Below are 56,035 nucleotides of genomic sequence, written 5' to 3'. Positions count from 1 at the left end.
GCGTAGCCTTGAGCTGGGTGCGCCATTGCGTTTGTTGCGCTTCGGACAGTGGTCGGTTGGCGACGATGTAGCCGACCAGTTGGTTGTCGGCAGCGATCACCAACGCCTCGCGCACACTGGCCTGGGCCAGCAGGCGCGCTTCGATTTCGCCCAGCTCGATGCGGAAACCACGGACTTTGACCTGATGGTCGATACGCCCCACATACTCGATCATGCCGTCGGCGCGATAGCGCGCCAGGTCACCCGTGCGGTACAGCCGGCCCGCACCGTCGGCGCAGAACGGATCAGGCACAAAGCGTTCCGCCGTCAGGTCGGGGCGGTTGAAGTACCCCCGCGCCAACAGCGGCCCGCCGATCACCAACTCGCCCGCGACCCCCACCGGTACCGGGTTGAGGTTGGCGTCCAGCAGGTAAATGGCGCGGCCGTCCAGCACACGACCGATCGGCATCATCGACGGCAAGGCTTCGCGCCCGTCGACGTACGCGGCGCAGTCCAGGGCGGTGGCGGTAACCGTGGCCTCGGTGGGGCCATAGGTATTGAGCAGGCGCACGTGGTGCAGACCGGCTTCACGCCAGGCGCTCAGGCCTTCGGGCGGCATGGCTTCGCCACCGATGTGCAACTGGCGCAAACGCCCGTAGTCGCGCGGGCCACGCTCGGCGAAGTCACGTACCAACGCCAGCCAGTAGGCGGTCGTCAGGTCGACCACGGAAATATCGTGGTCGAGCAATTGCCGGTAGAACGTGTCGCTGTCCCACAGCTCGCCACCACGCACCACCACCGCGGCACCGCAGCACAGCGCCGGGTATAGCTGCTCGACGAAACCGTCGAAGTTGAAGGTACCGAATTGCAGCACGCGATCATGGGGCTGCAGCGCGAACAGCTCGGTAAAGACTTCCACATGCCGCGCCAGGGAGGCCTGGTCGATGCCCACGCCTTTCGGGCGGCCGGTAGAGCCGGACGTAAACATCACGTAGGCCAGGTTGCTCGGCAACGCCCGTGGCGCCGGGTTTTCCCCGCTGTAGTCGGCCAGCCAGCCGGCGCCATCTTCCAGGCAGACCAACGCCAGGTCGGCGGTCAGCGGCAGTTGCTCCAGCAGCGCCTGCTGGGTCAGCAGCAGGTGCAGGCCGCTGTCCTCGATCATGCATTGCAGGCGCTCGGCGGGGTATTTCGGGTCCAGCGGCACGTAGGCGCCACCGGCCTTGAGCACCGCCAGCAGGCCAACGATCATCGCCAGGGAACGGTCCACCGCGACGCCCACCAGGGTGTCGGCGGCGACGCCCAGTTCAACCAGGCGATGGGCCAGGCGGTTGGCGCGCAGGTTGAGTTCGGCATAGCTCATGCGCTGCTCATCGAGGATCAGCGCGACGTTGTGCGGACACAGCGCCGCCTGTTGTTCGAAGCGCTGCAACACGCTCGCCTGGGCCGGGCGTGCGACATCGCGCGGGTTCCATTCCTGGAGCACACGCAGGTGTTCATGGGGCCGCAGCAAGGGCACGGCGCCCAATGCCTGCCCGGGGGCATCGGCGAACTGCTGCAGCAGTTCCTGCAGGTACGCACCAATGTGCTGTACCGCGTTGTCGTCGAAGTCTGCCCGCTGGTATTCCACGTGCAGGCTCAAGTGTTGGCCGCCGTGAATCGTGAGGGTCAGCGGGTAGTTGGTGCGTTCCTGATGGCTGACGCCACTGAAGCGCAGGCCATCCTCGCCCGACGACTCCAGGCTCTTGGCCACCGGGAAGTTTTCGAACACCACCAAGGTGTCGAACAGCGCCTCGCCGGCCGAACCGCCCCAGCGTTGAATATCGAACAGCGGCGTGTGCTCGTGCTCGCGCATTTCCACATTGAGCGCCTGGACGCTACGCACCCAGTCGCCGACGCTTTGTGACGGATTCGCCACGGCGATCAGCGGCAAGGTGTTGATAAACAAGCCGACCTGTTGCTCGACATTCGCCAGCTGCGCCGGGCGCCCTGACACGGTGACGCCGCAGGCGACGCTGGCCTGGCCGGTGTAGCGCTGCAGCAGCAGCAACCACGCCGATTGCACCAGGGTGTTGAGGGTCACTTGATGTGCACGGGCGAACGCGGCCAGATGGCGGGTTCGGGTTTCATCCCACTCCCACAGGATCTGCCCATAGCCGTCGCCGCTGTGTGGCGCGGTCCTGGCGATGCTGCGAGCCAGATGCGTGGGCGCGTCCAACTGCGCCAGGCGCTCGCGCCAGAACGCCTCGCCCAGCGCCGGATCCTGCTGTTGCAGCCAGGCAATATGCGCGGAAAACGCCGCGCCTGTCGGCGGCAATGCCAGGCCCTTGCAGGCTTGCAGCACCTCATTGAGGACCAGGGCATTGCTCCAGCCATCCATCAAGATGTGGTGGCTGGTGTAGATCAAGTGCCAGCGCTCTTCGCTGACCCGCACCAGCGCCACCCGCAGCAACGGCGGACGGGCCAATTCGAAGCCCTGGCGCTGGTGTTCGGCCGCCAGGTCGTCGAGCGTCGCGCCGGGGTCTTGATGCCCGCGCCAGTCCAATGCGTCGAACGGCAGGCTGACCTGGCGATGCACCACCTGCAGGGCCTGGCCCTGGTCGTCCTGCCAGACAAACCCGGTGCGCAGCATGTCGTGCCGCGCCAGCACCTGTGCCCAGGCACGCTGGAACAGCTGCACGTCGACGCCTTGCACATCCGCGCGCAACTGGCTGACGTAGACGTCGTCCTCACCCTGTTGATAGAGGCTATGGAACAGCATGCCCTGCTGCATCGGCGACAACGGGTACACGTCCTGTACGTCACGGGCGGGCAGCGCGAGGTCGTCCAGCTGCGCCTGGGTCAGTTGCGCCAGGGTCACGTCGGCCGGGGTCAGGCCGCCCTGTTGCGGATCGATGCAATGGGCGATCAGCGCCAACAGCTCCTGCCGATAGTCATCCGCCAGGCGCTGCACCGTCGCCACCTCAAACATCTCGCGGCTGAACCCCCATTGCAGGGTCAGCTCACCGCCGTACACCTGCCCTTCCACAGTCAACCAGTTGGCCAGCGGCGCCTCGGCATCCTGGGCCTGGCCGCTGCCCTGGGTAGACGGTACAAACAACGCGGATTCGTTGAACTGGCGGTCGAACTGGCCCAGGTAGTTGAAGGTAATGCGTGGCGCGGCCAGGTTCGTCAGGGCTTCGCGGGCCGCAGGCGGGCCGAGATAGCGCAGCAGACCGTAGCCGATGCCTTTGGCGGGCACGGCACGCAGTTGCTCCTTGACCGCCTTGATCGCAGCCGACAGCTCGCCGCCGGCTTGCAGGCGTACCGGGAACAGGCTGGTGAACCAGCCCACGGTGCGGGTCAGGTCGACACTGTCGAACAGGTCTTCGCGGCCATGGCCTTCCAGCTGGATCAGTGCGGCGGCCTGGCCGCTCCAACGGCTGACCACCCGCGCCAGGGCCGTCAGCAGCAGGTCATTGACCTGGGTGCGGTAGGCCGCTGGCGCGTCCTGGAGCAGTTGACGGGTGTGCTCGGCGTCAAGGCGGATTTCGAGCTTGCTGCCCAAGCGGTTTTGCAGGCCGCCCTGGGGGTTGTCGCACGGCAAGTCCGCGTCCGCCGACTGCGCCTGCCAGTACGCCAACTGATCGTCCAGCGTGCGGGCATGGGCTTGCAACTGTTCGGCCCATAGCTGGTAGGCGCTGGTCTTGGTCGGCAACGATGCCTGCCGGTAAGCCTGTTGCAGGTCTTCCAGGACGATGCGCCAGGACACGCCATCGACCGCCAGGTGATGGATCACCAGCAGAAGGCGCTGGCTGCCATCGGCCATGCTCACCAACGCGGCACGCAGCAGCGGGCCTTGCGTCAGGTCGAGGCTGCGCTGGGCCTCATCGCACAGCGCCGCCAGCTCATCGTCGCTGCTGGCTTGTGCTTGCCACAGGCCCGGCGCGGTGACCGGCGCGGCATAGGCTTGCTGCCAGGTGTCGGCCTGTTGCACAAAACGCAGGCGCAAGGCGTCGTGATGGTTGATCACCTGGGTCAGGGCGGCTTCCAGGCGTGCCGGTTCCAAGCGCTCGCGCGGGGTCAACAACAACGATTGGTTCCAGTGGTGACGCGCAGGGATCGCCTGGGCGAAAAAGCCTTGCTGCACCGGGGTGAGGATCACCTCGCCGCTGGCAGGGCCTTGGTCGATAACGGGGGAGTGCTCGAAGCTGGCCACCAACGCCAGGCTGCGCACGCTCTGGTACTGGAACAGGTCGCGCGGGCTGAGGCGAATCCCCGCCTGGCGCGCGCGGCTGACCACCTGGATGGAGATGATCGAATCGCCGCCCAGTTCGAAAAAGTTGTCGTCCAGGCCCACCTGCTCGACGCCGAGCACATTGCTCCAGATCTCCGCCAGGGCTTTTTGCAGGTCGTCTTGCGGCGCGATATAGGCCTGTTGTGGCGTTGCATCCGGTAACGGCAGGGCCTTGCGGTCGAGCTTGCCGTTGGCGGTCACCGGCAGCTTGGCCAGGGGCACCATATGGGTCGGTACCATGTATTCCGGCAGGCTGCCGAGCAGCCAGGCCTTGAGGTCGGTGGGCGCCTCGCCCTCCAGCACCAGGTAGGCCACCAGTTGTTTGCCGCCGTGTACCAGCACCACCGCCTCACGCACCGCCGGGTGTTGCATCAGGCGTGTCTCGATTTCACCCAATTCGATACGCAAGCCACGCAGCTTGACCTGGTGGTCGAGACGGCCAAGGTAGTCGATCACACCGTCATCACGCTGGCGCACCCGGTCGCCGGTACGGTACAAGCGCGCGCCGTCACCGAAGGGGCTGGGCACAAAACGTTCGGCGGTCAGCGCCGGACGGCGGTGGTAGCTGCGCGCCAGGCCGGTGCCGCCGAGGTACAGCTCGCCGGCCACGCCGGCAGGCACCGGGTTGAGCTGCGCGTCGAGCACGTAGGTGCCGAGGTTGGCGATCGGACGGCCGATGGGCACGGCGTCACGGCCTTCGTCGATGCAGGTCCAGTGGGTCACGTCGATGGCCGCTTCCGTCGGGCCATAGAGGTTGAACAAACCGGCCTGGGGCAGCTTGGCGAACACCTGCAGTTGCGCATCCAGGGGCAAGGCTTCGCCGCTGCACACGATACGCTTGAGGCTGGCGCAGCGCGGCACGTCCGGCTCATGGATAAACGCCTGGAGCATGGACGGCACGAAGTGCAAGGTGGTGATCCCGTGCTCGCCAATGGTCTCGATCAGGCGCGCCGGCTCGCGGTGTTCGCCAGGGGCGGCGACCACCAGGCGGGCGCCGGTCATCAGCGGCCAGAAGAACTCCCACACCGACACATCAAAGCTGAACGGGGTTTTCTGCAGCACCGCGTCACTGGCATCCAGGCCGTAGGCGTGCTGCATCCAGCACAGACGGTTAACCAGTGCGCGATGGCTGTTGCCGGCGCCCTTGGGCTTGCCGGTGGAACCGGAGGTGTAGATCACATAGGCCAGGTTCAGCGCGTGGATGTCGACGACGGGCGCTGCGACGCTGTAAGCGTCGAGCCAGCCGGGCGCCTGGTCGAGGCGCATCACCCGAATGCCTTCGGCAGGCAGCAGTGGCAGCAGGCTGTGCTGGCTGAGCAGCAGCTGGATGCCGCTGTCTTCGATCATGTAGGCCAGGCGTTCCTGGGGATACTCGGGATCGAGGGGGACGTAGGCGCCGCCGGCCTTGAGCACGGCCAGCAGGCCGATGACCATCTCGATGGAACGCTCAACGCAGATACCCACCAGCGCATCAGGACCGACCCCGTGGTCGCGCAAGGCATGGGCCAGCTGGTTGGCACGGGCGTCGAGTTGCGCGTAGGTCAGCGTGGTCGCGCCGAACACCAGCGCCGGCGCATCCGGCGTGCGCTGTACCTGGTCTTCGATCAGGTGATGAATGCCACGCTCGGTGGGATACGCTTGCGCGGTCTGGTTCCAGGTGTGCACCAGCCTCTGTTGCTCATCGACGGCCAGCATCGGCAACTCGCCGATACGCTGTTCGCCATCGGCCACCATGGCCTGCAACAGGCTGATCCAGTGGCGTGCCATCCGCGCGATGGACGGCGCGTCGAACAGGTCATTGGCGTAGGTCAGCGCGGCGTGCAAGGTGCCGGATTTTTCATAGGTGTCGAGGGTCAGGTCGAACTGGGTGGTGCGGCCTTGCCACTCCACCAGGGCCAATTCCAGGCCGGAGGCGGTGCTGACCGAGGCGATGTCGGCCACCACCGGCTGATGGTTGTACATCACCTGGAACAGCGGCGTATGGCTGAGGCTGCGCTCGACCTTCAGGGCTTCCACCAGGCGCTCGAAGGGCAATTCCTGGTGCGCCTGGGCGCCAAGGGCGTGCTCCTTGATACCTTGCAGCAACTCGGCGACGCGGGTTTGCCCGCTCAGCTCAGTGCGCAGGACTTGTGTGTTGACGAAGAAGCCGATCAGCCCCTCGACTTCCGTACGGTTGCGGTTGGCGATCGGCACGCCGACGCGGATATCGCCCTGGCCGGTGTAGCGATGCAGCAACACATTGAAGGCGCCGAGCAGCAGCATGAACAGGGTGACGTTGTGCTGTTGCGCGCAGGTGCGCAACTGCGCGGCCAGCGCCGGCTCAATCGCGAAGGTGTGGCGGGTGCCCTGATAGCTGGGCATGGCCGGGCGCGGGCGGTCCGTCGGCAGTTCCAGCACCGGATGCTCATCACCCAGGCGCGCCTGCCAGTAGTCCAATTGACGGGCCTGCTCGCCGGCTTCCAGCCAGCGGCGCTGCCACAGGGCGTAGTCGCTGTACTGGATCGGCAGCGCCGGCAATGGCGGCGCTTCGTTGCGCTCATGGGCATCGTAGAAACGAATGAACTCGTCGATCAACACGTTCATCGACCAGCCATCGGAGACGATATGGTGCAGGGTCAGCAGCAGTACGTGTTCCTCGGCATCGAGCTTGAGCAGTTGCACGCGCAGCAGCGGGCCGTGTTCCAGGTCGAACGGCAGCAGCGATTGGCGGGTGGCTGCATCGTTGACGGCGTGTTCGCGTTCGGCCGCGGCCAACGCCGTCAGGTCCAGTTGCTCAATGGCCAACGGCGGCTGTACGGCCACCTGCATCAGGCGCTCATCGGCCTGGCGCTGGAACACCGTGCGCAGGGTTTCGTGCCGGTCCACCAGGCTGGCAAACGCCTGCTCCATGGCGCCCAGGTTCAGCGCACCCTTGAGGCGCACCGCGCCCGGCAGGTTGTAGGCGCCGCTGCTCGGGTCCAGTTGCCAGAGAAACCACATGCGCTGTTGCGCATAGGACAGCGCCTGGCGGTCCTCTGCCTCCACGCCGGCCGGAATCGGAAACCGCGAAAAATCCACCCCTTCTTTCTGCAGTGCCTGCAGGAACAGCTGGCGTTTTTCCAGGGGCAACCCGATAAACCGGCGAGCAAGTTTCAAGGAGTCTTCAGCATTCATTTGTTGGAGTCCGGAGCAATAGGCAGGAAGCACAAAGGCACGTCGTCCCTATAAAACGAACCGGACAGGGAAAAATTAGCGGGGGATGGGAGGCGTAGAGCGAGCTGTCATCAAGGGTTACATCAATCCTCGGGAAAGACCCACGAACCCCAGCTAGCATTGACGAACACCACTTTTTGCAACTACATTTAGTTACACGCAGGGAACGCCGTGTCCAAAAATGAAAAGCTGCTCGCCAAATTGCTCAACGAGCAGATGGCATTTACCTGGCCAGAGCTCGTCACGCTGCTGCGTCGTCTCGGCTACACACAGATTGAGGGGGCTGGAAGCCGGGTCAAGTTCGACATCGGCGATCCGAGCGCAATGATCACCTTGCACAAGCCTCATCCCGGCAACGAACTGAAACACTACATTCGGCGCCAGATCATCGAACAATTGAAATCAGGAGAACTGATTCAGTGAACAACCAACTGAAACACAATGGCTACATCGGCTCTATCGAAGCAAGCCTCGAAGACAATTGCCTGTTCGGCAAGATCCTGTTCATCAAGGCACTGGTGAGTTACGAAGGCAAAACCGTCGCGGAACTGGACGCCGCGTTTCGCGAGGCGGTGGACGACTACCTCGCTACCTGCCAGGCCCTTGGGCAAACACCGGAGAAACCGTGCAAAGGCTCTTTCAACGTACGGGTCGGCCACGACCTTCATCTTGCCGCCGCCCTTGAGGCGACACGTAAAAAGGTGACCCTGAATGACCTGACGCGCCAGGCGCTGAACGAATTCCTGCAACACCACCGAGGGGATTCCTGCCCCGTGACTGGCTGACGTTTCATTGTGGGTTGTGATGCTCAACCCAAGCGCCGATACCCCAACACCGCTGACCCCATCACCACCGCCCCCGCCGCCAACGCCACCCAGAACCCGCTGGCTGCCCCGAAGTGATCGATCATCCAGCCGGAGCTGGCGGCACCGATGGCCACGCCGATGCTCAGGCCGGTGATCAGCCAGGTCATGCCTTCGGTCAGGCGGCTCGCGGGCACGCTCTTTTCCACCAGGGCCATGGACACGATCAGGGTCGGGGCAAAGAACAGTCCGGAAATGAAGATGGCCACTGCCAGGCCCGGAATGTGGGTGACCAGCAGCAACGGCAAGGTGGTCAACGCCGTGGCCACGCCGCAGAACAGGAACTGCCGGGGCAGCGGCGCCTTGAGCTTGAGGGTGCCAAAGGCCAGCCCCGCCAGACACGAGCCGATGGCGTACACCGAGAGCACGATGCTTGCCGCCGCCGGCTGGCCCTGGTGCTGGGCAAAGGCCACGCTGACCACATCTACTACGCCCACGATGACCCCCATGGCCAGCAGCAGGATCATCAGGATCAGCACCGACGGTGAGGCGATCAGCCAGCCCCGATGGTGAGCGTGGTGTTCATGCACCGGGGGTTCGGTCGCGCGTTGCAGCACAAACGTGGTAACCCCAACCGCCAGCAGCAGCGCGGCCACCAGCGGCCCGGCCTCGGGGAACAGCACCACGCTCAAGCCCACCGAAATCGGTGGACCGATGATAAAGCACACCTCATCCAGCACCGATTCCAGGGCGAATGCGGTTTGCAGCCTGGGCTGGCCGCGGTACAGCTCGGTCCAGCGCGCCCGCACCATGGCGGACATATTCGGCATGCAGCCCGCCAGGGCAGCAAACAGGAACAGCGTCCAGGTCGGCGCCTGCAACCGCGTGCACAGCAACAGCAGCAACAGCGCCCCGCCGCCGATCAAGGCGGCAATCGGCAGCACCCGGCCCTGGCTGTACCGGTCCACCAAGCGTGACACCTGCGGCGCGCAAAACGCCGTGGCCAGGGCGAACACCGCCGCCACCGAACCGGCCAGGCCATAGCCGCCGTGCACCTGGGAAAGCATGGTGATCAAGCCAATACCGGCCATGGACACCGGCATGCGTGCCAGCATGCCGGCCAATACGAAGGCCCGAGCGCCAGGAACCTGGAACAATTCGGCATAGGGGTTCGCCATGACTTAAACGCCTTGAGTCCTTAAATTGCGCATCCTTTTATCACACCAACCGCTTGATCTGCTTATGCCGCCACACCAGCCGGTAGTACGCGGCCTGCAACCCCAGCATCGCCAGGTACGTCACCGGGAACGCCATCCAGACGCCTTCCAGGCCGAAGTGCGCATTCAGCAGGTACGCCATCGGTAGCTCGACACACAACACGCAGAAGATCGAAATCGCCACCGGCATCAGCACCACGCCGCTGGCGCGCATGATCCCGCCGATCACGGCCTGGAAGCCGAACACGAGGATGCTCCACAGCATGATGTGCAGCAGGTGCTCGGCATTCACGCGTGCAGCGTCATCGGTGATGAACAACCCGAGCAACCAGTGCGACAACAGATAGCCCAGCACAATCAGGCCCCCGGTCAGGCACGTATTGATCAACAGCCCGGTACGCAGGATCGGCCCGATACGCTCCAGCCGCCCTGCCCCAATCGCCTGGGCGCCGAGGATCGACGCGGTGATGGCAATCGACAAGGCCGGAAACTGCACGTAGTTGACGATCTGCGTCACCGCGCCATAGGCCGCCGTGGCCTGAGACCCATGGCCATTGACCAACGCCAGGATGACCAGCTCCGAGAGCGACAACACCACCATCTGTAGGCCAGTAGGTAAGCCGATGCGTAGGACCTTTCCCAAAATCACGCGATCCAGGCGCAAGGCCGCGAGCAACTCGCGGTCCGGTGCCATCACATGGTTTTTATGGCGCAGGCGCAGGATCAGAAACAGCATCGCCGAAGCATTCCCCACCAGGCCTGCGTATACCGCACTCTGGATACCCAAGGGCGGCAGGCCGATCCAGCCGCGAATCAGCGCCGGCGTCAGCAGCAGGCCGACCAGGGTCGAGACCATCAGCGCCAGCAGCGGCGAGATCGTGTCGCTGACCCCGCGCAACAGCTGGGTGTAGAGGATAAATACCAGCAGCAGCGGCATGATCAACATCATCATCTGGGCATAGCCCACGGCATCATCGAGTACATCGATCGGCGTACCCAATGCCTGCAACGCCGGGCGCGCAAACAGACTGCCCAGCACCGCTGCGATCAGGCCCACCAGCGCACCAAGGGTCAGGGTGGCGCCGGTAATCGCCTTGACCATCCCGGTTTCCTGCGCCCCCCAGGCTTGGCCGATCAGCACCGACGCGCCCGCCCCCAGGCCGATCACCAGCGCAATAAAGAAAAATATGATCGGGAACATCCCCGACACCGCCGCCAGTGCCTGGGTGCCGAGCATTTGCCCGACATAAATGCCGTTGAGGGTGCCGGAAAAACTTTGCAGGAAATTGGACAGCACCATCGGTGCCAGAAAGATCAGGTAAATCTGCCACAGCGGGCGTTGCAAAGGGCTTTGCATGAAAAACGGGGCCTCGGAGAACTAAAGCGTCCGAGGGTTATACCGTACTTGGATCCCATCTTCCCGTGCTTTATCCGGTTGCAGGCCCGTGACCTGGCAAGCCATCAGGCGATACGCTTGCCGGTCGCACCTGATCTGTTCCGATAGATCGTACCGGCGGCCATCCGGATGGACGTGACGCGTGGGAAACGCACCATAAAAAGGTTTTCGCCCATCCGTTTTTGCATGGCCCTGTAAGTCAAACCTTATCCGGTCTACTTAGTATTCCTGAGCATATAGTCAAGGTTGTGTATATCAAACCGACCGTCCTCAACCCCGCGCCCAGAGTCGCTAATGCCAATATCCAACTCCCGTAGAAGTCCTGGACGCAGCAGCATCTCAGCCGCCGCTTCACGCGCGTCGGGGTTGAATGTTCGATCCGACGGAATCACACCTGCGGCTTCTTTCAACTCATTGACATTAACGTAGCCGTCGTTAGCGCCAGCGGTGTACTGCCTGAAATTATCTTTTATGACTTGAACAAGATCGTGATCGCTGACAGCCTTGAATTTGTTCGATGCGTCACCTAGATCATCCCTGGAAAACGCACCGTCCAACTTTCCGCTGCGGCCTTGGTCGAGTTGTTTGAATTGATCGCCCCGTGACAGCATTTCCTGAGCAATCTCCATCTCATCTTGAGTGGCTGGCCGACCATCCAGGTGATATCCGCCCGCAACTGAACTCAGAGACTTGTCAGTGATGAATCCTGGCTTATTCGGATCTTCCAGGGCGCCGAAACGGGCCAGTACTTTATTGGAAAAGTCTTCCTTGCTGTCGTTGGCATAGGGTCTGAATTCAGACCTCGGAGCCTGACCGCCGTAGGCGCCCCCTGTGTAAGAAGGCTGCGGCGCAAAATACTCTTGATTCATGCGTAGTTGGCGCATACCGCCGAACATGCCACCCAGGCCGGTTTGCATGCCCCGCGAGTTGGAGAACATGTTTTGCGTGGCATACAGAGCCATAGTCTCTTGCACATCCCCTGGGCTGATAAGGCCATCTTGCTCGCCGCCGTTGGTAATACCGTCCAGCACGTTAGCCATTTCAGGATTACGGGTGATCTCCCGGGCGAGCATTGTCATCCGATCATGGTAGGTATCTCCGCTCATTGGACGATTGCCCGCGTGCTCAAGCGAGTCACGGGAAACGAAGGGAGACCCTGGCGTTCTGAAGTAATCGAAGTTGTTTGCAAACTCTCCCAAAATACGCGTGGGAGGCAAGCCTGCACCACTATGTGCAGGCTGACCTACGCCACGCCATTGGCCATTGCTGAGTGGCATAGGGGAAAAGGCAGGTTCATTTTTCATGCAATTTCGCGCAGGCGGACAAAACATGCTCATAGTAGTACCTCGGTAATGGAATCCTTCACTGCCAGCCCAGGACACCCCCGCCCTGGATCAACGTTCCATGTGTGGCGGCCTGCAACTTAACGGTTCCCATGATCCGGGATAAAAGGACAATCGACTGCACGAACATGATATTTCCATGTTCAGACCAAGCCCCGTACCACTTAGAGAAAAACCCTCACGACCAAGTAGGCATCGCCTTCTGGTTCAACGCCGCCCAGGTCAATCGCCAAAAGCCATCGAGGGCCGGCGCAAAGTCGGGTCAAATGGGTTGATGCGCGGCCCGATCGCCGTCGCTTCGCGCTTGAGCAACTCCACCACCATCGGCAACCGGCTTGGCCCCAATCGATCACTGATGGTCGCCACACTCAACGCCGCCACCGCATGCCCATCGCGATTGAGGATCGGCACCGCCAACCCGGCCATGCCTTCCAGCACCCCTGTATTGCGCGCCGCGTAGCCCAGGGTGCGCACGTTCTCGACCTCCGAGCGCAGCAGCACTTCGTCGTACAGGTGGAAGTCCTTGAGCCGTGGCAGGTTGTAGCGGATCACCGTCTCGCGCTCTTCCTCCGGCAAAAACGCCAGGATCGCCAGGCTGCCCTGCCCCACGCCCAGCGCAACGCGGCCGCCGATATCGCCGGTGAAGGTGCGGATCGGGTACGGGCCTTCGCTGCGATCCAGGCAGATCGCATCGAAGCCGCTGCGCGCCAGCAGGAACAACGAATCCCCCAATGAAGCGCTCAAGCGCAACAGGCTTGGCCGCACCAGGTCGCGCAGGTTGCCGGTCTTGCCCGCGTTGGCCGCCAGGGCGAAGAACTCCAGGCTCAGGCGGTAGCGTTTGCTGCGCGCGTCCTGCTCGACCATGCCTTCATCCATGAGGCTGCGCAGCAGGCGATGGGTGGTGGGCTGGGACAAACCGACCTGTTGCGCGAGCTGGGTCACGCGCTCGCCGCCCTCGGGCACTTCACCCAAGGCCCGCAGCAGCGCAAACAGCCGAGACACCCCGCCAGCGCCGACTTCCTTATGGGTTTCATTCCGCTCAATGGAATCCATAGCACTTAATCTCACTTCTAATTTTGATGAATGAATAAAATTGAAAATAGTAGTCCGTTGAGTGAAATTCCATCTTCCGCCCATCCTAGTCTTCGTCCTAATCTGCGTCCACAGGGGCGAAATGAACAACTAACGGCAGCCGACCCAGATCGAGCGCCAACGCACCCGCAATACCCTTTTCGCATCTGCCCAAAACAAAAAAGCGCGTTTCGACGCGACTCAAAAAGGTGGAACGCAGACATGGCATTTCTCCAACTCAACGCCTTGAGCAAACGCTACGGCGCCGTCGACGCGGTGGTCGCCACCGACCTTGCGGTGGAAAAAGGCGAGTTCGTTTCCCTGCTCGGCCCCTCGGGCTGCGGCAAGACCACCACCCTGCAAATGATCGCCGGCTTCGTCGACGTGAGCGGCGGGCAAATCCTGCTCGACGGCCGCGACATCACCCACGCCAAGCCCGCCAGCCGTGGCCTGGGCGTGGTGTTCCAGAGCTATGCGCTGTTCCCGCACATGAGTGTGCGCGACAACGTCGCCTTCGGCCTGAAGATGCGCAAAGTGCCAGCCGCGGAGATCGCCGCCAAGGTCAAGACCGTGCTCGACCTGGTGCGACTTGCGCCCCATGCAGAGCGCTACCCACGGGAGTTGTCCGGTGGCCAACGCCAGCGCGTGGCCCTGGCTCGCGCCCTGGTGATCGAACCGCCGGTACTGCTGCTGGATGAACCGCTGTCGAATCTGGACGCCAACCTGCGCGAAGAGATGCAGTTCGAGATCCGCCGCATCCAGTGCGCCGTGGGCATCACCACCTTGATGGTCACCCACGACCAGGCCGAAGCACTGTCCATCAGCGACCGTGTGGTGGTGATGCAGGCCGGGCGCGTGACCCAGATCGATGCGCCGTACAGGCTCTACGAACACCCGCGCACCCGTTTCATCTCGGACTTCGTCGGCAAGGCCAACCTGTTGCCGGGCGACTACGACCAGCTGGGCACGCCGCAAGTCCGCCACGAAAGCGGCCACGGCGAGCTGACGCTGAGCCTGCGCCCGGAAAAAATCAGCTTGGTAGACGCAGGTTCGGGTCGCCTGCAAGGCACAGTGCTCGACCACTACTTCTTCGGCAGCCAATGGCTGTACCGCGTCCACACCCCTCTCGGCGAAATCACCGTAGTGCGCAGCAACGATGGCAGCGCACCAATGGGCAACGGCACAGCGGTCGGCCTGGACTGGCAAGCCGGGCTGCTGCGGGTGCTGGCAGCGGATGAGGTGCACCCATGAGCCGGGGTTACTGGCTCTCGCTGCCGGCACTGCTGCTGTTTGCCGGCCTGTTGCTCCTGCCGCTGTGCCTGACCCTGGTGCTGTCGTTCAACGTGTTCGACTACCAGGTGGGCATAAAGGGAGATGAGTGGACACTGGCCCATTACCTGGCGTTGTTCAGCGACTCATACTTTTACGAGATCTTCTGGCGCACCTTCTGGATCAGCGCGCTGGTGACCCTGCTGTGCGTGGTGATCGGCGTGCCTGAGGCCTACATCCTCAGCCGCATGGGCACGCCGTGGCGCTCTATCTTCCTGATCCTGATCCTCACGCCGCTGCTGATTTCGGTGGTGGTGCGCGCCTTCGGCTGGAGCCTGCTGCTCGGCGCCGACGGCCTGGTGAACCAGGTGATCCAGGCACTCGGCGGGCGCCCGGTGAAGCTGCTGTACACCCCGTTCGCAGTGATTATCGCGCTGGTGCATGTGATGCTGCCGTTCATGATCATTCCGGTGTGGACCTCCCTGCAAAAGCTTGACCCATCGGCCGAACAGGCAGCCTTGTCGCTGGGGGCGAGCCAGGCCACGGTGATGCGCAAAATCGTGTTGCCCCAGGTCATGCCGGGGGTGTTGTCCGGCACCCTGATCGTGTTCGGCCTGGCCGCCAGCTCGTTTGCGATCCCCGGCCTGCTGGGCGGGCGGCGCCTGAAAATGGTCGCCACCGTGGTGTACGACCAATACCTCTCGGAACTCAACTGGCCCATGGGGGCGACCATCGCGGTGGTGCTGCTGTTGGTCAACCTGCTGATCATGCTGAGCTGGAACCGCATGCTCGAAAGCCGCTACAAAAAATCCCTGGGGGTTTAAGCGCATGTCTAGAAACGGTCCTTTGGCCCTTGGTTTCCACAGTTTGGTGGTGCTGTTCATGATGGCGCCGCTGGTGGTGGTGTGCCTGGTGGCGTTCACGCCAGAGAACACCTTGAGCCTGCCCACCTCGGGCTTCTCGTTGCGCTGGTTTCGCGCGGTGTTCGAGCGCGCCGATTTTATCCAGGCGTTCTACAACAGCCTGGTCCTGGCGTTTACCGCCGCCACGCTGGCGACGCTGATTGCGGTGCCGGCGGCGTTGGCGATCAGTCGCTATCAGTTCCTCGGCCGCAACTTTTTCAGCGCGCTGTTCCTGTCGCCGATCATCATCCCGCACCTGGTGCTGGGGGTGGCAATGCTGCGCCTGTTTGCACTGATGGGGGTCAACGGCAGTTTTACCTGGTTGATGCTCGCGCATGTGGTGATCATCACGCCGTATGTGCTGCGCCTGGTATTGGCGGCGGCCATCGGCATTGATCGCAGCGCCGAGCAGGCTGCCGAATCCCTCGGCGCCGGGCGTTTTACGCTGTTTCGCCAGATCACCCTGCCGATGATTCTGCCCGGCGTGGCCGGGGGCTGGTTGCTGGCGTTCATCAACAGTTTCGACGAAGTGACGCTGTCGATCTTTGTCAGCTCGCCAGCCACCCAAACCCTACCGGTGCGCATGTATGTGTACGCCACCGAGTCCATCGATCCGATGATGGCGGCGGTGTCGGCGCTGGTGATCGCGCTGACGGCGGCGACCATGATTCTGCTCGACCGCGTCTACGGCCTGGACCGCGTGCTGGTGGGGAAACATTGATGGCCTTGTTCAAACGATTAGCCGAAACCGAGCGCCCCGCCCTGGCCTTCACCCTCGACGGGCAAGCGGCCACCGGCTTGCTCGGCGACACCCTGCTGACCGCCGTGCTGACCTGCGCCGAGCACCTGCGCGGCAGCGACTTCAGCGCCGAACGCCGCGCCGGTTTCTGCCTGATGGGCGCCTGCCAGGATTGCTGGGTGCGGCTGGCGGATGGGCGCCGTGTGCGCGCCTGTTCGACGCTGCTCGAAGAAGGCCTGGCGATCAGCCGCGAACCGGGGCGCCAAGCATGAAGCCGGTCGTGATTGTGGGCGCCGGTCCAGCGGGAATCAGCGCGGCGCGCACCCTGCTCGACCATGGCATCCAGGCGTGCCTGGTGGATGAGAGCCTGCGCGGTGGTGGGCAGATCTATCGGCGCCAACCCCTGGGATTCCAGCGTAAGGCCAAGCAGGTATACGGTTTTGAGGCGAGCAAGGCTGAAGCCGTGCACCGCACCCTGGACGAGTTGGCGCCGTTGATCGACTACCGGCCGGAAACCCTGGTGTGGAATGCCGAGGATGATCGTCTGGATATGCTCAATAACGGCCGTGCCGAGAGCGTCGAGTATTCGCGGATCATCGTCGCCACCGGCGCCACCGACCGCATCCTGCCGGTGCCGGGCTGGACCTTGCCCGGCGTCTACAGCTTGGGCGCGGCGCAGATCGCCTTGAAGTATCAGGGCTGCGCCATCGGCGAGCGCGTGGCGTTTTGTGGCAGCGGGCCGTTGCTGTACCTGGTGGCCTATCAATACGCGAAGGCCGGGGCCAAGGTGGTGGCGGTGCTCGACAGCGCGCCGTTCAGTGCGCAGTGCCGTGCGTTGCCGGCGCTGCTCGGGCAACCGGCGACCTTGGCCAAGGGCATGTATTACCGCGCCTGGCTGAGCGCCCATGGGGTGCCGGTGCATCAGGGCGCGACGCTGCAACAGATCGAGGGTGAACAGCGGGTCAGCGGTATTCGTTGGGATACGCAGGGGCTGGCCTGTGACGCCGTGGCCTTCGCCCATGCCCTGCGCAGCGAAACCCAGCTGGCGGATCTGCTCGGCTGCGAATTTGAATGGAATGCCTTGAACCGTGCCTGGTTGCCGCGACGGGACAGTGCTGGGCGCAGCAGCCGCGAAGGCGTGTACCTGGCAGGCGACGGCGCCGGGATCATGGGTGCGGATGCCGCACAGATGGCCGGTGAGCGGGCGGCGCTGGCGGTGCTGGAAGATGCGGGCGTGGCCATCGATCATCGCCGCCCCGCTGTGCTGGAGCAGCAACTGGCAGGCATCCAGCGCTTTCGCCAGGGTTTGGAAACGGCGTTCCCCTTCCCCGAAGACTGGGCGACGCAGGCACCGGATGAATTGATTGTGTGCCGCTGTGAAGAAGTCAGTGTCGGCGATATACGCGCCGTGGTGGATGAGGGCCACTGGGAGATCAACCGGGTCAAGGCCCATTGCCGGGTCGGCATGGGGCGCTGCCAGGGCCGCATGTGCGGGCTGGCGGCGGCGGAAATAGTCGCCGAGCGCAGTGGGCGCGGGATTGAAAACGTCGGCCGCTTGCGTGGCCAGGCACCGATCAAGCCGCTGCCGTTTGGCGTGGAGGTGCTGCCATGATCGATGTCATCGTGTTGGGCGGCGGGATCGTCGGTGCTTCAGCGGCCTTGATACTGGCGCAGAAAGGCCAGCGCGTGGCCCTGGTGGAGCGCGACTTTTGTGGCTCGCATTCCAGCGGGGTGAACTACGGCGGCGTCAGGCGCCAGGGTCGGCCGTTGCATCAGTTGCCGTTGTCGCAGCGCGCCCATCAGCTGTGGGCCGACTTGCCGGGGTTGATCGGCATCGATGGCGAATACGTGCGTTCCGGCCATTTGAAACTGGCGCGCAGCCATGGGGATTTCGCCGCGTTGCAGGCGTATGCCGAGCACACCCGAGGCTTTGGCCTGGGCTTGCAGTTGCTCGATCACGCCGAACTGCGCGCACGTTTCCCCTGGGTCGGCGATATCGCGGTGGGCGCCTCACTGTGCCCCGAAGACGGCCACGCCAACCCGCGCCTGGTATCGCCTGCCTTCGCCCGCGCCGCGCAACGCCTTGGCGCATCGGTATACGAGCAGGCCGACGTGGTGCGGATCGAACATGACAGCCGCCATTTCCACGTGTACTGCGCCAACGGCCTGCACCTGCAGGCCCCTTGGTTATTGAACTGCGCCGGCGCCTGGGCCGGCACCCTCGCCGCGCAATTTGGCGAGCCGGTGCCGATCATGTCGGCGCACCCGGCCATGCTGGTCACCGAACCGCTGCCGGTGGTGATGAACGTCAGCACCGGTGTTGAAGGCGGCGGGATTTATGCGCGGCAGGTGGCCCGGGGCAATTGCATACTCGGCGGCGGTCGCGGCTTTGCCCTCGGGCCTAAACAGGCGCGTCCGGGGCAAGCGGCGGTGCTGGAGATCCTGCGCAATGCCGGCGAACTGTACCCGTTCCTCAAGGGTGCCCAGGCGATTCGCACCTGGAGCGGCACCGAAGGTTATCTAACCGATCATGAACCGGTGATCGGCCCCAGCAGCACCCAACCGGGCTTGCTCCACGGTTTCGGCTTTGCCGGCGCCGGGTTCCAGCTCGGTCCTGCGGTCGGTGAAGCCTTGGCAGAGATCGTCTGCAACGGGGCCAGCCGCCAACCCATCGAAGCGTTTTCCATCCGTCGTTTCCAAGCCTGAGAGGAAAAACATCCATGAACCCACGTATCGCGCTGTCCTGCTTGTCCCTCACGTTGCTCGCCTCCACCGCCCACGCCGCACCGACGCTGTACCTGGGCATGAACGGCGGCACCATGGAACGGGTGTACGCCGACAAGGTGTTGCCCGCGTTCGAGAAGGCTAATAACGTCAAGGTGGTGATCGTCCCCGGCACCTCGTCGGACATCCTCGCCAAGGTCCAGGCCAACAAAGACAACCCACAGATGCATGTGATGTTCCTCGACGACGGCATCATGTACCGCGCCATCTCCATGGGCCTGTGCGACAAACTGGCGCCAAGCCCGACCCTGGCGCAGATCCCGGACAAGGCGAAGATCAAGGACCAAGCCGTGGCCGTGACCCTGGGCGTCACCGGCCTGGGCTACAACGCCCGCATGTTCAAGGAAAAAGGCTGGGCCGCGCCGACCTCATGGATGGACCTGGCCGACCCACGGTTCAAGGAAAAAGTGGTGTTCCAATCCCTGGCCTCCTCCACCTTCGGCCTGCACGGTTTCCTGATGTTCAACCGCCTGCAGGGCGGCGACGAAACCAACGTGGAGCCCGGCTTCAAGGCCTGGCCAAAAACCGTCGGCCCCAACGTGCTGGAATACATCGCCAGCTCGGCGAAGATCTCCGAGATGGTGCAGACCGACGAAGCCGCGATCTTCCCCCTCACCCCGACCCAGGTCGCCACCCAGAAACTGCTCGGCGTGCCGATGGAATATGCACAGCCCAAGGAAGGCGCGGTGGTGCTCAACGTCGCCGAATGCGTGATTGCGCGCAATGACCAGCCGGAACTGGCGCAGAAACTCGCCGCCTTCCTGCTGACCGCCGAGGCCCAGGCCCCGGCACTGGAAGAAGGCGACCAGATCCCGTCGAACCCAACCACACCCACCACCGACAAAACCCGTGCACGGGTGGAAGCGATGCAGGGGTATTTGCAGACGGCGATTTCGATTGATTGGGACCAGGTGAACCAGGCGCGGCCGGAGTGGAATGCGCGGTGGAGTCGGTCGATTGAGCGGTAGGCTGGCATAGCGGTCACTCCCACGTGGTTGACGTGGGAGCTACGCTTACCTTGCCCTGCGCGCCTTGGCTTTGAGTTTATTGGAATATTTTTTATAGGTCGCTCTCACCGCATTCCGCTGAATGCGGATTTCAAACAATTTCTGCCGCATTTCTCGATGACGGTCAGTATTGATCACAAGTAACCCAAGGAGGGGAAACACCACCCCTAGAGAAAACGCCACGGTATGCGGGCGGTATTGAATCGTCGAGATCACTAGCATCAGGCAGAAAGCGAAATAGCCCATTAACAAATTGGCGGCCCATGAGCGCCCTCTTGCAATCATAAAATTGGCAAATCCGAAAAAGAACGTCAGCAACAGTAGTCCCCAACCAGACAATTCAGTTCTCAATGGCTGGTCAAGCTCGCGCAAATAGGTTTCGTCAACAAGAACAGCCAGCATGGCTGTTGAGAAGATAGCCATGAATATAGTGCCCATGAAAACTGGAAAGTAACGAGTGAGAAAGCTAATAAGCGATTCATTCACCCTGTAATCTCCTCGTACAAACCAATTACAATCGTCGCTGCACTTCCAACGTGACCATTTTGGTAACTTCCAGCCAAGCCCAAGCCCCCACCCAAAACATCTTTTAACTGAGTCAACGTGGCGTGACGAATTTGGTCGGAACTGTAACTCTTCGGCAGTCCCCCCGCTCGCTGCTTTAGCTTGAGTATCTTAGTGGTCAAGCTAGGATCTCTCAGGGCCAACAGTTCATTAGTCAGTTTTTTTCGCTCTTGGCGTGTCAGACCTCTCAAGAGCTCATACCAACTTTTACCTAATGATTTCTTGCTGGCTTTCAGCAGTCGCACCGTAGTCAACGTACCCGCACCAATCCCTATAAGCGAAACGCCATCGAGTATCGGAGAAACAGTGTTGTACCAGTCGGAATCATCCATATGATCGTTTTCGGCCGGACGGTATTGTTCGTTGAAGGTTCTAACCGCACCAATCGCACATTGGGCAGAACTGGCAATTGCCGCGGAGACGCCCGCCGTAACGACAAAACTGCTGACCCCCGCTGTAAACGGAGTCGCCACCGAGCCACTCAGGACAACAATCCAACCTAACACTGCAGCCCCGCAAGACAAGGACGTATTGATCGCTTCGAATACAAGCTGCGACTCCCTCGGCTCATGCTCCAACCGCCGCACAAAATCCAACCGCGCCATCGACCTCGGCATCTCCCGCAAGATCACGCGCTTGGGCAACACACTGCAAATCGGCTGAAACTCACGCAACGTCACCGGCCACAGTTGGGCGTCGAGGTAAACCACCCCTGCCCCGGCAATTGCAGGATCGGCGTCGATCACAGCAAACAGTCTACGCAGGTCAATGCTGCTTTCTACCCGCTCACGGGTGGTGAGGTGAGCCTTCGGGAAACCGTCCTTCAATAAGCTGGTGGCCATTCCTTTACTCCTGAATTCACAAGAGCGCAGAGCGTAAAGAATCAATATCTGCCAGGAATGTAGGAAGGTTTTCTTTTTTAAGACAGGCACTTCCCGATCTGGCCTCAGCGTCTTGTAGTCAATCCTGGGAATAGGAAAAGTACGCCCCGCGCCACCACCGGCGACGATCAGACAAGGAGCGAACATGGCGACCGATATGTTTTTGAAGCTGGGAGACATCAAGGGCGAGTCCAGGGACCAGGTGCATCGTGATGAAATCGATATCACCCGTTGGGGTTGGAGCCTGTCCCAATCCGGCTCCATGCATAGCGGTACGGGCGGCGGCGCGGGCAAGGTCAATATGGCGAATATCGCGATTGAGAAGACACTGGATAAATCCACCCCAAACCTGATGATGGCCTGTGCCACCGGCAAGCATTACCCCGAAGCACGCATTGTGGTGCGCAAGGCTGGAGGCGACAGCAGCGTGGAGTATCTGGTGATCACGTTGAAGGAGGTCATGGTTGCCACTTACGACACGCGTGCAGCGGCAACCAATGACGTACTGACGGAAGAAATCAGCCTTAACTTCGCCAAGGTGGAAGTCAGTTACCAGCCACAGAAAGCCGATGGCGGCAAGGATGGCGGGCCCATCCGGTTCGGCTGGAACATTCGCGAAAATATCAAGGTGTAGGCACGACAGGCAGCGCGCGCTTGTGCGCTGTCTTGCTATACGCCCCCTCGACAATCGCCCGTACCCGCTCAGTCACCGGCTCACCCATCAGGTACGCATCGATCTCCTCGTACGTGCAGCCATAGGCATGCTCATCCAGCTTGCCCGGTGCGAGTTCTTCGAGGTCGGCAGTGGGTTGCTTGTGCACCAGGTTCGCCGGGGCGCCAAGGGCACTGGCCAGCAGGCGCACCTGGGTCTTGGTGAGGCCCGACAATGGCGCCAGGTCGCAGGCGCCGTCGCCGAATTTGGTGAAAAACCCCATCAATGCTTCGGCGCCGTGGTCGGTGCCGACCACCAGGCCGTTGTGCAGGTTGGCCACGGCGTACTGAGCGATCATGCGGGTGCGGGCCTTGACGTTGCCCTTGATGAAATCCACCTGCGAGGCACTGGCTTCGGTGGCGGTCAGGCTGGCCATCAGGCCGTCGACGCTGGCGGCGATGTTCAGGGTGTCGATGTGGTCCGGGGTGATGAAATCCAGCGAGGCCTGGGCGTCGCGTTCATCGGCCTGGGTCTTGTAAGGCAGGCGCATGGCGATAAAGCGCGCGGCGTAGCCCTCGCTGCGTAATTGCTCCGCCGCCAACTGGCACAGGCGGCCGGCGGTGAGGGAATCGACGCCGCCGCTGATGCCCAGCACCAGGGCCTTGCAGCCTGACTGGCGCAAGGTGGTCTTGATGAAGTCGAGGCGCCGTTGGATTTCCTGGGCTTCACCGCCCTTCACCAATGTGCGATCGATATTGAGTTCCTGCGCGATACGTTCCTGCATGTCACACCTCCACGTTGCCGACATTGAATACCTTCGCTGCGTACTGCAAAAACGAGGGGTCTTCGCAGACGTTCTTCACCGGGTCATCGGAGAACTTCACCACCGGTTCGCCGTGCACGCGCACCAGTTTCATGACGATGCTCAGCGGCTCGACGCCTTCCACATCGCAAGCCAGGCTGGTGCCCATGCCGAAACCGAACTTGGCCTTGCCACGCACGTGCCGCAGGATCGGCAGGCATTTTTCGAAGTTCAGGCCGTCGGAGAACATCAGGTCCTTGGTCATCGGGTCGATACCCAGCTGTTTGTAGCGGGCCAGCACCTTGTCGGCCCAGGCGATGGGGTCACCGGAGTCCTGGCGCAGGCCGTCGTAGAGCTTGGCGAAGTACAGGTCGAAATCCTTGAGGAAAAAGTCGGTGCTGATGGTGTCGGTCAAGGCAATGCCCAGGCGGCCGCGGTATTCACGCACCCAGTTTTCCAGGCCGGCGTTCTGGCTTTCGCGCAACCGCCCCAATTGCTGGTGCACCATCATCCACTGGTGCGCCATGGTGCCGATCAGCGGCAGGTCGAATTCGTAAGCCAGGTGCGCATTGCTGGTGCCGACGAACTGGCCGGGGAAGTCGCGGCGCATGATGTCCACCACTTCGCGCTGGGCCTTGAACGACAGGCGCCGGCGCGTGGAAAAATCGGAGACACGCAGGTCGGCCAACTCGTCGCGGCTGAGGTTTTTCTCCAGCCAGTCGAACTTCTGGTAGAGCTTGCGGGTGACGTCTTCCAGGGTCACGTCGGGGTATTTGGCGCGGTTGCGCAGTTCGCTGACCAGCGCCAGCAGCGGTTGTTCGAACATGATGCAGTGCAGCATCGGCCCGACCACACGGATATTCAGTTGGCCGTCGACTTCGCTGACGTGGATATAGCGCAGGTTGAAGCGGAACAGGCCAAGGAAGCGTTCGTAGTCGGGGGTCAGGTATTCGCGAAAGCGCGGGTTGAACAGAAAGCGCAGCTCGCCCTCGCGCATCTGCAGGCCGGCCATTTTTTCAAGCTCGGCGCGCAACTCGGGGATCAGGTGGCCGAGTTTTTCCTTGGCACGCACGATGAAGTTGTATTCCACATCGACATTCGGGTGCTGGTGCAACACCGCCTGCATCATGGTGAAGGTGTAGTAGTCGGTGTCGAGCAAGCCCTGGATCACCGGGGCTTCGTAGTCGTAGGCACTTTCCATGGTGTATCTCCTTAACGCGTGGCCATCGCGGCCAGTTCTTCGCGGGTGCTGCTGATGACGGCACCGGCCTTGAGCAACTCATTGACGGCCTGTACACCGCCCTCCTCGCTGATCCCCCGGCACGCCGGCAGGTGCAGGACCACCTCCAGGCCGGCCTTGAGCAGTTGCAAGGCGGTGGTCTTGACGCAGTAGTCCAGGGCCAGGCCGCCGACGATCACGCGAGTGACGCCTTGGGCCCTGAGGTACTCGATCACGCCGGTGGAGAGTTTGTCGTGCAGGTCGTGGTAGCAGGCGCCATAGGGGTGCAGGTCGGGTTCGACGCCCTTCCAGATGAAGTAGTCGTAGTCATAGGGCGTGGGCAACTCGTCGAGCAAGGTAAAGCCTTCGGTGCCCGGCACGCAGTGGCTGACCCAGGTCACATCGGCGTGGGCCAGGCCGGTGGGCTTGAGCATCTCGCTGTGTTGCGTGACCACCCAGGGTGCGTGCGGGGTGTGGGCGTCCTTGCTGCCGACGCGGTGGCCGGCGAGGCTGGCCATGTAGTTGAGTTCGGCACCGATCCGGTCACCGCCGGCCACCGGCAACTCGTTGGGGCACAGCGGCGTGAAGCTCTTCTGGGCATCGACGTCGAATGAAGCAATGGCAGTTTTCGCAAGGGTCATGGCGGTTCTCCTGAGGCCTGGAAACAAAAGTACACGTCATGTACTTTCATTGCAAGAAACATTTATTTATCTATCCTGACGCAGGTACATGACATATCTGTTCGATCCGTTAGACTGTGCCCCACCGCCGCTCAGAAGGACGTCACATGCCCCTTAGCCCTTACCTCCATACCGTCGACCTGTGCGTGCTGTGCTACTGCCGCGCCGCCGGGGAACTCCAGTTGTTGCTGAACAAGCGCGACGCCGAACCCTTCGCCAGGCACTGGGCGCTGCCGGGGGTGGTGGTGAATGGCGGCGTGCAAGATCTGAGCCTCCAGGATGCGGTGGAACGCTTGCGCGCCAGCAGCAAGGTCGGCCTGGATCTGGCCTGGAGCGAGCAAGTGGGCACGGTGGGCGATGCGTTTCGCGATCCGCGTTGCTGGTCGTCGTCCACGTACTACCTGGCGATCGTCGCGCATGAGGTGGCGCCGAGTGAGCATCAAGGCTGGTTCGCGCTGAAGGCGGTGGCTGATGGCAGCATCAAGTTGCCGTTCGATCACAACAGCATCGTCGCGGCTGTGCAGGAACGGCTGTTTTCCAAGTCGCTGTACAGCAACTTGCCGCTGATGTTCCTGGGCAATGAATTCAGCGCGCCGGAGGCGACCACGATCTTTTCCCTGGTGCTGGAGCGGCCGGTGCTCAAGACCAGTATTCGCCAGCGCCTGTTGAAGCTGACGGAGGCGGGATATTTGCGCGAGACGGGGCGCAAGAAGCAGGGTGAAGGCGGCAGGCCCCAGGCCACGGTGGAGAACCTGAAGCCTGGGGCGGTTTACTTCTTTGATCGCAGTTTTGCCGATTAGGCACCCTTTTCAAGAACGATGACCTTCAAATGTGGGAGGGGGCTTGCTCCCGATAGCGGTGTGACAGTCAGCAAATAGAGTGACTGATCCACCGCCATCGGGGGCAAGCCCCCTCCCACATTTTGAGCGGTGTATGGCTTAGTTCATCCAATTACCGCCATCCACGTTATAGGTTTGCGCCACTACGTAGTCAGCCTCTTTGGACGCCAGGAAGATCGCCATCCCGGTCAAATCCTCGGCCGTCCCCATCCGCCCGAACGGCACCTCAGCCCCCACCCGCCGCTTCTTCTCGCCAGGTGCCAGTCCTTCATGCCTGGCGAACAGCGCATCCACCCCGTCCCAATGCTCGCCATCCACCACACCCGGCGCGATGGCGTTGACGTTGATGCCCTGCTTGATCAGGTTGAGCCCCGCCGATTGTGTGAGGCTGATCACTGCCGCCTTGGTCGCGCAGTAGATCGCCACCAACGGCTCGCCACGCCGCCCGGCCTGGCTGGCCATGTTGATGATCTTGCCGCCATGGCCCTGGCGAATCATCTGCCGCGCGGCGGCCTGCAGGGTGAACAGCGTGCCGGCGACGTTGATCGAGAACAGCCGATCAAAGCTGTCGCGGGTGATATCGACGATGGGCGCCAGATCGAACAACGCCGCGTTGTTGACCAGGATGTCGAGCTTGCCGACCTGGGCGACCACGGCGGCAATCGCGCTGTCGATGGAAGCCTGGTCGGTGACGTCCATCGCCACCGCGTAGGCCTGCGGGCCAAGTTCGGCGGCGGTGTCCCGGGCCCGCTGCAGGTTGATGTCGGCGATGGCGACGGTCGCGCCTTCATGGATATAGGCCTGGGCAAACGCGCGGCCAATCCCGCGCGCCGAGCCGGTGATCAGCGCGCTCTTACCTTCGAGTCGTTTCATAAGGCATCTGTCCTTTGAAGATTATTTGGGATAGCCGGCGCGTTTCATTTCGCGCTCGGTGGTGGACTGCGCCTGGAGCAACGCCTGCTCGACCGACATGCCCCCCGTCAGCGCCGCCGAGAACAGTTTGCCGACGGACGTGCCGATGGCCTGGAACTCGGGAATGGTCACGTACTGGATGCCCACGTACGGCACGGGTTTGGCCGACGGGTGCGCGGGGTCGGCATGCCGCATCATCTCCAGGGTCACCTGGGCAAACGGTGCAGCCTGGAGGTACGCCGCGTTGTAGGTGGACTGGCGGGTGCCAGGCGGTACGTTGGTGATGCCTTCTTTATCGGCGACCAGCTGGATGTAGTCCTTGGACGTGGCCCAGGCGATGAAGGCCTTGGCGGCGCCCTTGTGTTGGGAGGTGGCCGGGATTGCCAGTGACCAGGCGTACAGCCAGGAGGATCCCTTGTCGGTGACTTCGGTGGGGGCCGCGGCGAAGCCTACGCTGTCGGCGACTTTGCTCTGGCTCTTGTCGGTGGTGAAGGAGCCGGCGACGCTGGCATCGACCCAGATCGCGCACTTGCCGCTATTGAACAGCGCCAGGGTTTCGTTGAAGCCGTTGCTGGACACGCCGGGCGGGCCGTATTGCTTGAGGGTGTTGACGTAGAAGTTGGCGGCGGCGGTCCATTCGGGACTGGTCAGCTCAGGCTTCCACTGCTCATCGAACCAACGCGCACCGAACGCGTTGGCCATGGTGCTCAGCAGCGCGATGTTCTCGCCCCAACCGGCCTTGCCGCGCAGGCACATGCCGTATTGGCCGTTGTTCTTGTCGGTGAGCTTGGCGGCGAATTCACCCAGCTGGGTCCAGGTCGGGTGCGCCGGCATGCTCAGACCGGCCTGCTTGAACAGGTCGGTGCGGTAGTAGGTGACGGTGCTTTCCCCGTAGAACGGCAAGGCATACAGGGTGTCGTTGACCGACAGGCCCTGGCGCACGGAGGGGAAGATATCTTCGGCGTCGTAATCGGCCGGCAATTGGGTCAGCGGTTCCAGCCAGTGCTTGGCGCCCCACAGCGGGGTTTCGTAGGTGCCGATGGTGAGCACATCGAACTGGCCGCCCTGGGTGGCGATATCGGTGGTGAGGCGCTGGCGCAGCACGTTTTCTTCCAGCACCACCCAGTTGAGCTGGATATCCGGATGCTGCTGCTCGAACACTTTGGACAGGCGCTGCATGCGGATCATGTCGCTGTTATTGACGGTAGCGATGGTCACGGTGTCGGCTGCCTGGCTGGGCATAGCCAAGGCCAGGCCGGAAAGCAGGAACAACGCTTGCGGAATCTTGGACATAGCGGTTTCCACCTGTTGTTTTTGTTGTTGAGGGCCGATTACAGCAGCTTGGGCCTAGCCCTCACAAACGCATGGCGCATGCGCGGCTGATACTTTTTTAACCGCTGGCTCAGGATCAAAAAAGTATCAGTGCCGGGCGAAACCGGGGGTAGCGCAGGGATTGCCAACCCGCGTATTTTTAGGCGATTCCACAACTAAAAGAGGCATGACCATGCCCATCAGCCGCGCCAAGCTGTTCGAACATCGCCCTGCCGAACTCGAAGTGATCCTGCCCGAACCGCAGCACTGCTTTCGCTGGTTCGAACATGACTACCCTTACGATCTGGCGCGCTGGAATCACCATCCCGAATTTGAAATCCACCTGATCCGCCAGGGCAGCGGCAAGTTGGTGGCGGGCGACTATATCGGTGCGTTCAGTGCCGGGCATGTGGCGCTGATCGGCCCCGACCTGCCCCACGACTGGATCGGCGAACTGGCGCCCGGCGAACACCTGGCCGGCCGTGACGTGGTGCTGCAATTCGACGGTGCCGCCCTCCTCGCCCTGCGCAACACCCTGCCGGAACTCGGCGACTTGCACGCGCTGTTCGAACAGGCCCGGCGCGGCCTGGAGTTCAGCGGCGACACCGCCGTGCAGGCCGCACGCTTGATGGAGGCCATCGGCAACGCCCACGGCCTGCAACGGCTGATCCTGTTCCTGCAACTGCTCGACTGCCTGAAAAACGCCCCGGCCCAGCAGGTAAAGGCCCTGGCCAGCCCCTGTTACGCCCCGACCCTGGACGCCCGCAGCGCCGAGCGCATCAACAAGGCCTTCGACTACCTGATGCGCGAACTCACCGGCGACCTGCGCCTGTCAGTGATCGCCCAGCAGCTGGACATGAGCGAACCGGGCTTCTCGCGCTTCTTCAAGCGCAACACCGGCCATGGGTTTATCGACCTGATGCGCAAATTCCGCGTGCAACGTGCCTGCCGGTTGTTGCTGCAAAGCGAGATGTCGGTGGCGGATATTTGTTTTGAAGTGGGCTACGCCAACCTGTCCAACTTCAACCGGCACTTCCGGATCGAGATGCACCAGACGCCCAGTGAATATCGCCGCGAAACGCCGATGCACCTGTTAAACCCCTTCGAAAAAATGGCACCCAGTCATTTCTGATCAAAAGGTCGAGTAATTCTTCTTTTTTCCATGGCATTCAAGCCATTAAGCAAAGTTGGTACAGCCTGTGCAACCGTTTGCGGTACGAACTTGGCAACCAAGTTCACCACGACCCGATGAATCGGGTTCAAACCGCGTACGAATAGGGACTTTCAATGCACCCCACCTCAAGGCCCCGTGTCTGCTTTGGTGTTTCCTTGCTACTGGCCGCCGTAACGGGAGTACTCAGCGCACCCATTTTGGCGCAGGAAAAACCCGTGGATGACTCAGCACAGGGCGAAACCCTGAGTCCTGAGGCCAGCCCGGCGAAAAAAGGCGTCTATCTGTCGGAATGGTTCAACCAGGACCTGACGCTGATCGGCAGTAAAGACATCAGCTTCGGCCCCAAGCCCCAGGATGATGTGTACCTGGAATACGAGTACTTCGGCCGCAAGGGGCCCTTCGAGTTGTACGGCTACATCGACGTGCCGAAGATCCTCGGCATCGGCAACAGTAACGACAAAGGCGCGTGGGACCATGGCTCGCCGGTGTTCATGGAGCACGAGCCGCGTATCTCCATCGACTACCTGGCCGGACGCAGCCTGGCCATCGGCCCGTTCAAGGAATGGTATGTGGCGTTCGACTGGATCTACGACCACGGCAGCAATAAGGCCAACCGCGCCAACACCCTGTACAGCGGCCTCGGTACGGACATCGACACCCATTCGCGAGTCAACTTGTCGGCGAACTTCTACGGGCGTTACCAGTGGGAAAACTACGGCGCCAGCAATGAGTATTCCTGGGATGGCTACCGCGCACAGATGAAATACATCGTGCCCATCGGCAAGTTCGATAACGGTGCGTCGCTGACCTATATCGGTTTCACCAACTACGATTTCGGCTCGAACCTGCACAAGGACAACCCGGCGCGCACCGCCAACGCCCTGGTGGCGACCAACGTGCTGCTGTATTCCTTCACCCACCTGCGCTTCACCCTGGTCGGTCGTTATTTTCATAATGGCGGCAACTGGGAAGATGGCAGTGAGTTGAACTTCGGCGAGGGTAACTTCCGCGCCCGCTCCGACGGCTGGGGTTATTACGCCGGCGTGGGCTACCAATTCTGATCAAGGAGTATTAGATGAATACGTTTACCCGTCTCTCCATGGCCGTAGGCCTGGCGCTGCTACCCCATGTGGTGCTGGCTGATTCTGCTGCCCCCATCAGGCCCAAGGTGATGCTGATCACCATGTTCGCCCCCGAGGCGCAAACCTGGATCGACCGCCTGGAACTCAAGCAGGAAGTGCGCGTGCCCGGCCTGTCTGCCGAATACCCGGTGATCCGCTGCAACACCCGGGACGTGTGCCTGCTGGTGACCGGCATGGGCCAGACCAACGCCGCCGCGTCCACCCTGGCCCTGGCGTTGTCGCCCAAGTTCGACCTGCGCCAGAGCTATTTCCTGATCGCCGGGATTGCCGGGATCAGCCCGAAACACGGCACCATCGGCACTGCCGCCTGGGCCCACTACCTGGTGGAGTTCGGCACCCAGTGGGAGCTGGATTCGCGGGATGCGCCCAAGGATTGGCCGACCGGCTACCTTGGCATCAACACCAAGGGGCCCAACGAAAAGCCGCCGCTGGACTACAAGACCGAAGTGTTTGAGCTGAACCCCAAGCTGCAGGCCAAGGCGTTCGCCCTGTCGCACACCGTCGAACTTACGGAAAGCAAAGAGTCCGCCGCCTGGCGCAAACACTACCCCGCCGCCCCCGCCAACCAGCCGCCGCGAGTCACCCGCTGCGACACCCTGGCGGGCAATACCTGGTTCTCCGGTACGCGCCTGAGCGAACGCGCCGAGGTGTGGACCAAGTTGCTCACGGATAACAAAGGCGAGTACTGCACCACCCAACAGGAAGACAACTCCACCTACGAAGCCTTGCTGCGCGCCAGCCGCGAGGGGTTGGTGGACATCCAGCGCCTGGCCGTCGTACGTGCCGGTTCGGACTTCGACCGCCCATACCCCGGCTACAGCGAAGTCGACAACCTGCTCAAATACGCCGACCAGGGCGGGTTCGTACCGGCGCTGGAAAACCTGTACCGCACGGGGAACCCGCTGGTACAGGCGATCCTCAACAACTGGCAGGCGTGGGAAAAAGGCGTCCCAGAAGCCTAGTGCGGAGCGACATGGGTCAAGGCAGCAAGATGATCTTGTCCGCACTGCCTTGATTCACGTCCTCATAGCACTGCACCCCATCGGCCAGCGCCACCTCACGCAGGCCGGTGGGCAGCGGCAACAAGCCCTCGTCGAAAAAACGTCCGAACTGCTCCAGCATCACCGCGCACTGCTCACAGTTGTAGAGCAATGAATTGATCCCCACCACCGAGCCGCCCTTGCGATACAGGGCCAGGGCCGGCAGTTGTACGTGACCGTCCACCGGCGCGGCAATGATCGCGATGCGACCGAACGGCGCCAGGCCTGCCACGGCCGCCGGCAGCCAGAAACCGGTGGTGTCGAAGATCACATCGGCGCCGCCCTTGAACACCGCATTCACCTGCGCGCCCAGCGCTTCGGGCGTGCCCAACGCAATCGCGTCGACCCCTTGCGCCTGCAATACCTCGACCTGGTCAGCCTTGCGCACCGCCGCCAACACCTGGGCACCCAGAACCCTCCCCAAGGCTAATGCCGCGCTGCCCACCGCCCCATTGGCGCCGATCACCAGCAAGCGCGTGCCTTTGCCCACGCCACTGCGCTGCAGCGCATCCCAGGCCGTGGTGTAGGGCACACCCAGGCTGCCGGCCTGGGCAAAACTCAGGTGGGCAGGTTTATGCGCCACGCCTTTGGCCGACACGGTGAGGTATTGGGCGTGGGAACCGTCGGCGAAAAAGCCCAGGTCGCGACCGGTGCCCCAGACCTCCTGCCCCACCAGCGCCTGGGGCCCCTGCACGACCACGCCGGCGAAGTCGCGGCCAGGTATGCGCGGCACGGTGGTGTAGGGGAAACGCCCGAGTACGTTCTTCACGTCACTGGGGTTGAGGCCCGCCGCCTTGATCTGTACCAGCACTTCATCGGCGGCCGGTACCGGCGTGGCGACGTCGACGAAGCTCAGGGCGCCGAGGTCGCCAGTAGCGGAAAATTGCAGTGCTTTCATTGCCAGTATCCATCGAAGGGAGAAGAGGAATCAGGACCACCAACCGCTGAGCAACTGCCGCCCCATGGGCCAGAGTTTTTCGCCGAGCAGCATGCCCATCAGCCCTACCAGCGCAATGGCGGGCGGTGCGGGCGAGCGGAAGTCCAGGGCGCCGTAGATCACGCCGACAAAAAGGCCAATGCCAAGGGAGATCAGGTAACTCATGGGGCCGACGCCTGTTGGGTTGATGGGCTTAGTGTAGGGAGCCCATCCCGGTAGCATCGGCCAAGGGCTTCAGGATTTCGGCCAACTCACGTACTGGGAAGGCGCCATCCCCAGTTCACGCCGGAACATGTCGCTGAAACTGCTCGGCGAATAGCCCAGGGAACGCGCGATAGCGCTGACCGACTGACCCTGGATCAACTCGGCCACCGCCGTGGCCAATTGCACCTGGCGGCGCCATTCGGCAAAGCCCATGCCCAGGTGGTGCTGGAACAGTCGCGCCAAGGTGCGCACGCTGGCACCGGCCGCTTCGGCATGCTGCTCGAAAGGAATCTCCAGGGACGGCGCCGCCATGACCGCCTGGCACGCGCTGATCAACCGGCGGTCAGCTTCCACCGGCATGGCGATACGAATCTGCGAGCGCCGCGCCCTTTGCAACTCCAGCAGAGCCAGGCCGACCAAGGCGGCGTAATATCCCTCGTCACCGCTGTCGCCCTGTTCCACCAGCGTGACGATCAACTCACGCAGCAGCCCACCGACTTCAATCACTTGCACCTGGCTGTCCAATGTCGCCGCCAAGGCCGGACGCAAGTAGATATTGCGCATCTGCAAATCCGACACCACCCGGATGCCGTGCTCCACGCCCGGCGGCAGCCAGACCGCGCGCTGGGGCGGCACCACCAGGGCTTCACGAGGCGTCTCGACCCACATCACGCCGCTCATGGCATAGAGCAATTGGCCCCAGTCGTGGCGATGGGGCTCCACGTACAGGCCACGCGGGTAGGTGCGCGCCAAGGGTTGCACGGGGACGGCGTGATCACTGAGGTCGGGGGGTGCAGCCAGGGCCATGGGGAGCACATCTATCGGGAGTCAGCCGCCATGGTAAAGACCACCGTCCGACAATCCGAGTGAATTTTTACCGCCGAGGGCGATCACTTGCTTACACCACCAGGGTTGAGGGGCCAATGAATAACGCAAAACTGTTTGTGATCGACTACACCCTCCATGGCGAAGCCAAGTCATTCATCATTCGTCTGGAAAGGCTCGATACCTTGGAGGCCTGGCATTGGGCAAGCTGTGACGCCGGCGTGGGCCGTATCGGCCGGTTTGCCCGCGAGCGGGTGAAGAAAACCAGCCAGGAACAGGCCGAGAAATTCGGCATAAAAAACGTGCAATGGCGCCGCTCGGATGTGCGCGCGCAGGCTTGATCAGGGAGAGATAACCATGGATTCAATCAACGGCAAGGCGCGCATTGATTACACGCGCGACACCTTGTTCGGGCCGCTGGCCAGGCATGTCGAGTGCCAGGTGAGCTTGCAGCGTAAACCCGGCTGGCTGGTGCTGAAGGTGTTCCAGCCGCTGCCGGACGATTTGCATGATGCGCAGACCCTGGTGCTGGCCCTCGAAGGTCGACGAACCAGCGGCGTGGTAAAAGACAGCCGGCGCTTGTCCGACCACAGCCTGCGCCTGGAGCTGGAAACCCAGTAAGCGATACGCAGGGAGCGCGCTATTGACGCTCCCTGCGAACGTATTCAGCCTTTAGCCGACTTGGCGCACTCGCACCCCGTCGCCGCCGCACAAGGCTCGCCATGGGCATGGTGCTCGGCACAGCCCTGGCAGCAATAGCCCTTACCGTCCTTCATTACCGCATCGACGCCCAGCACACACTTGCAATGCGGGCAGGCACAGGTTTGATCAGGCATGGCCAGACTCCTTCTTCATGGTCGTCCGGTGCGGCGGTTGCCGGCACCTTAAGCAGTGACTGCCCGGCCTCGGCGATGGTTCAAACCATCAGTCCGTGCGTGTATTGCTGCGGTACATGAACACCAAGGCCAGAGCCAGACACACCATCGCCAGGATGCGGCTGCTCGACAGTTCGACGGCCGGGTTGCCCAGCCACCCGAAGTTGTCGATCAGCATGCCCATGCCCAATTGCCCTGTGATCACGGCCACGGTTGCCACTGCAGTACCGACCACCGGCACGGCCCCGACCATCACCATCATGTACACCACGCCGAACAATGCGCCGGTCAGTTGCCATTTGGGCACGTCGAGCAGGCTCACGGACTGGGCCGGCTCGAAGAAGAAAATCAGCAGCGCGGTGGTCAGCGCACCCACCGCAAACGTCAGCAGACTGCTGCGCAACACGCCCACCGCCTGGCCGAGGCGACCATTGATTGCAGCCTGCACACTCAACACCGCACCGGCAGCAATCACCAGCACCAATAACAGAATCAGATTCATCGCCTTACCCTCGTGCAATCAGAACAAGTGCCGCCACAATCAACGCCAGGGCTATCCAGCGCTCGCCATTGACCCGTTTACGTGCGGTGCCGAACCAGCCGAAATGGTCGATCAGCACGCTCTTGCCCACCTGGCCGGACAAAATCGCGATCATGGTCATGGCAATACCGATGTGCGGCGTGGCCAGGGTCAGCACCACCACATACATCGGCCCCAGGAACCCACCGATCAGTTGCCAGCGCGGCAACTCGGACAACGCCGGGCCCTTTTGCGGGCCGCTGAACAACAGCAGCAAAAACAGAATCGCCGAGCCGACGCCGAAGATGCTCAAGGTTGCCCAGAGGTGCCCCACTTGCACGCCCAGCGGCCCGAGCAATCCCGCCTCGACCGACAAGCCCATGCCGGCCAGGATCACCAGCGGCAACAACAGCAGCCGTAGAAGGTTTTTCTTCGGCGTGGCTTGCGCCACGGCCTCGATGGAACTTGCTTGCATACATCACCTGCACGTCAACAAAGGATTGGATGACGCGCATTATCCGGTGGCCGTCCTGTGCGATAAATGGGAGCATGCCGACAACACCTTTGCGCAGTACGCACAAACCGGAGGCCTGATGCAGGGCTTGAATGAATTGAGTTTCAAGGCACTGCGCCTGTTCGTCGCGGTGCTGGACCACGGCAGCTTTTCCGAAGTAGCTCGCCGCGAAGGCCTGGCGCCCTCTTCCATCTCCCGGCAGATCCAGCTGATGGAACAGGCCCTCGGCCAGCAGTTGCTCTACCGCCACACCCGCGCGGTGAGCCCCACCGAAGCCGGGCGCCTGCTGGGGCGACACGCGCGCTTGATGCTCGAACAGCTGGAAGCCGCCGGCCAGGCCCTGCAGGAACAGGAAAGCGAACCCAGCGGCCTGGTGCGCATCAACGCGCCGATGGTGTTCGGCCAGCGTCACCTGTCACCGTGGCTGGGAGAGTTATGCCGGCGCTACCCGAAGCTGCAACTGGACATCCAGCAAACCGATACATACGTCGACCCGCTGCAAGACGGCACCGACCTGCTGTTCCGTATCGGCGTGCTCAACGACTCCAGCATGCAGGCGCGCATCTTCGCCCCCCAACGCTTTCGCCTTGCCGCCAGCCCCGCCTACCTGGCCCGCCAGGGCACGCCCCAGCACCCCGAGGAACTGCTCCATCACCAGTGCCTGGCCTACAAGGGCATCACCGGCCAGCAACGCTGGTTCTTCCGCAAAGGCCAGGGCGACTGGACGCCCTACAGCGTCAAGGGCCCGATCACCGGTAACCACGCCGACACCCTTACCCACGCCGCCGAACAAGGCCTGGGCCTGGTGGTGTTTCCGTCCTGGCTGATCGGCGAAGGCCTGCGCGCTGGCACCCTGCAAGCCGTACTGACGGAATATGAAGTGGCGACCACGCTGGAGCCGCAGCAGATCGCGGCGCTGTGGCCGGGGAGCCGCAGGCTGTCGCTGAAGGTGCGCACGGTGATCGATTATTTTGTGGAGTGTTTTGGGACGGTGCCGTATTGGGATCGATAAACGGTTGAGGAATTTTCCGAGTAGTAAAAGTAGGTTCGGTCTGATTTAACGGGCCACCCTATTTTGGACCGGGTGCATTGGGGCAGACTTTGGCGATGTCCTTTTTGGAGAGATGCCATGGTTTTCATGTACCCAAAGCCGTCACGCGCTGAACGTGAGGCGGCAACCAGCGGTCGGCTCGTCTTGGATAGCTCACCCAGTTTTGGCTATATTTGGCCAAAATACGCGGAGCACCTCATGATTACCGTACCCTTGGGCGAAGCAAAGAATAACCTGTCAAAACTGGTGGATGACGCCGCCGCCGGCAAAGTTATCACCATTGCCAAGCATGGACGTGCGATGGCACAACTCGTTCCCGTGGGGAAATCCAAAGGTCAGCGAATTGGCGCGATGAAAGGAAAGCTCGTTGTCCCCGAGGACTTTGATGCGCCCCTGCCAGGCGACCTGCTGGATGCGTTTGAGGGCAGCCATCCATGAGAGTGCTGCTGGATACCCATGTTCTGCTCTGGGCACTGACTGACGACCCGAAGCTATCCAGCAAAGCCCGACGACTGATCGAGAATGCCGCAGAAATCTACGTCAGCGCGGCAACCTTCTGGGAAATGGCGATCAAGGTCGGCCTTGGAAAACTCGATGCAGACCTGGACGAAATCCGGGGATATTGCCTTGAAAGCGGTTTCGTCGAACTGCCCATCACCTCGGAACACGCGATTGCCGTAAAGGATCTTGAGCCTCATCACAAAGACCCTTTTGATCGGCTTATCGTAGCGACAGCCATCAGTGAACCGATGAGGCTATTGACCGCCGACACGCAGATTGCCCAGTACACATGCTTGGCAATCCTGGTATAGCCCGCACCCACGGCCTGGAACTCAGAACACCCACTGCCAGATCAACCACGCATTGGCCCCACTGATCAGCGCAAACAGAAACCACGCCAGCACCCGGGTGTGCAGGCGATTGACGAACGGCCCCATCAGCTGCTTGTCGCCGGTCATGCGGATCAACGGGTACAAGGCAAACGGCAGTTGCAGGCTGAGCACCACCTGGCTGAGGATCAGCAGCTTGCCAATGGCCTGGTCGCCCATCAGCCACACCCCGAGAAACGCCGGGATCAGCGCCAGCCCACGGGTGATCAGGCGGCGTTGCCAGCAGGGAATGCGCAGGTTGAGATACCCCTCCATGATCACTTGCCCGGCGATGGTGCCGGTAAAGGTCGAGCTTTGCCCGGAGGCCAGCAAGGCGATGCCGAACAGGATGCTGGCAAAGGCGCCGCCCACCAACGGGTCGAGCAAGCGGTAGGCGTCCTGGATCTCCACCACCTCAGTGTGCCCGGTCTTGTAGAAGGCGGAGGCGGCGAGTATCAGGATCGCAGCGTTGACCAGCAGGGCCAGGGCCAGGGAGCCGATGGTGTCGATCCGGGCCAGCTTGATCGCATCCTGTTTGCTGGCGAGGTCTTTGCCGATCAGGCGGGTTTGCACGACCGAGCTGTGCAGGTAGAGGTTATGGGGCATCACCGTGGCGCCGAGAATACCGATGGCCAGGTACAACGGCGCGGCATCGCTGATGGCCGACAGTGATGGGGTAAAGCCGCTGAGCACATCCGGCCAATACGGTTTGATCAGCACCAGCTCAATGAAGAAACACACGCCGATGGTCGCCACCAGCGCCAGCATGATCGCTTCCAGGCGGCGAAAACCACGGTTCTGCAGAGCCAGCACCAACAGCGTATCGAAGGCGGTGATGACAATGCCGGTGGTCAGGGAAACGCCCAGCAGCAGGTGAAACGCCAGGGCGCAGCCGAGCACTTCGGCGAGGTCGGTGGCGATGATGGAGATTTCCGCCAGCACCCACTGGGTGCGTGCGGAGCGTTTGCTGTAGCGCTCACGGCATAGTTGCGCCAAGTCCTTGCCGGTAGCGATACCCAAGCGCGAGCACAGGCACTGCACCGCCATCCCCGCCAGGCTGGCCAGCAGCACCACGAACAACAGGCTGTAGCCGTAGCGCGATCCGGCTTCGATAGCCGTGGCCCAGTTGCCCGGGTCCATGTAGCCGATGGAGATCAGCAGGCCGGGCCCGGCGAACATCAGGATGCGTTTGAAGAACGACGCCTTGGGGTCAACGACAACGGAGCCGGCCACTTCCGGCGGGCAGAATGGAGCGGTAGCGATTTTCGGCAGGCTGAATTTCACACGGTATCCCAGGCAAACACACTCGACAGGGGCTCAGCTTATCAGTCGGACGCAACCGTGCGCATCACCGTGTCCCGAGGCAGGTCAAACGCCTCCACGACCTGCACCACCAGGTCCATCTCCTGGTTCAAGGCTTCACGCTCCATGCGCTGGCGAATCACCCCGATCACCAGCACGGCCAGGGTGGTGATCGAGTACGCCGGGCCGGAAAACGCCCGTACACCGCTCACCAGCAGCATCGCCGCCGCCAACGCCTGGCCGACCACCGGGATCGCGGAGGCCGCACCCCGACGCAGGATAAACCCGGTCAACCCGGCCAGCGCCGTGCCGCTCAACGCCGTAGTGGCTGTTCGGCCGAGATCGAAACGGCTGAACAGACCCTGCTCCTTTTGCGCGGCCGCCTTGAGCTCAGCATCGAATACCTGGCGGTCGGCGTGGCTGAGTTTGTCCTTGTACTGCTCGAGCAGTTTTTCCGCGACCCGGGCTTCGAGGTCAGCCAGTGCCACCGTTTCAACGGGCTCGGCAAACTTGATTCCCAGTCGCTGCGCCACCTCTTCGGCAATCTGCCGATAGTTCACGCCATGGCCACGGGCCAGGTTCATAAAGCTGTCGCCGCCCATGCGCTGCAACTCGATGGCCAGCTTGAGCGGCTCGCGCACCGTGGCGTCGATCGATGCACTGCGCTTTTGCGCCATCAATTCGGCCAGGAACGCCAGCTCCTCCGGCCGCGCCTGCACCAGGGCCGCAAACAAGTCGGTGTCCTCTTCGGCAAAGCGTACCTCGCTGCTGCGCTGGTCGGCGCGGATCAGGCCGCGCCGCTCCTGCAACAGGTCGGTGTACTGCACCACGGTCTGCAACTGCGGCCAGTACGCGGCATGATCAAAAGTAGCCAGGTGCACATTGGTAACCTTGGCCTTGAGTGCCGGCGTCACCGGGATCGCATACCGGCCGATGCACCGCTCGGTGTCCGGCTTCATGGCCAGGGCCCAGTCCTTGCTGGAGTGGCAATTGATCACCCGCCCCTTGAGCGGCGCACACACCTCATCCCAAGGGCTGGACGTACAGATCGCCCCGCCCATCAACAGCAGGTTGTCCAACGGCAGTTCCCGGGCGGTATCCGGGCTGGCCAGCAGGCTCTTGACCAGAATCCGCGCCCCCAGGGAATGCCCGATCAGGTTGATACGCCGCACCTCCAGCGCCTCGCCATGCAGGTAGCTGGCCAGCTCCGGCAGCAAGCTCCTGGCCACTTCGTCCACCCGCGCCTCGACGCTTTTATAGTGGTCGAGAAAATAGGCAATCGCCTTGCCCACGCCGACGGTCGCGGCACCGATGCTGCCGCCACCCAGCATCGCGGCGATCACCTCCTTGAAGGGCGCAAACAGGTTTTCCAGGAAATGCCCCGCCGGCCAGAACAGCATCAGGTTGGTCGACCCCTCGATACCCGCCAGCTGTTGCTTGAAATTGCCCAGCTGTTGCCGGTTAAAGAACGCCGAGTAACCGTGAACATAGAGATTGAGCACATCGCCCTGAGGCTCGCCGCACAATACGAACGTGGGCTTGCGGGTGCGGTGCATTTCATCCCACTGGTGCTGCATGGGCCGGTGACTCCTGGTGACGAGGGACGGCGATAATAACAAAGGGAGGCCTGTAGAACGGTGAATCCTGACCGGCGTGGCGGTCGCGAAGGCTCAGAACTGCGCCGCAGCCTTTGATTTGGCCAGGTAGCGCGCCGGCGAATCCCCCAGGTTGCGCCGGAACACGGAGGTGAATGCACTGGAACTGCTGAACCCCAATTCGAACGCGACATCGGTGATGGACGTGCCATGGCTTAGCCGTGCGGTGGCTTCCAATAGGCACACCTGCTGGCGCCAGGACACGAACGTCATCCCCGTGCCCTCGTAGAAATGGCGGGTGAAGGTGCGCCGGCTCATGTTCGACCAATCAGCCATCTCGTCGAGGGTGATTTTCTGCGTGGGTGCATCCAGGAAGCGCTGACACGCTCGCGCCAGCCGCGGCTCGCGCGGCAATGGCGCGCTGAGTGGCAGCTCGGGCATGGCTGCGATTTCATCAATCAACAGCGTCAGCACGCAGTGATGCCTCACGCTGGGTAATGCCGAGGAGTCGATAGCCAGCGCCGCCTCCAGTAAATGCCTGAGCAGGGGCGACACTTCAAACACCTGGCAGCGCTCCTGCAACCGCGCCCGCTTAGCGGCATCGGCGTTCAGATAGGTATTGAGCATCACCACATCCCCGCGCATCTGCATTTCATGGGGCACACCACCCGGCACCCAGATCGCCCGCTGCGGCGGTACCACCCAATTGCCGAGATCGGTGAACATTTTCAGCGCGCCGGTGGAGGCGTAGGCGAACTGCCCACGCGAATGGGTGTGCCGCTCAAAGACGGTACCGCTGGGGTATTCGCGCAGCGTTACCACGGCTTCTGGACTGGCGGAATCAAAGATCGGAATCATGGCCCGATTCTGTCAAGAGATGACCTTATATAGCAAGCGGGCCAACCCGCCCCTCCCCTAACATCAACGCCTTCGAAGAAGCGCAATGACCAAGGGAACATTCCATGCTGAAAAAACACCTGGCGCTAGCCGTGCTCGTCACCCTGGTATGGGGGGTGAATTTCCCCATCACCAAACTCGGCCTGCGCTCGGTCGACCCTTTTGTGCTCACGGGTATCCGCTTTTCCCTCGCCGCCCTGCCGCTGGTGTTCTTCATCAAGCGCCCCGCCGTCAAATTCAGCTACGTGGCCGCCTACGGCGTCATCTTCGGGCTGGGCATGTGGGGCGTGATCAACTATGGAATCGAGAGGGGTGTGAGCCCCGGCATCGCGTCATTGATCATTCAACTCAGCGTGTTTTTCACCATGGGCTGGGGTTGCGTGTTGTTCAGGGAAAAACTCCGCGGGACGCAAATGGCGGGGGCATTTATGGCCCTGATCGGCCTGGCAGCTATCATCTCCAGCCGAGAAGGCAGCCACGCAGTGCTGGGTGTGATGTTGATCGTACTCAGTGCGCTGGCCTGGAGCGTGGGTAACGTCATCATCAAGAAGTCGGGGGTCACTGAGATCTTCTCGTTCATGGTGTGGGCCAGCCTGTTTCCGCCGATCCCGTTATTTCTCATGGCTTGGCTGATGCATGGCAGCGCACCGTTCGAAGGCTTGCAATCCAGCCTCGACATCATTGCGATCCTGTCCATTCTGTTTCAGGTGTACCTGGCGACGCACTTTGCCTACTGGGGCTGGAACTCGCTGCTCAAGCTGTACCCGGTGTCCACGGTGGCGCCACTGTCGTTGTTGATTCCGGTGTTCGGGATCAGCAGTTCGATGCTGCTGATTGGCGAGCGCGTTCCCGCGCCAGACCTGATCTCGATTGCGATCATTATCGTCGGCCTGGCCGTGGGTTTGTACCGCAAGCCGGCGTGAACCGCCCGCCGTCAAACACGCACCGGCGTGTTGTCGCCTCAAACGCAGCAAAAACACAATTTTCGAAAGGTAAAAAGCGCTCTAATACCCTCCTGTCGATTGGTTTTAAAGATCCTGGAGTTCGCAATGCCCCATGAAGGCAATCTGTTACAAGCAGCCGTGGTGTTCCTGCTCGCCGCCGTGCTGACCGTGCCCCTGGCCAAGCGCCTGCAATTGGGCGCGGTGCTTGGCTATCTGTTTGCCGGTGTGATCATCGGCCCGTCGGTATTGGGCCTGATCGGCAACCCGCAAAGCGTCGCGCAGTTCTCCGAACTGGGCGTGGTGTTGCTGCTGTTTATCATCGGCCTGGAGCTGTCGCCCAAGCGTTTATGGGTGATGCGCAAGGCGGTATTTGGCGTCGGCCTGGCCCAGGTACTGCTCACCGGCCTGGTCATGGGGGTGGTGGCGTTGTGGCTGTTTGGCCAGTCGTGGAACAGCGCCATCGTGCTCGGCCTTGGCCTGGCGCTGTCGTCCACCGCGTTCGGCCTGCAAAGCCTGGCCGAGCGCAAGGAGCTGAACCAGCCCCACGGGCGCCTGGCGTTTGCGATCCTGCTGTTCCAGGACATCGCCGCGATCCCGTTGATTGCCATGGTGCCGCTGCTGGCCGGCAGCGATCATCCGGCCACCGAAGCCCAGGGCCTGCAACACGTCCTGCAGATCCTCGGCAGTATTGCCGTGGTGATCATCGGCGGGCGCTACCTGCTGCGGCCGGTGTTTCGCATCGTCGCCAAGACCGGCCTGCGCGAAGTGTCCACCGCCACCGCCTTGCTGGTGGTGATCGGCACCGCCTGGCTGATGGAACTGGTGGGTGTGTCCATGGCCCTCGGTGCCTTCCTCGCCGGCCTGCTGCTGGCGGACTCGGAGTATCGCCACGAACTGGAATCCCAGATCGAGCCGTTCAAGGGCCTGCTGCTGGGGCTGTTCTTTATCAGCGTGGGCATGGGCGCCAACCTCAGCCTGCTGCTCAGCTCGCCGCTGGTGGTGATCGGCCTGACCCTGCTGTTGATCGGTTTGAAGCTGCCGCTGCTGTACGCCGTGGGCCGCATGGTGGGTGATCTCAACCGTGAAAGCGCTCTGCGCCTGGGCGTGGTGCTGGCCGCGGGCGGTGAGTTCGCCTTTGTGGTGTTCAAGATCGGCCGCGACCAGGGCCTGTTCGAACCGCACCTCTACGACGTGCTGGTGCTGACCATCACCCTGTCCATGGCCGTCACCCCGCTGTTGCTGCTGGTCTGCCCCAAGCTGTTCAAGCCCAAGGTCAAGCCGGTGGAAGTACCGGAGGAATACCGCACCATCGAAAGCGATGCGCCGCGCGTGGTGATCGCCGGCATGGGTCGTATGGGCCAGATCGTCGCGCGGATCCTGCGCGCGCAGAACATCTCCTTCATCGCCCTCGACACGTCGGTGGAAACCATCGAGCTGACCCGCAGTTTCGGCGGCATGCCGGTGTTCTACGGTGATCCGCAACGGCCGGAGATCCTGCACGCCGCCAAGGTCGACCAGGCGGAGTTCTTCGTGATAGCCATGGACGACCCGGAGATCAATATCAAGACCGCCGAACTGGTGCGCAACCTCTACCCGCACATGCAGATCATCGCCCGTGCGCGTAACCGCCAGCACGTGCACCGCCTGGTGGACCTCGACGCCTCGCCGGTTCGCGAGACCTTCTACTCCAGCCTGGAAATGAGCCGTCGCACCCTGGTAGGCCTCGGGTTGACCCAGGCCCAGGCCGACGCCCGCATCACCCGCTTCAAGCACCACGACCTGCAAGTGCTCGCCGCCCAGCACGCGGTATACGACGATGCGGCCAAGGTGATGCAAACCGCCCAGGAAGCCCGGGCGGAACTGGCGCGGCTGTTTGAGATGGATCGGCTTGAGGAAGAGTCCGACAAGGTGTGAGGCTAAGGGCGAACGATATTGCGAATTTTCTGACAGAATGTGCCGCAATCTCGTTCACCCCTGGAGCGCTTCATGGCCACGTTCACCAAGACCGCTATCCTGCTGGCCCTCGCGCTGACCGCCGGCAGCGTCTTCGCCGCCGCCAAGCCGGCCACGCAAACCATTTCCACCTTGGGCGGTAAGTTCAACTTCAATCTGCCCAAGGCCTACGCCGCCGACACCCTCCCGGCCGGCAAGGCCGAGGACGGCACCGCTGATACCCAAGGCACGATGTACGCCAACCAGAGCACGAAAAGTGTGGTGATCGTCGCCGAAACCGTGCGCAACGACGGCGTAACCATCAAGGACAACGACCCGCAGTTCCTCGATGGTGCCGTGGCCGGTTTCGTCAAGGACCAGAGCGCAGCCCTGCCCGACTTCAAGAAGCTGAGCGAGAAGAAACTGACCGTCAAGGGCCTCGGCCTGCGTCAGGTGGACAGCACCGCCACCCAGGGCGGCGGCAAGACCTTGAACTCCACGTTCCTCGGCGGCTCCGGCAACCACTTGCTGGTCATCCAGGCGATCTCGCGGGCCGATGATGCGAAGGGGCATGCAGAGCTGGTGAAGCTGATTACTGGCGGCAAATAACAAACAAGTCCTGACAACACCCATCAAATGTGGGAGGGCTTGCCCCCGATGAGCATGGGTATCTACACAACTTCAATAGAATAGTGCAGCTGTCGAATCGGCAGCGCGCTCGGCAGCTGCTACGGGGGATAGATGAGCGTCAGCGTAGACGGGTGACGGTGAGTGCCACCACAGCGATCCGCTCCACACGCTCATAGCCGGGCTTTTCCAGTTCTTCACCGAACACATCGGGGTCAAGTTCGCGGTAGGTCCACCCAAAGGCATCGCTGCCCAGCAACGGCGTGACGGCGGCCAGGAACGGGTCTTCCCCGGCGACAATCGCCACGCCGGTGTAGAGCACCAGGCTGCCGCCCAGGGCCAGGCGCCCAACGGCCTCGCCGGCGATGCGCACCGACAGTTGCTCGCCCAGTGCCCCGCCGCCATGCCGGTAGGCCCGCTGGCGGTCGTCATTCATGTAGGGCGGGTTGGCGACGATCAGGTCGAACGTGCCTTCGACGCCGCCCAGCACATCGCTGTGGTACGCCGTGACGTTCGCCAACCCGGCCAGCTCGGCATTCACCGCTGTCAGGCGCAAGGCGCGCGGGTTGATGTCCACCGCCAGCACCTCGGCGTCAGGCCGCGCCCGGGCGACCACCAACGCGCCTACACCGGCGCCGCAGCCGATGTCCACGGCACGCTTGATCGGCTCGAAGCGCTGTTGCATATGGGCTTCGATCAGTTGGGCAAACCGATAGCTGTCAGGCCCGAAAAATACCGCGTCCGCTTGCGTGGTGGGGTACGCCGAGTGGGCAAACAGCAAATCGTCCATGCTCGACCAACGCACCGCACTGCGCCACAGCGCCTCGTGTTTTTCGACCACATCGGCCTGCTGCAGCTCCTCTCGAAACGCCTCGGGCAACAGCTCGCGGTCAAACGGCAGCGACCAGCCGAAGACGTCCCGCAGGTCCTTCGCCAGCGGCGCCCCCTGGCGCTGGAAAAACCGTTCATGGGTCAAGGGCGTTGGCGTGATGAAGCGGTAGCCATTTTCCTTCAACCCCCGGCCCAGGTTCAGCAGGGCGCGGTCGGCGAGTTGTTGTGCAGACATGGGTGATTTCCTTAGCGCAGGCGCGCACGCAGTTGGATAAAGCGGCGAGTGGCATACAACCCGGCGGGCGTGCAGTGACGCTGCGCCGACAGCCACGGGATCAGCGCATTGAGCTGCTGCTCATCAGGCAGGTTCCACAGCGAATCCACCAGCGCCTGGGTGTCCGGGTCGGACGGGCGATGCTGCTCGCGGGAGAAGCGGCTGCCGCGTCCGGGCCGCACGGGCGCCACACGTTGAGCGCTGATCCAGTCACCCGCGATCCAGTCGCGCAGCAGCTGTTTCTCATAGCCGCTGAACACGCCGAACATCGCCGCGCCCGCGCCTTCGATCAATTGCCAGAAGCGACTCTCGGCCGGATCCTGGTTGCGCTTGATCCAGCCCTTGTCTTCCAGGGCCTGCAAAAAGGCGCCGATCTGCCCCGGCTGCGCCAGCCATTGGTTGACGGTCTTGCCTTCGAAGCGGCAGTAATCCGAATGCATGTGCTGGCCGAACGTGCGCTTGCGTTCAAGCATGGCGACCACTTCGTCATTCAGGTTGAAGTCGTGGATAACGGCGCCGGTGCCCGGGCCGAGGTCATTCAGGCGATACCCCTCGGCCACCCGGCGATAGAAGTCCTCCCTGCCCTCCCCCAGCGGCAGCAGGTTCAACACCGACTGCGCCGCCTTGCAGGCGTGGCCGCTGCTGGCGTTGTCGATGGTGACATGGAGGGTGAAGTAATACGGGTCGATGCCCAGTTCGCTCAGCTCATACGCGGTGATCAGCAGGTGCAACGGCAACTGCTCATAGCCGAGGTTGAAGCCGATGATCTCCGGCAGGAAGTCGTCGGCGCACAGGCCCAGCGCCAGTTGCAGGGCGCCTTGCAGGTAATGGTTGTCCTCAAGGCCGGCGTCGCTGTCGGCATCATGCTCGCTGAGTAATTTGCGGTAGATCACCACATGGTTCTGCGCCGCTTCGCCGTCACCCAGCTCTTCCAGGTAGGTGGTGAGCAGGCCGTCGAAACGCGGGTCGTGCCAATAGCGCAGCAGGCCATTGAGCCAGGCACCATCGACCTGTTTGGTCGGCGCCACGCGCTGCAGGAAATACAACGCATGGGCCTTGTTCTGGAAATAACGACGTGGCCGGCCTTGCTGGCGTTGCTCCAGGTAATCGGCATAGGCCTGGGCCACGTCGGCGCAGCGCTGTTCGATCCAGGCCGGCAGTTGTTCGGGCATCTGCGGCAACTCACTGGGCGCGTCGCGCACCTGCGCCAAGTGCGTGCGTAGAAACGCCCGCGCAACCTCTTCAGCGCCAGGGGTTTCGCCATACAGGTGTTGGTACAACCACTGGTACTGACCCGGTTGGGTGATGGAGGCCGGCTGGCCCGACAGCGCTGTGAGAAGCGTCATGATGGCAGTTTCCGCAAAGTCCGATCCAACCAGGCCTCCCCACAAGGAGGCCCCGCAAGCGCGCTCAACAGCACACGCGTCTAAAATGCAGAGCCTGCGGGCATGGGGAAAATTCAATCGGGGTTGTGCGGCTGCGGATCAGTGGTCGTTAGTAGCCTCCGCCGCGGGTTCTGGCGCAGCGCAAAAGCCGGCGCGCGACGTCACTTATACAAGATCGCCTGATGGATATCCTCCAGCGCCATGATGCGTTGGGCGGCATTCAGCTTGATGGCCTCCTTGGGCATGCCGAACACCACGCAACTGGCCTCGTCCTGGGCCACCGTGGCGGCTCCGGCCTCGAGCATCTCCTTGAGCCCGCGCGCGCCGTCGTCACCCATGCCGGTCATGATGATGCCGGTGGCGTTCCTGCCGGCGAACTTGGCCACCGAGCGAAACAGCACATCCACGGATGGCCGGTGCCGGTTGACCAAGGGCCCATCAATGACCTGGGCGTGATAATAGGCGCCGCTGCGGGTCACCATCAGGTGCTTGCCACCCGGCGCGATCAGGGCCAGACCAGGCAGGATGCGGTCATTGTTGCGCGCTTCGCGCACCTCGATCTCGCATACGCTGTTGAGGCGCTCGGCAAACGAGGCGGTGAATTTTTCCGGCATGTGCTGCACGATCACCATGCCTGGGCACACCCTCGGCAGTGCCGTCAGAACCGCCTCCAACGCTTGGGTACCGCCGGTGGACGTGCCGATGGCGACGATACGCTCGGTGGTCTGCGCCATGGCATGGCCATTGGCGGCAGGCAGGATCGCATCCGCGGTGAGCTTGCTGGCCGGGGCCAGTGCCGGCGCCGGGCTGGCGCTGCGCTTGCCCAGGTTCCTGACGTTGGAGTTCGCTGCGGCGCGGATCGCGGCCACCAGCTCGGCCGCCGACTCGATCAGGAAACTCTTCAACCCGGTGGTGGGCTTGGTGATGATTTCCACCGCGCCCGCCGACAGCGCCTGCAGGGAGGTTTCCGCGCCTTTCTGGGTCAGCGAGGAACAGATCACCACCGGCGTCGGCCGTTCGCTCATGATTTTCTTGAGAAAGGTGATGCCGTCCATGCGCGGCATTTCCACGTCCAGCACGATCACATCCGGCCATTCCCGGGCGAGTTTGTCCATGGCGAAAATCGGGTCGGAGGCGGCGCCCATGACGTGGATATCCGGTGTATCGCTGAGAATCGCCAGCAGTACCTGGCGCACCACGGCCGAATCATCGACCAGCAGCACGCTGATTTTTTTGGTAGGCATCTTGTTGAATTGTTCCCATTGGTTGGTGCCGGACCCAGACGTTGCCGTTCCACAGGTCGAACATGATCGTGCGGTAACCGGTACTGCCCATGTCCTGGGCCGTCAGGTGCAGGTGATAGCGCTCGGCCAGGGCCAGCGCCGCGCGAATATTCAGGCTGGCCACGTCCTGCGTCGGCAGGCGGCGCAGCTGGGGAAACATCTTGCCGCCGCCGAACAACTTGACCTGGTAATCCTGTGCATGGGTGCCATTGATCTCGGCGTGGCGCAGCAGCAGTTCCAGGGCTTCGTCGGCATATCGGCCGTCCAAGGGCTGATGGTCGCGCACGCGCCCCGGCAGCATGAAGTGACACATGCCGCCGATCAGCCGTTGCGGGTGCCAAAAAGTGATCGCCACGCAAGAGCCGAGCAAGGTGCGCAGGCGCGTCGGCCGCGTCGCAAAGCTGACCTGGCCAGGCGCCAATACCACTTCGGCCGTACCGACGGGCTTTTTCATGGCTTGCGGTAAATCGACGGCGCCACCAGCTTCAAGGTGTCATTGACACCGTGGAGGCTTTCCGAGTGACTGATGATCAGGTAACCGCCCGGCTTGAGCAGCGGCAACAGGCGCGCGACCACCTGGCTCTTGGTCTGCTGATCGAAATAAATCATCACGTTGCGCAGGAAGATCACCTCGAACTCACCCAGGGCCGGCAGCGCTTCGTTAAGGTTGACCTGGACAAAATTGACGCGGCTACGCAAGGCCTTGTCGATCAGCAAGGTGCCCTCCTGGCGACCAATGCCCTTGAGGCAGTACTTGGCCAGCAGCGGTTGGGGCAATGTCTCGGTGCGTTCCATGGAGTAATGGCCGGTGCGCGCCTTGGCCAGCACTTGGGAGCTGATATCCGAGCCGACCACTTCCCAGGGCGTGCTGCCGAGGCTTTCGGCCAGGGTCATCGCCAGGCTGTAGGGTTCTTCACCGGAGGAGCTGGCCGCGCTCCACACGCGAAACACCTTGCCCGGCGCGGCCCGGGGCAGCACGTGCTGACGCAGGAAGTCGAAGTGCTTGGGCTCGCGAAAAAAATAGGTTTCGTTGGTGGTCAGCAAATCCAGCGCAACCTGCAGTTCGCCCTTGCGCTGGTCATTCATGATCAGCTTGAAATACTCACCATAGCTGTGCAGCTCATAGTGCTTGAGGCGCTTGAACAGGCGCCCGGCCACCAGGGCTTTCTTGGTCGGCGACAGGTTGATGCCCGCCGCGCGGTACAGCCAGGTCTGGAACTGACCGAATTCATGGTCGTCGATGGACACGGTGTCTGCCATGATCGGGTCTCAACGCGGGTCGAGGTCGAGGGCCGGCGCCTGGCCGGCCTCGGCGAGGCTGGACATCTCATCGATGGACAGCACCTTGTCCACCTCCAGCACGATCACGAACTTGCCGTCGACCTTGGCCATGCCGCTGATGAAGTCGGCGCGAATTCGTGCGCCGAAGTTGGGTGGCGGCTCGATCTGCGTCGCCGGGATCTCCCGCACCGCAGACACCGTATCGACCAGCAGCCCGATGTCCTGGGCCTGGCCATCTTCGGTACTCGCCTCGATGATGATCACGCAGGAGCGCCGGGTGATCGCCGAGTTGGCCCGGCCAAAGCGCGCCGACAGGTCGACCACCGGCACCACCGCGCCGCGCAGGTTGATCACCCCGCGTACGAAAGCGGGCATCATCGGCACCACGGTCAGGCTGCCGTATTCGATAATTTCCTTGATCCCCAGGATGCCGATGGCGAACATTTCGCCGCCGAGCATGAAGGTCAGATACTGCGCATCCTCATCGACCGCTGCTGCGGTCTGCCGATTCGTCATTGCTGCACCCATGTCACTCTCCCTAGTAGGCCCGTATTGATCGTGGGATCAGAAGCGGGTGAAATCCGCTTCGTCCGGGGCACTGGCCATGGTGTAGGCGAACGCCTTGCGCTGCGCCGGTGGTTTTGGCTGTGGCGCCTGACGGTTGGGCTTGCTGCCCGGGCTGTCCACGCTGTTGCTTTGAACCGCAGCCTTGGGCGCTGAATCCAGCACGAAAAAGCTCATGGCCTGTTGCAGTTGCTCGGCCTGGCTGCTCATTTCTTCCGCCGTGGCCGCCAGTTCCTCGCTGCTCGAGGCATTTTGCTGGGTCACCTGGTTGAGCTGGGTCATCGCGGTGTTGATCTGCGCGACACCGGCGGCCTGTTCCTCGGACGCGGCGCTGATTTCCTGCACAAGGTCGGACGTCTTGTTGATGGAGGGCACCATTTCGTCGAGCAACTTGCCGGCCTTCTCGGCCATGTCCACGCTGCTGGAGGACAGTTCACCGATTTCCTGGGCGGCAACCTGGCTGCGTTCGGCCAACTTGCGCACTTCGGCGGCCACCACGGCGAATCCCTTGCCGTGCTCGCCGGCCCGAGCGGCCTCGATGGCGGCGTTGAGCGCGAGCAGATTGGTCTGGTAGGCGATGTCATCGATGATGCTGATGCGCTGGGCGATTTTCTTCATCGCCACCACGGTCTGCTGCACCGATTCGCCGCCCTCGGTGGCTTCCTTGGCGGCCTTGCTGGCCATGCCATCGGTGACCTTGGCGTTTTCGGTGTTCTGGTTGATGCTGGCGCTCATCTGCTCGACCGACGCACTGGTTTCCTCGACGCTGGCGGCCTGTTCACTGGTGGCCTGGCTCATCGATTGCGCGGTGGCGCTGACCTCCTCGGAGGCGCTGGCCAGGTTGTCGGCGGCGTTACGCACTTCACCGATGATATGGGCGAGCTTGCCGACCATGTTGCGCATGGCGTTGAGCACCATGCCGGTTTCATCCTTCCCGCCCGGCTCGATGTGCGCGTTGAGGTTGCCTTCGGCCAATTGCTCGGCGGCGCTCGCGGCCTGGCGCAACGGGCGGGAAATGATCCGCGCGATGAACATCGCCAGGCCCAGGCCGATCAACAGGGCCGCGACCAGTACCACGATGATCGACACCCGTGCGCTTTCGTACAGCGCCGAGCCCTTGTCGCCGGCGGCACTCGCGCCGGCGTCGTTGAACTCGATCATTTTCTGCAGGCGGTCGGTCACCTGATCGAATTGCACCCTGGACTCGCCTCGGAGCAAGACGCGCGCCTGAACTTCCTGGCTCTGCCGGGACAGTTCGAGCAATTGGCTGCTGGTCGCCAAGTAGGCGGTCCAGGCGCTTTTCACGCCGGCCAGGAGCTGACGATCTTCATCGTTCGACAGCAATTGCTCGTAGGTGCCCATGCGGGTTTCGAACTGTTGACGCGAATCGGCGGCTTCGCGTTCGGCCTGGGCCTTTTCCTCGGCGATCTCGGTACCGACCTGGCGGTTTTCTTTCAAGCGGTAGTTGGCGGCAAAAAAACGCATGCCTGCCGCTGCGCGCATGGAGGGCATCCAGTTGCCCTTGATGTCCTGGGCCGCCTGGTTGACCGCACCAAGCTGGTGGATGGCGAAGCCGCCCATGGCCGCGGTAAGCGCCAGGACCACCAGGAACGAGCTGATCAGCTTGGTGGAAATTTTAAGATCGTAGAACCATTTCATCGGGGAACCTCCATGGAATTGCAAATGCGTCAGCGAGCGACGGCCGGTGGCGACTGAGATGCCTGGGCCGTGCGGGCTTCCAGTTGTACGATTTGGTTGAGCAGTACCGGTACGTCCAGGATCAGGGCCACCGCGCCGCTGCCCAATATGGTCGAGCCGCTGATGCCACGCAGTGCACCGAACAGCTTGCCCAGGGGTTTGATCACGGTCTGGAACTCGCCGAGCAGGTCATCCACCACCAGCCCGGCCTTATGCTCGGCGTAACGCACCACCACCACATTCTGGCGTCGGGACGCGGGGCCTTCGTGACTGAAGTGGTCGCGCAGGTGCACCAACGGCAACACCTCGCCACGCAGGTCCAGATAACCCGTGTCGCGACTGGACTGGCGCTGCTGTTCATCCAGTTCGATACACTCCTGGACCATGTCCAGGGGAATCACGTAGGTGGATTGGTCGATGCCGACCAGGAACCCATTGATGATCGCCAGGGTCAGCGGCAAGCGAATGCGCACCACGGTGCCCTGGCCGGGGCGGCTGTCGAGGTCGACGGTGCCGCGCAGCAAGGTGATATTGCGCTTGACCACGTCCATGCCGACACCGCGTCCGGACAGGTTGGTCACCGCCTCGGCGGTGGAGAACCCGGCCTCGAAGATCAGGTTGTAGATCTCCTGGTCGGTGAGCACCGCACCGCTGGCCACCAGCCCGCGCTCCTGGGCCTTTTGCAGGATGCGATCGCGGTTGAGGCCGGCGCCGTCGTCGGCGATCTCGATGACGATGCTCCCCGAGTCGTGGTAGGCATTGAGGCTCAGATGGCCCTTGCCCGACTTGCCGGCCGCACGCCGAGCATCGGCGCTTTCGATGCCGTGGTCCATGGCGTTGCGCAACAGGTGCATCAGCGGGTCGCCGATCTTCTCGACCACGGTCTTGTCCAGTTCGGTTTCCGCGCCGCTGATGCTCAGTTCGATGTCCTTGCCCAGCTCCTGGCTGATATCGCGCACCACGCGGCGAAAGCGGTTGAACGTGTCGCCAATGGGGATCATGCGCAAATGCAGGGCGCCATCGAGGATCTCTTCCACCAGCCCCGAGACTGTCGAGGAGGCCTCGTGCAACGGGTCGTTGTTACAGGAGCGGGCCAGCAGGTTCGCGCCGGCGCTGGCGATGACCAGCTCACCCACCAGGTTGATCAACTCGTCGAGTTTGTCGGCGTTGACGCGCACGTAATTGCCGTCGCGGGTTTTCGCCTCGCTGGCTGCCGGACGCTGGGGTGCGGCGGTCACAAGGCCGGGCTCGACCGGCGTGACCAACTCGCCAGCGATGGCCGCTGTGCTGTCGGGCGCTTCATCGACGGCACTGATGTGCACGTCACAGTCGTCACGCACGAAATCGAACACCTCGTTGAGGCTGGCGTGGCTGGCGGTCGAGCGCAGGTCGATCTCGAAACCCAGGTAGCAGCTTTCCGGGTCCCAGCTGTCCATGGGCGGGATGCTGTCGGTCAGGGTGTCGACCTGTATCAACTGCCCCAAGGTCTCGAGGTAGCGCAGAAATGACAGCGGGTCCATGCCATTACGGAACACATCCGTGCCGAAGCGCAGGGAAATATGCCAAAGCACTTCGACCGCCACGTCGTCGGTCACCTCGGCGGTTTCGACGCTGGCAACGGCGGTTCGCATCGGCTGATAGGCACTCAGCGCCTCGCGCAATGCCTCACCGCGCTCCAGAGCGGCAGGGGTCGGCGTTTCACCGCGGTCAGCGACCACTTCGACCAGTTCGAGTATGTGGTCGCCGCACTTGAGCAGCAGCGCGATCAAGGCGGCGTCCACCGCCACACTGCCTTCGCGCAGGCGGTCAAGCACGTCTTCGACGATATGCGTGAACCCGACGATCGACGCCAGGCCGAAAAGGCCCGCCGAACCCTTGATGGTGTGCGCGGCGCGGAAAATCGCGCCGATGGCATCCTGGTCGCCGGGCTCGCTTTCCAATTGCAGCAGGGATTGCTCCATGGCCTGCAACAGCTCGCGTGCCTCAACGATGAATGTCTGTTGTGCCTGATCGAGATTGATGCTCACCGTGACTTTCCTTGTCGATCAAAAAACCTGGGAAGCGCTGGCTATGAGGCCGCGCTGCGACACAGTTGAAGCGTCTGCGTGACCGCCTGGCTCTGGCCGGTCACGCTCAAGGCTATGCCGGCATTACCGGCCTCACGCCGGATGACCGCGAGCAACTGCAAGCCGGCGCCATCCATTTCCGTGACCTCAGACAGATCCAGCTCCAGGCGGGGTGCCGCGCCCATCTGCGGCAGCAGCGCCGCCGCCAGCTCCGCTACGGTGTAGATCGTAAGCTCGCCGTCAATGCGCACGTGGGCCGTGTCGTCGAGTGTTTCAGTGGTAATCGGCATGGGAGCCTCCCTGGCGCCGGGGTCAAGGCAGAATCAGTTTAGACACAGCTGCCAACATCTGCGCAGGCTGGAACGGCTTGACCACCCAAGCCTTGGCGCCGGCGGCCTGGCCCTCGGCCTTCTTCGATTCCTGGGACTCGGTGGTGAGCATGATGATCGGGGTGAACTTGTAGTTGGCCAGCTTCTTGACCTCCTTGACGAAGGTGATGCCGTCCATGTTGGGCATGTTCACGTCGCTGATGATCAGGTGCACTTTCTGCCCGGTCAGCTTGCCCAGGGCATCCTTGCCGTCGCTGGCCTCGATGACGTCGTAACCGGCGCTTTTCAAGGCTATGCCGACCACTTGCCGCACGCTGCTGGAGTCGTCGACCACTAATACACTCTTCGCCATGATGTACTCCTAAAAGAAGGTGATGTCTTGAGAATTCTGCTGCACGGCCGCCTCTCCATGATGGAGGCGCCGTTGCTCGTCGGTGGCATAGGTGGCTTCCATGCGCGCCAGCCATTGGCGGGCGTCGACGGCCACCGGCTGGTCCGGGGCCTGGCTGGCCTGCAGGAGGTGCTCATGCAGGGCCTGCATGTTGTCGCGCACGTGGCTGAGGATCTGGCTGACCCGGTCCTGGAATTGCAGGTTGACCAGCACTTCGGTCATCTCATCCCGGATGCCGTAGCTTTCCTGCTTGAGCAGGTCGGCGGACTCGGCCAGGCGCCCGGTGATGTTCTGGAAGCGTTCGAGCACCACTTGAATACTGTTTTCGGACTCGGCCACCGAATGGCTGTCCTGGTCGGCACTGCTGGACGCGGCCTGGACCAATTGCGTAATGGCGTTGTTGATGATGTCGACCTTGGCCGACATCTGCTGGCCGGTTTCACTGGATTTGCTCGACAGGCTGCGCACCGCGTCGGCCACCACCGCAAAACCGCGCCCGGCCTCACCGGCACGCGCCGCCTCGATGGCGGCGTTGAGGGCCAGCAGGTTGGTTTGCGCGGCGATCGCCGCCACATCGGCGGCCATGGTCCGCAGTTCGCCGGTGTAGGCGGTCAGGCTGCGGACCTGGGCCAGGGTCTGGTCACGGCTGGTTTGGGTGGCCTTGAGCGAATTGATCACCTGGCTCAGCTCGCTGTCACTGCGTGCCAGCACCTCAAGCGCACCGTCGGCGGCCTGCCCGTCCAGTTCGCCGGCCGCGTGCTGCGAGGCTTGTACCGTTTCCTGCAAGCGTGCGGCGATCCCGGTGAAACGGTTGGCCAGGCTCACGATCGCTTCTTCGGTCTGATGGCGCGAGCTTTCCACCTGCTTGGCCCAGATGGGCATGGCGCCCAGCAATACCTCATCGAGCTGGGCACGGGAGGCCATGCCGTCGTGCGCCGCGTGCGCATCTGACTGATCCGCCTGTGCAAGCGCTTGCTGCATTGCGTTGCGCTGCGAACTCGCACTCCAGGCACAGGCACCGAGGCCGATCAGCACCAGTACCGTGCAAGCCAGCAGATTGGCCGGCGAGGTTGATTGCACAAGTATCCACAACACGGCGGGCACGACCGGGATCAAAGCGAACCAGCGAAAACGCGGATAAACGGGAAGAGGCAGGCGGCTGGATTGGCGCTGGGGCATGAGTTCGATCCTTGAACGTTGTTGCGGATGTAAGTGACATAGTTGTTATCTGCGCTGTAACTTGCAACTTGAGGCGACTTGAGTGCCTTCCGTCTGGTTTATGACCGCAGGGTGACAGGCCGGGCAATTCTGGGTCCTTGTTCCTGAAGGATCAGCGGTGGTTTACCGAACAGGGGGTTGTCGCAAGCGCTGGCTAGCGAGTCTGTCTTTCAGGCTGAAAAATCTCTTTGTGGTGAGGGGGCTTGGTTCCGTGGCGGCCTTCGGGCCGACCATGTCGTTGGGTTTGACCGAGTACATATCCGTTGCTGCGGTCACGGCCGCCTATGGTTCCGCTCTTACAGCGGGTCACTTTTGGAAAGAGCCCAAAAGTAACCAAAAGGCTCTCGCCCCACCACTCGGTACCTCGCCTAGGCTCGGTATGCCCTCACTCCGGCTTGAATCCGTGGGCCGCCGTCATGGGCCATCCCTGGC

54 protein-coding genes (1 of these 54 cut by a window edge) are annotated in these 56,035 nt (G+C 62.5%); 22 read left to right on the top strand and 32 right to left on the bottom strand.

All coding sequences use genetic code 11. From position 1 onward, the window contains the following. On the bottom strand, positions 1 to 7,405 hold part of the coding region annotated (locus AC07OP_RS29185) for an amino acid adenylation domain-containing protein (protein WP_495103077.1) (this coding region is incomplete at its 3' end). 2,167 nt of the annotated region lie to the left of the window's left edge; 7,405 of 9,572 annotated nt are visible. 210 nt (positions 7,406 to 7,615) lie between these two features. Here AC07OP_RS29185 and AC07OP_RS29180 point away from each other — a divergent pair. Both AC07OP_RS29180 and AC07OP_RS29175 read left to right on the top strand, forming a co-directional pair. Continuing rightward, complete coding sequence (locus AC07OP_RS29180; protein WP_027607491.1) at positions 7,616 to 7,867, top strand: type II toxin-antitoxin system HicA family toxin; 252 nt, start codon at positions 7,616 to 7,618, stop codon at positions 7,865 to 7,867. After that, the gene (locus AC07OP_RS29175) at positions 7,864 to 8,229 is read left to right on the top strand and encodes a type II toxin-antitoxin system HicB family antitoxin (RefSeq protein WP_065939763.1); all 366 of its coding nucleotides are present in this window, start codon (positions 7,864 to 7,866) and stop codon (positions 8,227 to 8,229) included. Before AC07OP_RS29180 ends, AC07OP_RS29175 begins: the two co-directional genes overlap by 4 nt. Before the next feature lie 23 nt (positions 8,230 to 8,252). Here the strand turns inward: AC07OP_RS29175 and AC07OP_RS29170 are convergent, their stop codons facing one another. The 4 genes from AC07OP_RS29170 to AC07OP_RS29155 all read right to left on the bottom strand — a co-directional run bounded on the left by AC07OP_RS29170 (position 8,253) and on the right by AC07OP_RS29155 (position 13,256). After that, positions 8,253 to 9,425 carry an MFS transporter gene (locus tag AC07OP_RS29170; protein WP_495103076.1) on the bottom strand — a complete coding sequence of 391 codons (1,173 nt, stop codon included), beginning with the start codon at positions 9,423 to 9,425 and terminating at the stop codon, positions 8,253 to 8,255. 40 nt (positions 9,426 to 9,465) lie between these two features. Continuing rightward, a complete protein-coding gene (locus AC07OP_RS29165; protein ID WP_065939766.1) occupies positions 9,466 to 10,821 on the bottom strand; it encodes an MATE family efflux transporter in 1,356 nt (451 codons plus the stop codon). 254 nt (positions 10,822 to 11,075) lie between these two features. Continuing rightward, positions 11,076 to 12,164, bottom strand: coding sequence for a hypothetical protein (locus AC07OP_RS29160; protein ID WP_495103075.1), 1,089 nt, complete (start codon positions 12,162 to 12,164; stop codon positions 11,076 to 11,078). A 261-nt stretch (positions 12,165 to 12,425) separates the two neighbouring features. Beyond that, positions 12,426 to 13,256 carry an IclR family transcriptional regulator gene (locus AC07OP_RS29155; RefSeq protein WP_495103074.1) on the bottom strand — a complete coding sequence of 277 codons (831 nt, stop codon included), beginning with the start codon at positions 13,254 to 13,256 and terminating at the stop codon, positions 12,426 to 12,428. 240 nt (positions 13,257 to 13,496) lie between these two features. Here AC07OP_RS29155 and AC07OP_RS29150 point away from each other — a divergent pair, with 240 nt between their 5' ends. The 7 genes from AC07OP_RS29150 to AC07OP_RS29120 are packed head-to-tail and all read left to right on the top strand — an operon-like array spanning position 13,497 to position 19,936. Next, on the top strand, positions 13,497 to 14,525 hold the full coding sequence (locus AC07OP_RS29150; RefSeq protein ID WP_495103073.1) for an ABC transporter ATP-binding protein: 1,029 nt from the start codon (positions 13,497 to 13,499) through the stop codon (positions 14,523 to 14,525). Continuing rightward, positions 14,522 to 15,367, top strand: coding sequence for an ABC transporter permease (locus AC07OP_RS29145; protein WP_495103072.1), 846 nt, complete (start codon positions 14,522 to 14,524; stop codon positions 15,365 to 15,367). Before AC07OP_RS29150 ends, AC07OP_RS29145 begins: the two co-directional genes overlap by 4 nt. A gap of 4 nt (positions 15,368 to 15,371) precedes the next feature. After that, a complete protein-coding gene (locus tag AC07OP_RS29140; protein ID WP_065939770.1) occupies positions 15,372 to 16,166 on the top strand; it encodes an ABC transporter permease in 795 nt (264 codons plus the stop codon). Then, positions 16,166 to 16,456 (top strand): (2Fe-2S)-binding protein, encoded by a 291-nt coding sequence (locus AC07OP_RS29135; protein WP_065939771.1) that lies wholly within the window; start codon positions 16,166 to 16,168, stop codon positions 16,454 to 16,456. Before AC07OP_RS29140 ends, AC07OP_RS29135 begins: the two co-directional genes overlap by 1 nt. Continuing rightward, positions 16,453 to 17,796 carry an FAD/NAD(P)-dependent oxidoreductase gene (locus AC07OP_RS29130; protein WP_495103071.1) on the top strand — a complete coding sequence of 448 codons (1,344 nt, stop codon included), beginning with the start codon at positions 16,453 to 16,455 and terminating at the stop codon, positions 17,794 to 17,796. Before AC07OP_RS29135 ends, AC07OP_RS29130 begins: the two co-directional genes overlap by 4 nt. After that, entirely contained in the window at positions 17,793 to 18,890 is a 1,098-nt protein-coding gene (locus AC07OP_RS29125; protein ID WP_495103070.1) for an NAD(P)/FAD-dependent oxidoreductase, read from the top strand. Before AC07OP_RS29130 ends, AC07OP_RS29125 begins: the two co-directional genes overlap by 4 nt. Positions 18,891 to 18,904: 14 nt before the next feature. Beyond that, the gene (locus AC07OP_RS29120; RefSeq protein WP_115489123.1) at positions 18,905 to 19,936 is read left to right on the top strand and encodes an ABC transporter substrate-binding protein; all 1,032 of its coding nucleotides are present in this window, start codon (positions 18,905 to 18,907) and stop codon (positions 19,934 to 19,936) included. Between the two features lie 45 nt (positions 19,937 to 19,981). On the opposite strand, the gene AC07OP_RS29115 is transcribed toward AC07OP_RS29120, so the two are convergent. Beyond that, positions 19,982 to 20,461, bottom strand: a complete 480-nt coding sequence (locus tag AC07OP_RS29115) for a hypothetical protein (protein WP_495103069.1) — start codon at positions 20,459 to 20,461, stop codon at positions 19,982 to 19,984. Beyond that, positions 20,458 to 21,381: an Ssp4 family T6SS effector gene (ssp4, locus tag AC07OP_RS29110; RefSeq protein ID WP_495103068.1), complete on the bottom strand. Its 924-nt coding sequence runs from the start codon at positions 21,379 to 21,381 to the stop codon at positions 20,458 to 20,460. Before ssp4 ends, AC07OP_RS29115 begins: the two co-directional genes overlap by 4 nt. Before the next feature lie 184 nt (positions 21,382 to 21,565). Here ssp4 and AC07OP_RS29105 point away from each other — a divergent pair, with 184 nt between their 5' ends. Next, entirely contained in the window at positions 21,566 to 22,054 is a 489-nt protein-coding gene (locus AC07OP_RS29105; protein ID WP_141157466.1) for an Hcp family type VI secretion system effector, read from the top strand. On the opposite strand, the gene nadE is transcribed toward AC07OP_RS29105, so the two are convergent. The 3 genes from nadE to AC07OP_RS29090 are packed head-to-tail and all read right to left on the bottom strand — an operon-like array spanning position 22,044 to position 24,734. Continuing rightward, positions 22,044 to 22,856, bottom strand: coding sequence for an NAD(+) synthase (gene nadE / locus AC07OP_RS29100; protein ID WP_495103067.1), 813 nt, complete (start codon positions 22,854 to 22,856; stop codon positions 22,044 to 22,046). The genes AC07OP_RS29105 and nadE overlap by 11 nt on opposite strands. Before the next feature lies 1 nt (position 22,857). Next, positions 22,858 to 24,075, bottom strand: coding sequence for a nicotinate phosphoribosyltransferase (gene pncB / locus AC07OP_RS29095; RefSeq protein WP_065939776.1), 1,218 nt, complete (start codon positions 24,073 to 24,075; stop codon positions 22,858 to 22,860). Positions 24,076 to 24,086: 11 nt separating this feature from the next. Continuing rightward, the gene (locus AC07OP_RS29090) at positions 24,087 to 24,734 is read right to left on the bottom strand and encodes a nicotinamidase (RefSeq protein WP_495103066.1); all 648 of its coding nucleotides are present in this window, start codon (positions 24,732 to 24,734) and stop codon (positions 24,087 to 24,089) included. Positions 24,735 to 24,880: 146 nt separating this feature from the next. Between AC07OP_RS29090 and AC07OP_RS29085 the strand changes: the two genes are divergently transcribed. Next, positions 24,881 to 25,573 (top strand): NUDIX hydrolase, encoded by a 693-nt coding sequence (locus AC07OP_RS29085; protein WP_495103065.1) that lies wholly within the window; start codon positions 24,881 to 24,883, stop codon positions 25,571 to 25,573. A 138-nt stretch (positions 25,574 to 25,711) separates the two neighbouring features. On the opposite strand, the gene AC07OP_RS29080 is transcribed toward AC07OP_RS29085, so the two are convergent. Together AC07OP_RS29080 and AC07OP_RS29075 are read right to left on the bottom strand one after the other, a co-directional pair. Further along, on the bottom strand, positions 25,712 to 26,485 hold the full coding sequence (locus AC07OP_RS29080; protein ID WP_495103064.1) for an L-iditol 2-dehydrogenase: 774 nt from the start codon (positions 26,483 to 26,485) through the stop codon (positions 25,712 to 25,714). Positions 26,486 to 26,506: 21 nt separating this feature from the next. After that, entirely contained in the window at positions 26,507 to 27,817 is a 1,311-nt protein-coding gene (locus AC07OP_RS29075) for an ABC transporter substrate-binding protein (protein ID WP_495103063.1), read from the bottom strand. 211 nt (positions 27,818 to 28,028) lie between these two features. Between AC07OP_RS29075 and AC07OP_RS29070 the strand changes: the two genes are divergently transcribed. The 3 genes from AC07OP_RS29070 to AC07OP_RS29060 all read left to right on the top strand — a co-directional run bounded on the left by AC07OP_RS29070 (position 28,029) and on the right by AC07OP_RS29060 (position 31,113). Next, entirely contained in the window at positions 28,029 to 28,967 is a 939-nt protein-coding gene (locus AC07OP_RS29070; RefSeq protein WP_495103062.1) for a helix-turn-helix domain-containing protein, read from the top strand. A 155-nt stretch (positions 28,968 to 29,122) separates the two neighbouring features. After that, the gene (locus tag AC07OP_RS29065) at positions 29,123 to 30,070 is read left to right on the top strand and encodes a nucleoside-specific channel-forming protein Tsx (RefSeq protein ID WP_495103061.1); all 948 of its coding nucleotides are present in this window, start codon (positions 29,123 to 29,125) and stop codon (positions 30,068 to 30,070) included. A 14-nt stretch (positions 30,071 to 30,084) separates the two neighbouring features. Next, complete coding sequence (locus AC07OP_RS29060; protein WP_495103060.1) at positions 30,085 to 31,113, top strand: purine-nucleoside phosphorylase; 1,029 nt, start codon at positions 30,085 to 30,087, stop codon at positions 31,111 to 31,113. Between the two features lie 16 nt (positions 31,114 to 31,129). On the opposite strand, the gene AC07OP_RS29055 is transcribed toward AC07OP_RS29060, so the two are convergent. The 3 genes from AC07OP_RS29055 to AC07OP_RS29045 form a co-directional block, all read right to left on the bottom strand. Then, positions 31,130 to 32,089, bottom strand: a complete 960-nt coding sequence (locus AC07OP_RS29055) for a quinone oxidoreductase family protein (protein WP_495103059.1) — start codon at positions 32,087 to 32,089, stop codon at positions 31,130 to 31,132. A 30-nt stretch (positions 32,090 to 32,119) separates the two neighbouring features. Further along, a complete protein-coding gene (locus AC07OP_RS29050) occupies positions 32,120 to 32,293 on the bottom strand; it encodes a DUF1427 family protein (protein WP_081744482.1) in 174 nt (57 codons plus the stop codon). Positions 32,294 to 32,362: 69 nt separating this feature from the next. After that, positions 32,363 to 33,139 carry an AraC family transcriptional regulator gene (locus tag AC07OP_RS29045; protein WP_495103058.1) on the bottom strand — a complete coding sequence of 259 codons (777 nt, stop codon included), beginning with the start codon at positions 33,137 to 33,139 and terminating at the stop codon, positions 32,363 to 32,365. Between the two features lie 116 nt (positions 33,140 to 33,255). Here AC07OP_RS29045 and AC07OP_RS29040 point away from each other — a divergent pair, with 116 nt between their 5' ends. Next, on the top strand, positions 33,256 to 33,498 hold the full coding sequence (locus AC07OP_RS29040; protein WP_141157456.1) for a DUF6555 family protein: 243 nt from the start codon (positions 33,256 to 33,258) through the stop codon (positions 33,496 to 33,498). A gap of 16 nt (positions 33,499 to 33,514) precedes the next feature. Further along, entirely contained in the window at positions 33,515 to 33,778 is a 264-nt protein-coding gene (locus tag AC07OP_RS29035; protein ID WP_495103057.1) for a hypothetical protein, read from the top strand. Positions 33,779 to 33,822: 44 nt separating this feature from the next. Here the strand turns inward: AC07OP_RS29035 and AC07OP_RS29030 are convergent, their stop codons facing one another. The 3 genes from AC07OP_RS29030 to AC07OP_RS29020 form a co-directional block, all read right to left on the bottom strand. Then, positions 33,823 to 33,993: a metallothionein gene (locus AC07OP_RS29030; protein WP_074846300.1), complete on the bottom strand. Its 171-nt coding sequence runs from the start codon at positions 33,991 to 33,993 to the stop codon at positions 33,823 to 33,825. A gap of 88 nt (positions 33,994 to 34,081) precedes the next feature. After that, positions 34,082 to 34,534, bottom strand: coding sequence for a DMT family transporter (locus AC07OP_RS29025; protein WP_027607512.1), 453 nt, complete (start codon positions 34,532 to 34,534; stop codon positions 34,082 to 34,084). Between the two features lie 4 nt (positions 34,535 to 34,538). After that, positions 34,539 to 35,027: a DMT family transporter gene (locus AC07OP_RS29020; protein WP_065939787.1), complete on the bottom strand. Its 489-nt coding sequence runs from the start codon at positions 35,025 to 35,027 to the stop codon at positions 34,539 to 34,541. 118 nt (positions 35,028 to 35,145) lie between these two features. On the opposite strand from AC07OP_RS29020, the gene AC07OP_RS29015 reads away from it, so the two are divergent. The 3 genes from AC07OP_RS29015 to AC07OP_RS29005 all read left to right on the top strand — a co-directional run bounded on the left by AC07OP_RS29015 (position 35,146) and on the right by AC07OP_RS29005 (position 36,929). Continuing rightward, positions 35,146 to 36,078, top strand: a complete 933-nt coding sequence (locus AC07OP_RS29015) for a LysR family transcriptional regulator (protein WP_065939868.1) — start codon at positions 35,146 to 35,148, stop codon at positions 36,076 to 36,078. 117 nt (positions 36,079 to 36,195) lie between these two features. Further along, a complete protein-coding gene (locus tag AC07OP_RS29010; protein WP_495103056.1) occupies positions 36,196 to 36,555 on the top strand; it encodes a type II toxin-antitoxin system Phd/YefM family antitoxin in 360 nt (119 codons plus the stop codon). Further along, positions 36,552 to 36,929, top strand: a complete 378-nt coding sequence (locus tag AC07OP_RS29005; RefSeq protein ID WP_495103055.1) for a type II toxin-antitoxin system VapC family toxin — start codon at positions 36,552 to 36,554, stop codon at positions 36,927 to 36,929. Before AC07OP_RS29010 ends, AC07OP_RS29005 begins: the two co-directional genes overlap by 4 nt. Before the next feature lie 21 nt (positions 36,930 to 36,950). On the opposite strand, the gene AC07OP_RS29000 is transcribed toward AC07OP_RS29005, so the two are convergent. The 3 genes from AC07OP_RS29000 to AC07OP_RS28990 all read right to left on the bottom strand — a co-directional run bounded on the left by AC07OP_RS29000 (position 36,951) and on the right by AC07OP_RS28990 (position 40,741). Next, positions 36,951 to 38,270, bottom strand: coding sequence for an Nramp family divalent metal transporter (locus tag AC07OP_RS29000; RefSeq protein ID WP_495103054.1), 1,320 nt, complete (start codon positions 38,268 to 38,270; stop codon positions 36,951 to 36,953). Positions 38,271 to 38,311: 41 nt separating this feature from the next. Further along, complete coding sequence (locus AC07OP_RS28995) at positions 38,312 to 39,865, bottom strand: DUF726 domain-containing protein (RefSeq protein WP_495103053.1); 1,554 nt, start codon at positions 39,863 to 39,865, stop codon at positions 38,312 to 38,314. Positions 39,866 to 39,958: 93 nt separating this feature from the next. Further along, positions 39,959 to 40,741 (bottom strand): AraC family transcriptional regulator, encoded by a 783-nt coding sequence (locus AC07OP_RS28990; RefSeq protein WP_495103052.1) that lies wholly within the window; start codon positions 40,739 to 40,741, stop codon positions 39,959 to 39,961. A 104-nt stretch (positions 40,742 to 40,845) separates the two neighbouring features. On the opposite strand from AC07OP_RS28990, the gene AC07OP_RS28985 reads away from it, so the two are divergent. The 3 genes from AC07OP_RS28985 (at position 40,846) to AC07OP_RS28975 (ending at position 44,265) form a co-directional block, all read left to right on the top strand. Then, positions 40,846 to 41,703 (top strand): EamA family transporter, encoded by an 858-nt coding sequence (locus tag AC07OP_RS28985; protein ID WP_495103051.1) that lies wholly within the window; start codon positions 40,846 to 40,848, stop codon positions 41,701 to 41,703. A gap of 126 nt (positions 41,704 to 41,829) precedes the next feature. Then, a complete protein-coding gene (locus AC07OP_RS28980) occupies positions 41,830 to 43,638 on the top strand; it encodes a monovalent cation:proton antiporter-2 (CPA2) family protein (protein WP_065939811.1) in 1,809 nt (602 codons plus the stop codon). 72 nt (positions 43,639 to 43,710) lie between these two features. Further along, the gene (locus AC07OP_RS28975; protein ID WP_495103050.1) at positions 43,711 to 44,265 is read left to right on the top strand and encodes a DcrB/PsbP domain-containing protein; all 555 of its coding nucleotides are present in this window, start codon (positions 43,711 to 43,713) and stop codon (positions 44,263 to 44,265) included. A 139-nt stretch (positions 44,266 to 44,404) separates the two neighbouring features. Here AC07OP_RS28975 and AC07OP_RS28970 read toward each other — a convergent pair whose 3' ends face one another. The 11 genes from AC07OP_RS28970 to AC07OP_RS28920 form a co-directional block, all read right to left on the bottom strand. Next, positions 44,405 to 45,349, bottom strand: a complete 945-nt coding sequence (locus AC07OP_RS28970; protein ID WP_495103049.1) for a methyltransferase — start codon at positions 45,347 to 45,349, stop codon at positions 44,405 to 44,407. A gap of 11 nt (positions 45,350 to 45,360) precedes the next feature. Continuing rightward, positions 45,361 to 46,734 (bottom strand): iron-containing redox enzyme family protein, encoded by a 1,374-nt coding sequence (locus tag AC07OP_RS28965; protein WP_495103048.1) that lies wholly within the window; start codon positions 46,732 to 46,734, stop codon positions 45,361 to 45,363. A 200-nt stretch (positions 46,735 to 46,934) separates the two neighbouring features. Next, on the bottom strand, positions 46,935 to 48,017 hold the full coding sequence (locus AC07OP_RS28960) for a protein-glutamate methylesterase/protein-glutamine glutaminase (RefSeq protein ID WP_027607287.1): 1,083 nt from the start codon (positions 48,015 to 48,017) through the stop codon (positions 46,935 to 46,937). Beyond that, positions 47,980 to 48,510, bottom strand: coding sequence for a chemoreceptor glutamine deamidase CheD (gene cheD / locus AC07OP_RS28955; protein ID WP_115489145.1), 531 nt, complete (start codon positions 48,508 to 48,510; stop codon positions 47,980 to 47,982). The genes AC07OP_RS28960 and cheD overlap by 38 nt, the downstream gene beginning before the upstream one ends. After that, positions 48,507 to 49,316 carry a CheR family methyltransferase gene (locus tag AC07OP_RS28950; protein ID WP_115489146.1) on the bottom strand — a complete coding sequence of 270 codons (810 nt, stop codon included), beginning with the start codon at positions 49,314 to 49,316 and terminating at the stop codon, positions 48,507 to 48,509. The genes cheD and AC07OP_RS28950 overlap by 4 nt, the downstream gene beginning before the upstream one ends. A 9-nt stretch (positions 49,317 to 49,325) precedes the next feature. Further along, positions 49,326 to 49,865, bottom strand: coding sequence for a chemotaxis protein CheW (locus AC07OP_RS28945; RefSeq protein ID WP_495103047.1), 540 nt, complete (start codon positions 49,863 to 49,865; stop codon positions 49,326 to 49,328). 36 nt (positions 49,866 to 49,901) lie between these two features. Continuing rightward, entirely contained in the window at positions 49,902 to 51,560 is a 1,659-nt protein-coding gene (locus AC07OP_RS28940; RefSeq protein ID WP_495103046.1) for a methyl-accepting chemotaxis protein, read from the bottom strand. 29 nt (positions 51,561 to 51,589) lie between these two features. Beyond that, on the bottom strand, positions 51,590 to 53,626 hold the full coding sequence (locus AC07OP_RS28935) for a chemotaxis protein CheA (RefSeq protein ID WP_495103045.1): 2,037 nt from the start codon (positions 53,624 to 53,626) through the stop codon (positions 51,590 to 51,592). Positions 53,627 to 53,667: 41 nt separating this feature from the next. Further along, positions 53,668 to 53,955 carry an STAS domain-containing protein gene (locus AC07OP_RS28930; protein WP_115489150.1) on the bottom strand — a complete coding sequence of 96 codons (288 nt, stop codon included), beginning with the start codon at positions 53,953 to 53,955 and terminating at the stop codon, positions 53,668 to 53,670. A gap of 22 nt (positions 53,956 to 53,977) precedes the next feature. Next, positions 53,978 to 54,346, bottom strand: a complete 369-nt coding sequence (locus tag AC07OP_RS28925) for a response regulator (RefSeq protein ID WP_027607294.1) — start codon at positions 54,344 to 54,346, stop codon at positions 53,978 to 53,980. 9 nt (positions 54,347 to 54,355) lie between these two features. After that, a complete protein-coding gene (locus AC07OP_RS28920) occupies positions 54,356 to 55,267 on the bottom strand; it encodes a methyl-accepting chemotaxis protein (protein WP_371918180.1) in 912 nt (303 codons plus the stop codon). Positions 55,268 to 56,035 lie beyond the last annotated feature (768 nt).

The organism is Pseudomonas sp. GW821-FHT09D08, from assembly GCF_059416305.1.
This window is presented reverse-complemented; position numbering and strand designations above follow the sequence as displayed.

Bases quoted from the DNA above. Each gene is read 5' to 3' on its own strand.
- AC07OP_RS29065 (WP_495103061.1), top strand. From the start codon at position 29,123: ATGCACCCCACCTCAAGGCCCCGTGTCTGCTTTGGTGTTTCCTTGCTA.
- AC07OP_RS28975 (WP_495103050.1), top strand. From the start codon at position 43,711: ATGGCCACGTTCACCAAGACCGCTATCCTGCTGGCCCTCGCGCTGACC.
- AC07OP_RS29040 (WP_141157456.1), top strand. From the start codon at position 33,256: ATGAATAACGCAAAACTGTTTGTGATCGACTACACCCTCCATGGCGAA.
- AC07OP_RS29010 (WP_495103056.1), top strand. From the start codon at position 36,196: ATGGTTTTCATGTACCCAAAGCCGTCACGCGCTGAACGTGAGGCGGCA.
- AC07OP_RS29105 (WP_141157466.1), top strand. From the start codon at position 21,566: ATGGCGACCGATATGTTTTTGAAGCTGGGAGACATCAAGGGCGAGTCC.
- AC07OP_RS29045 (WP_495103058.1), bottom strand. From the start codon at position 33,139: ATGGCCCTGGCTGCACCCCCCGACCTCAGTGATCACGCCGTCCCCGTG.
- AC07OP_RS29150 (WP_495103073.1), top strand. From the start codon at position 13,497: ATGGCATTTCTCCAACTCAACGCCTTGAGCAAACGCTACGGCGCCGTC.
- AC07OP_RS29155 (WP_495103074.1), bottom strand. From the start codon at position 13,256: ATGGATTCCATTGAGCGGAATGAAACCCATAAGGAAGTCGGCGCTGGC.
- AC07OP_RS29035 (WP_495103057.1), top strand. From the start codon at position 33,515: ATGGATTCAATCAACGGCAAGGCGCGCATTGATTACACGCGCGACACC.
- AC07OP_RS29050 (WP_081744482.1), bottom strand. From the start codon at position 32,293: ATGAGTTACCTGATCTCCCTTGGCATTGGCCTTTTTGTCGGCGTGATC.
- ssp4 (WP_495103068.1), bottom strand. From the start codon at position 21,381: ATGGCCACCAGCTTATTGAAGGACGGTTTCCCGAAGGCTCACCTCACC.
- AC07OP_RS29085 (WP_495103065.1), top strand. From the start codon at position 24,881: ATGCCCCTTAGCCCTTACCTCCATACCGTCGACCTGTGCGTGCTGTGC.
- AC07OP_RS29060 (WP_495103060.1), top strand. From the start codon at position 30,085: ATGAATACGTTTACCCGTCTCTCCATGGCCGTAGGCCTGGCGCTGCTA.
- AC07OP_RS29125 (WP_495103070.1), top strand. From the start codon at position 17,793: ATGATCGATGTCATCGTGTTGGGCGGCGGGATCGTCGGTGCTTCAGCG.
- AC07OP_RS29030 (WP_074846300.1), bottom strand. From the start codon at position 33,993: ATGCCTGATCAAACCTGTGCCTGCCCGCATTGCAAGTGTGTGCTGGGC.
- AC07OP_RS28970 (WP_495103049.1), bottom strand. From the start codon at position 45,349: ATGTCTGCACAACAACTCGCCGACCGCGCCCTGCTGAACCTGGGCCGG.
- AC07OP_RS29160 (WP_495103075.1), bottom strand. From the start codon at position 12,164: ATGAAAAATGAACCTGCCTTTTCCCCTATGCCACTCAGCAATGGCCAA.
- AC07OP_RS28990 (WP_495103052.1), bottom strand. From the start codon at position 40,741: ATGATTCCGATCTTTGATTCCGCCAGTCCAGAAGCCGTGGTAACGCTG.
- AC07OP_RS29120 (WP_115489123.1), top strand. From the start codon at position 18,905: ATGAACCCACGTATCGCGCTGTCCTGCTTGTCCCTCACGTTGCTCGCC.
- AC07OP_RS29055 (WP_495103059.1), bottom strand. From the start codon at position 32,089: ATGAAAGCACTGCAATTTTCCGCTACTGGCGACCTCGGCGCCCTGAGC.
- AC07OP_RS29090 (WP_495103066.1), bottom strand. From the start codon at position 24,734: ATGACCCTTGCGAAAACTGCCATTGCTTCATTCGACGTCGATGCCCAG.
- AC07OP_RS29140 (WP_065939770.1), top strand. From the start codon at position 15,372: ATGTCTAGAAACGGTCCTTTGGCCCTTGGTTTCCACAGTTTGGTGGTG.
- AC07OP_RS28965 (WP_495103048.1), bottom strand. From the start codon at position 46,734: ATGACGCTTCTCACAGCGCTGTCGGGCCAGCCGGCCTCCATCACCCAA.
- AC07OP_RS29145 (WP_495103072.1), top strand. From the start codon at position 14,522: ATGAGCCGGGGTTACTGGCTCTCGCTGCCGGCACTGCTGCTGTTTGCC.
- AC07OP_RS29130 (WP_495103071.1), top strand. From the start codon at position 16,453: ATGAAGCCGGTCGTGATTGTGGGCGCCGGTCCAGCGGGAATCAGCGCG.
- AC07OP_RS28940 (WP_495103046.1), bottom strand. From the start codon at position 51,560: ATGAAATGGTTCTACGATCTTAAAATTTCCACCAAGCTGATCAGCTCG.
- cheD (WP_115489145.1), bottom strand. From the start codon at position 48,510: ATGAAAAAGCCCGTCGGTACGGCCGAAGTGGTATTGGCGCCTGGCCAG.
- AC07OP_RS29165 (WP_065939766.1), bottom strand. From the start codon at position 10,821: ATGCAAAGCCCTTTGCAACGCCCGCTGTGGCAGATTTACCTGATCTTT.
- AC07OP_RS28925 (WP_027607294.1), bottom strand. From the start codon at position 54,346: ATGGCGAAGAGTGTATTAGTGGTCGACGACTCCAGCAGCGTGCGGCAA.
- AC07OP_RS29135 (WP_065939771.1), top strand. From the start codon at position 16,166: ATGGCCTTGTTCAAACGATTAGCCGAAACCGAGCGCCCCGCCCTGGCC.
- AC07OP_RS29025 (WP_027607512.1), bottom strand. From the start codon at position 34,534: ATGAATCTGATTCTGTTATTGGTGCTGGTGATTGCTGCCGGTGCGGTG.
- AC07OP_RS28985 (WP_495103051.1), top strand. From the start codon at position 40,846: ATGCTGAAAAAACACCTGGCGCTAGCCGTGCTCGTCACCCTGGTATGG.
- AC07OP_RS28930 (WP_115489150.1), bottom strand. From the start codon at position 53,955: ATGCCGATTACCACTGAAACACTCGACGACACGGCCCACGTGCGCATT.
- AC07OP_RS28945 (WP_495103047.1), bottom strand. From the start codon at position 49,865: ATGGGTGCAGCAATGACGAATCGGCAGACCGCAGCAGCGGTCGATGAG.
- AC07OP_RS29075 (WP_495103063.1), bottom strand. From the start codon at position 27,817: ATGTCCAAGATTCCGCAAGCGTTGTTCCTGCTTTCCGGCCTGGCCTTG.
- AC07OP_RS28960 (WP_027607287.1), bottom strand. From the start codon at position 48,017: ATGCCTACCAAAAAAATCAGCGTGCTGCTGGTCGATGATTCGGCCGTG.
- AC07OP_RS28950 (WP_115489146.1), bottom strand. From the start codon at position 49,316: ATGGCAGACACCGTGTCCATCGACGACCATGAATTCGGTCAGTTCCAG.
- nadE (WP_495103067.1), bottom strand. From the start codon at position 22,856: ATGCAGGAACGTATCGCGCAGGAACTCAATATCGATCGCACATTGGTG.
- pncB (WP_065939776.1), bottom strand. From the start codon at position 24,075: ATGGAAAGTGCCTACGACTACGAAGCCCCGGTGATCCAGGGCTTGCTC.
- AC07OP_RS29005 (WP_495103055.1), top strand. From the start codon at position 36,552: ATGAGAGTGCTGCTGGATACCCATGTTCTGCTCTGGGCACTGACTGAC.
- AC07OP_RS28980 (WP_065939811.1), top strand. From the start codon at position 41,830: ATGCCCCATGAAGGCAATCTGTTACAAGCAGCCGTGGTGTTCCTGCTC.
- AC07OP_RS29170 (WP_495103076.1), bottom strand. From the start codon at position 9,425: ATGGCGAACCCCTATGCCGAATTGTTCCAGGTTCCTGGCGCTCGGGCC.
- AC07OP_RS28995 (WP_495103053.1), bottom strand. From the start codon at position 39,865: ATGCAGCACCAGTGGGATGAAATGCACCGCACCCGCAAGCCCACGTTC.
- AC07OP_RS29080 (WP_495103064.1), bottom strand. From the start codon at position 26,485: ATGAAACGACTCGAAGGTAAGAGCGCGCTGATCACCGGCTCGGCGCGC.
- AC07OP_RS29020 (WP_065939787.1), bottom strand. From the start codon at position 35,027: ATGCAAGCAAGTTCCATCGAGGCCGTGGCGCAAGCCACGCCGAAGAAA.
- AC07OP_RS29070 (WP_495103062.1), top strand. From the start codon at position 28,029: ATGCCCATCAGCCGCGCCAAGCTGTTCGAACATCGCCCTGCCGAACTC.
- AC07OP_RS29015 (WP_065939868.1), top strand. From the start codon at position 35,146: ATGCAGGGCTTGAATGAATTGAGTTTCAAGGCACTGCGCCTGTTCGTC.
- AC07OP_RS28920 (WP_371918180.1), bottom strand. From the start codon at position 55,267: ATGCCCATCTGGGCCAAGCAGGTGGAAAGCTCGCGCCATCAGACCGAA.